Here is a 40,988-nt window from a genome sequence, read left to right as displayed (position 1 = left end):
TCGTCCATATCGCCGCTTCCATGATCTGGATGCGGTGAATGTCGATTCGGCCTAGACGCGGGTTTACCTTCACCAGATGAGCACCAGCCGCCACGTCAGTTCGGGCTATCGCGGAGAATGGCGCGTGCGCGACACCGGCGCGCAGCGCGCGACCCGGGTGTTCAGCTCCCGTGAGGAAGCCATCGCCTTCGCCCGCAGCCTTGCGCAAAGGGATGGCGGCGAAGTCTTCATCCACAACGAAGACGGCACGGTCCGGGATCACAAGACCTACGAACGGCGCGCCGGCTAACGCCATGAGCGTGTCTGGAGCGCCCGTCGGCTATGACCGCAGCGTCTTCATCAACTGCCCCTTCGACCCCAAGTACAAGCCGCTTCTGAACGCGGTCATCTTTTGCGTCGCCTATCTGGACTTCAGCCCCCGACTGGCCACGGAACGCATCGATTCCGGAGAGACCCGGATCGGAAAAATCCTCGAACTCATCCGGGACTCCCGCTTCGGCATCCACGACCTTTCGCGCAGCAAATCCGCCGCGGCAGAGGAACTGGCGCGCCACAACATGCCGCTGGAGCTGGGCATCGATCTCGGCTGCCGCCATCTCGGGTCAGAGCACCATCGCCGAAAGCTGCACCTCATTATGGAAGAGGAGCGGTATCGCCACCAGGCGGCGATCTCGGACCTGTCCAACTCGGATCTGGCTATCCATGGCGGCAAGCCGAAGAGAGCATTGGCGGGCGTCCGGAACTTCCTCGCCCCGCACACGACCGGCGACGCCCCGGGACCGACCGAAATCTGGGATCGGTTCACCGACTTTCAGGGTCAACTGTTCATCGAACTGGCCGAGACCGGACACTCGAAGGCGGACATCAAGGCTCTGCCGGTCGCCGAATACATTGAGCATATCCAGCGCTGGATGAGCCGCCCTCGATAGCCCATCACGCCACCGCCGGCGCCACCATCTTCACCCGGCGCAGGTCGTCGGCCAGCATGGACACCTCGTCATCGCGGTCGATCTTGATGGTGTTCTTGCCCATGCCCATCGAGATGGTGGCTCGGTAGGCGACGGCCTGGCCCGCCATCACCGTGACCGGCACGATCTCGCGCTTGTTCTGCGCGGCGGCCAGACCGACGAAGCCGAAGCCCAGCGTATGGGCGCCGGGGTCCACCTCGACCGCCGTGAACTGGGGCGACTTCAGCTGGCCCAGCACCCGGTCGTCCAGCGTCACCTCCATCCCCGCCGCCTTGCCGACGAAACCCTGACGATGGATCAGGATCAGGGCCTTGCCCGGCGACGGGCGCAGCGAAAGGGCCGCCGCCTTCTCGGCTTCCGTCGCGACCGGTCCGGCCTTGGTCCCCTGCAGATTGGCCATGATGTAGCCGGTGAAGATCCCCACGAAGAGCGGGACGTACCAGGCGGCGAAGCCCCGGAACCCGATCAGTCCCAGAAGGAAGGCGACGACGATCGTGACGATCAGGCCGGTGACGATGGCGGGGACGTACTTGCCCATGCGGGACCTCGCGTTATGGAGAGGGGATCGTCCCCCCTAACCGGATAAGCACCTTGGCCGTTCCCTCCGTTGTTCTCGTCGTCGCCCGTGGCTCCAACGACGTGATCGGTCGCGACGGCGACCTGCCTTGGCGGCTGCGCAGCGACCTGCAGCGGTTCAAGGCCATCACCATCGGCAAGCCCTGCATCATGGGCCGCAAGACCTGGGAAAGCCTGCCGCTGCGCCCGCTGCCGGGTCGGCTGAACGTGGTCCTGACCCGTGACGAAGGCTATGGCGACGACGGCGAGGCCAAGGGCGCTCTGGTCTGCCGGACGCTGGACGAGGCCATCGAGATCGCCCGCGAGACGGCCGAGGACGACGGCGTGAACGAGGTCTGCGTCATCGGCGGCGCGGGCCTGTTCGAGGCCGCCCTGCCCCGCGCCAAGCGGCTCTACATCACCGAGGTCGACGCCGCCCCCGAGGGCGATGTGCATTTCCCCGCCTTCGATCCCGCCCAATGGACCGAGACGGCGTCCGAGCCCCATCCCGCGGGCGAGAAGGACGACCACGCGTTTGTGTTCAAGGTCTTCGAGCGACGGTAAGCGCGGGTGGGTGAGTAGTGAAAAGTGAGTCGTGATTAGGCGCGCATGACGACGCAGCCACTCACTACTCACCACTCACTTTTCACTCCCGGCTACGACAGCGTCAGCATGGCCTGACGCTGGAAGTCCATCAGCTCGTCGTGACGGCCGTCGCGGATCTTCTGCACCCAGTAGGGGTCGGCCAGCAGGGCGCGGCCGACGGCGACCAGGTCGAACTCCTCCCGCTCCAGCCGTTCGATCAGCCCGTCCAGCGAGGCCGGTTTCGAGCCCGCGCCGCCGAAGGCCGCGATGAACTCCCCGTCCAGCCCGACCGAGCCGACGGTTATGGTCGGCAGGCCCGTGACCTTCTTGGTCCAGCCGGCGAAATTGAGGTCCGACCCCTCGAACTCCGGCTCCCAGAACCGACGCTGCGAGCAGTGGAAGACATCCACCCCCGCCTCGGCCAGCGGCGACAGCCATTGCTCCAGCTCCGCCGGATCGTGGGCGTTCTTGGCGTCATAGGCGCCGCTCTTCCACTGCGACAGGCGCAGGATCAGCGGCATCTCCTCGCCGATCCCCTCGCGCACGGCCCTGACCACCTCGGCGCCGAAGCGGCTGCGCTCGCCGATGGTCGCCCCGCCCCACTGGTCCGTGCGGACGTTCAGCACATTCCAGAAGAACTGGTCGATCAGATAGGAGTGGGCGCCGTGGATTTCGACGGCGTCGAAGCCGATCTCCTTTGCGGCGCGGGCCGAACGGCCGAAGGCGGCGATGGTGTCGGCGATGTCCTCCTCGGTCATGGCCTCGTATTTCTGGCGGCCCAGACCGGCCAGGCCCGAGGGACTGTCCACCTTGCCCAGCGGCTCCCATTCGGCGCCCTGCCCGCGCGCCGAGCCGACGTGCCAGATCTGCGGCGCGATCAGGCCGCCGACGGCGTGGACCTCGTCCACCACCTTCTGCCACTCCGGCAGGGCCTCGCCGTGGAAGACCGGCACGGCGGCGTCATTGCGGGCCGCCGGGCGCTCGACCACCGTGCCCTCGGTGACGATCAGGCCGACGCCGCCTTCCGCGCGACGGCGGTAGTAGCCGGGCACGCCCTCGGACGGGATGCCGTTGGGCGAGAAGGACCGGGTCATCGGCGCCATGACGATGCGGTTGGGCAGCGTCAGCCCCTTGATGGTGAAGGGGCGGAACAGGGCGTCGACGGACATGGGCGGCTCTCAGGGGAAGGACTGGAACCGGGAAGGTGGCCGTTCGCGTTGCGTTTGAAAACCCTCAGAGGCCGAGTTTTTCGCTGACCGCCCTCGCAAACCCCGCGAACCGCGCCGTCACATCGCCCTGCGGATCCGCCAGAACCACCGGCAGACCGGCGTCGCCGCCCTCGCGCACCGCGGCGTCCAGCGGGATATCGCCCAGATAGGCCACCCCCAGACGGACGGCTTCCGCCTCGGCCCCGCCCTTGCCGAAGATCGGGCCGGTCATGTTCTCGATCAGGCCCAGGGTCGGCACGCCGACCTTCTGGAACAGGGCGTGGCCCCGGCGGGCGTCGGCCAGCGCCACCTCCTGCGGGGTCGAGACAATCACCGCCCCATCCAGCGGCGTTTTCTGGATCAGGGTCAGTTGCACGTCGCCGGTGCCGGGCGGCAGGTCGACCACCAGCACGTCCAGCGGCTGATCCTCCGTGCCCCAGCGGGTCTGGGTCAGCATCTGGGTCAGGGCCTGCGAGGCCATCGGACCGCGCCAGACCATGGCGTCCTCCGCCTTGGTCAGCAGGCCCACGGACATGGCCTTCAGCCCCTGCACGACATGGGGCTGGATCATGCCGTCGACATAGTCCGGCTTGCCCGAGACGCCGAGCATGGTCGGCAGCGACGGGCCATAGACGTCGGCGTCCAGCACCCCGACCGACAGCCCGCGCGCGGCCAGCGCCGCCGCCAGATTGACCGCCACCGTGGACTTGCCCACCCCGCCCTTGCCCGAGGCGACGGCCAGCACCCTGCGCACATGGGCCGGGCGGTCGGTGGCGACGGGGGCCTTGGGCCGGGTCTGGTCCACGGCCTGCGGCGACAGGCTGGCGGTACGGCGCGGCTTGGCGGCTGGCGCGGTCTCGGCGGTCAGGATGACGGAGACCCGCGCCATGCCCGGCAGGGCCTTCAGCGCGGCCTCGGCGGCGTCGCGGACGGGGGCGTAGAGCGCCGTCTCGCCCGCCGGAACCTCGATGACGAAGCCTGCCCGGTCCTCGGTGACCGTCAGCCCCTGCGCGAGTCCGGCGGCGACCAGTCCCTGCCCGGTCTTCGGGTCGGTGATGGCGTCGAGGGCGGCGATGACGGTGGCGCGATCAGGCACGGCGGAGTTCCAGCGGGTTGCGACTGCGGGGCCTGCGTTCTATCGCCGGACGACCCGCCCCGCGAGCCCGCATTTTGACCCTGCCCTCAATCACGCTGATCGCCGGCCCCACCGCCTCGGGCAAGTCCCGGCTGGCGATGGAGAAGGCCGCGCGGACGGACGCCGTCATCATCAATGCCGACAGCCAGCAGCTCTACGCCGACCTGCGCGTCCTCAGCGCCCGCCCCTCGGCGGCGGATGAGGCCGAGATCGAGCACCGCCTGTACGGCGTCGCCGACGCCGCTGAGGCCTGGTCCGTAGGCCGCTGGAGCCGGGCCGTCATGCCGGTGCTGGCCGAGCTGGCGGACGCGGGCCGTCCCGCCCTGCTGGTCGGCGGCACCGGCCTGTATTTCACGGCCCTGACCAAGGGCTTGGCCGATATTCCGGATGTGCCCACCGAGGTTCGCGACCGGCTGGAAGTCACCTTCGACGCCGAAGGCGAGGCCGCCTTCCGCCGCCGTCTGGCTGACCTGGATGCGGCAGCGGCCGAGCGGATCGAACAGGGTGACCGCCAGCGCCTGATCCGCGCCCGCGCCGTGGCCGAGCACACCGGCCGAGCCCTCACCGACTGGACCGCCGACACCACGCCCCTGCTCGCCCCCGGCTCCTGGACCGGTCTGGTGGTCGAGCCGGAGCGCGAACGGCTTTACGCCAACTGCGACCTGCGGGTGGGGCTGATGGTCGAACAGGGCGCGCTGGAGGAAGTCCGCGCCTTGATGGCCCGCGACCTGTCCCCCGACCTGCCCGCCATGAAGGCCGTCGGCGTGCGCGAGTTCGCCGCCCATCTGGCGAGCAAGACGACGCTGGACGCGGCCATCGACGCCACCCGCCAGGCCACCCGCAACTACGCCAAGCGCCAGCTGACCTGGTTCCGGAACCAGACGCCGGGTTGGGAGAGGGTCTGAGCCTTAGGGCAGTTGGCGGGTCGTCCCCAGCGGGAAGTCGACGCCGGCGAGTTCGGGATAGGCCTCACGCAGCATGGCCTGTTGCGGCGCGTCCTCGATGCGGATCAGATACCACTGGCCGTCGTCCTGCCAGGCCAGGGTCTGGGTGTCGGCGCGGATTCGACCGACCCCCTGAACGGTCATCTCCGTCCACGTGGGGATGAGCAGATAGGTCCGGCCGCCGGTCGGCGTCGTCATCTCCTGCGCGGCGGCGAGGTTCATGCCGAAGTTGTCGATGTGCACCTGCTCGAGCATCGGCCCCAGGACTTGCCGCATGGCGGGCTTGATCTGGTCGCGCGGAATGCCGAACCGGTTGGCGATCAGATATCGCAACCGAGGAGGGACCACGTCGATGGCTCCAGCCAGATCGCCCTGATTGATCAGGCCGCTCAACTCGTCGATCCGCGCCTGGATCTGCGCGCGGTCCGCGTCCGTCACGGACTGCGCGAAGGCCGGGCCGCCCGACAGGGCGATGGACAGCGTCGCCGCGAGCAGCAGCAGGATTGAACGGATCATTGGAAGTCCCCCTGACGGGGCCCACACCCCGCTCTCTCGCCCGCAGCAATAGCTGGAATCAGAGGGTAGGCAATCAGCGCCAGCCGCGCCGTGGACGACGTGAGGCAACCCCTTGGAGACACGGGCGAAAGCGCCTATATTGGTCCTGTCCGGTTTCGGCCGGACTATGGCGATAAACGTGCCTGTAATAAGCGGACCGGACCCGGGTGCGATTCCCGGCGGCTCCACCATTCTCTCCCGGTTATCAGCGGGTTAGTGCGGGGCCGACTAGCATCGACGGACGTGTAAAGAGGATTGCTTTCGCTCGTCCTGACCCACCGTATCGGGTCATTTTCTAACTGCGAACGATAACTTCGCTGGGGAATACGCCGTCGCCGCGTAATGCGGTTCCGGTAATTCCAACCTAAGTCCTGGGGGTTCAGATCCTCAGGCGGGGCCCGGGAGGCGCCTGGCAACAGAAGCCTCCCACTTTCTCCTCAAATCCGAGAAATGCCGCGCTTGGGGACAAATCCCCGCGCTAACCTTCTTTGCCGTCTTCCGCCCGCGCCCGTCGAGGGTTATCACCGCCGCTGGACAGCGAGACCCCGACCTGATGGCTGAAGAAACGCCCCCCGTGGACGACATGCACTACGAGCAGCTGGCGCAGGACGCCCTGCGCGGGGTGATCAAGGCTGCGCTGGAGCGGGCGGCCCTGCCGGACGGCATTCCGGGCGCGCACCATTTCTACATCACGTTCAAGACCCGGGCGCCCGGCGTCAGCGTGCCGCCCGACATCCTCGCCAAATATCCGGACGAGATGACGGTCGTGCTCCAGCACCAGTACTGGGACCTGAAGGTCGAGCCGACCCGCTTCTCGGTCATGCTCAAGTTCGGCGGCATGCCGAAGGTTCTGGCCATGCCCTATGTGGCCGTGACCCGCTTCTACGATCCCTCGGTGCAGTTCCTGCTGCAGTTCGAGCCGCCCGCGACGATCGAGGAGATCGCCGCCGAGGTGGCCGCCGCCGAAGCCGCCGACGAGACGCCCGTCCCGCCGCTGGGCGGCGACGACGCGCCCAAGGTCATCTCGCTGGACCAGTTCCGCAAGAAGTGACCCCTTCCCCTGCGCGCCTGATCGTCTAACGTCAGGCGACTGGAACAGCGGGGGTTACGCATGCTTCGGGGTTTGATCGTTCTGCTGGCGGGCCTGCTGACGCTCGCCGGACCGGCGGCGGCGCAGACATCCAGCCGCTTCGACGGCTGGACCTCGGCCATCATCCAGGCCGACTGGCGCGACGGCTACGGCGAACCGATCCAGGCCTTCGACAACGCCCGTCGCGATCTGATCCAAGGCTTCCAGCGCGCGGGCTTCAACCGCGCCGACATGGTCGACTACAGCCTTGAGAAGAGCTCGCCCGACGCGGTTCTGGCCGGCGTGCGCGAGGCCGCGGCCAGGACCAACCGCGGCTGCCTGATCTATTTCACCTCGCACGGCGCCCCGGACGGCATGGTGTTCGGCGACGCCCCTCGCATGGCCCCGGACGTCATGGCCAACATGATCCGCAACAGCTGCGGGACCCGGCCCACCGTGGTGATCGTCTCGGCCTGCTATTCAGGTATCTTCCTCAACGCCCTGCAGGGGCCCAACCGCATGGTCCTCACCGCCGCGCGCCGGGATCGTCCCTCGTTCGGCTGCGGCGCGGACGAGCAATATCCGTGGTTCGACGGCTGCGTTCTGGAGACCCTGCCGACCGCGACCGACTTCCTCGCCCTCGCCGCCGGGACCCGCGCCTGCGTCAGCCGCAAGGAGGCCGAAGCCGGCATCGAACACCCCTCCGAGCCCCAGCTCTTCGTCGGCCCCGAAATGCAGATGCGCCTCCCGACCCTGCAGTTCGGCGCCCGAACGCCTTAGGGCTCGTCTCAACCCGCTATCGTCATCCCCGGCGAAAGCCGGGATGACGATAGCAGCGAAGGCTACGTCCAATTCTGACGCATCGGCCTGCTCGGCTCCGCATCCTCAGGTCTTTGACAATCTGCCGGGAGAAACCCGCACCCCAGCCCCCGCCTCAGGCGAAAAAGGCCACGATGTGCACTCCATTTTTTTTTGAGTGCACATTTCCCCGCCGTGTTCACTTGCGCGGAAACACCCGGATCGTGATCCGCTCGCGCTCGCCTTGCTGGCGCTCGACCAGAAGGCGGGCGACCTGGCTGTCGTCGTGGAACAGATAGCCCTTGATGGCGTCCAGCAAGGCCTTGGCCAGGTTGTCCAAGTCCATCCACGGCGGATCGCCGACGTGCTCCATGGCGATCTCGACGACGTAGTCGCCCCAGGCCGGGCGCGAGGTCCATTCCTTGCGCATGAACTCATAGACGAGCGGCTTGTAGTATTTGGCCTGGGTGGTCAGCCCCTCGATGGTGATCTCGATCACCTCGCCGCTCTCGCGGGCGCGGACCTTGCCCGTGCCGGTCCAGCGTGCGGTCATCAGAGCCCGCACTGGGTCGGGTTCGGTCCCAGCAGATGCGCCGCCCGAATACGGACCGGCGCGTCCAGCGCTTCATCGGTCGCGGGCATGGCCTGGATGCGCCGGGCCACGTCCAGCCCCTCGGTCAGATAGCCGAAGACGCCAAACCCCTGCCCGTCCGGATTGCGTCCGCCGCCGAAGTCCAGCGCCGGCGTGTCCTGGGTCACGATGAAGAAGCTTGTCGTCGCCGTGTCCGGTCCGTCCCGGGCCATCGAGACCGCTCCGGCCGTATGGTGCAGGCCGGTGTCGCGGGTCCGCTCCAGCGGGATCGAGGGCTGGGTCGCGTCGTCCGATCCGTGGACCGTCGCCGCCTGGATGACGTCGATGGGGTTGGGATTGGCGTTGGTCTGGGCCACCACCGTGCGGAAGAACGTCCCGTCGGCATAGGCGCCGCGCAGGGCGGCCCGGATGAAGTTGCAGCCGGTCACCGGCGCATGTTCCAGATCCACGGCGATCGCCATCCGCCCGGCCTCGGTGTCCAGCAGGACCACATGGGGCGACGCGGTCTGGGCGGCCGCCGGAGCCGCGAAGGCCATCATCAGAACCGCCGCCTGAAGTCCGTGACGAACGCCCATCGAATATCTCCGCTTCTTGTCCCCTGATCCCTGCGTGCTACACCCCCGCGCATCTTCCCGCCACGCCTGAAAGTCTCGCCATGACGCACCGCACCGAAACCGACACCTTCGGCCCGATCGAGGTCCAGTCCGACCGGTACTGGGGCGCGCAGGCGCAGCGTTCGCTGGGCAACTTCAAGATCGGCTGGGAAAAGCAGCCCCTGCCGATCGTCCGCGCCCTGGGCATCGTCAAACGCGCCGCCGCCGAGACCAACATGGCGCTGGGCAAGCTGGACCCGGCCATCGGGAACGCCATCGTCGCCGCCGCCAATGAGGTCATCGAAGGCAAGCTGAACGATCACTTCCCGCTGGTCGTCTGGCAGACGGGTTCGGGCACCCAGTCGAACATGAACGCCAACGAGGTCATCTCGAACCGCGCCATCGAGATGCTGGGCGGCGAGATGGGGACCAAGAAGCCGGTCCACCCGAACGACCACGTCAACATGAGCCAGTCGTCGAACGACACCTATCCGACCGCGATGCATGTGGCGTGCGCCGAGCAGGTCGTCCGTGACCTGATCCCGGCCCTGACCCACCTGCACACGGCCCTGAAGGCCAAGTCGGATGCCTGGCAGCACATCATCAAGATCGGCCGCACCCACACCCAGGACGCCACCCCGCTGACGCTGGGTCAGGAGTTCGGCGGCTACGCCCAGCAGGTCGAGAACGGCATCAAGCGCATCGAGCAGACCCTGCCCGCCCTGATGGAACTGGCCCAGGGCGGCACCGCCGTCGGCACCGGCCTGAACGCCCCCATCGGCTTCGCCGAGAAGGTCGCCGAGCAGATCGCCGGCATCACCGGTCTGCCCTTCACCACCGCCCCGAACAAGTTCGAGGCCCTGGCCGCCCACGACGCCATGGTCTTCAGCCACGGCGCCATCAACACGGTCGCCGCCAGCCTGTTCAAGATCGCCAACGACATCCGCTTCCTGGGCTCCGGCCCGCGCTCGGGCCTGGGCGAACTGGCCCTGCCGGAGAATGAGCCGGGCTCGTCGATCATGCCGGGCAAGGTCAACCCGACCCAGTCCGAAGCCCTGACCCAGGTCTGCGTGCAGGTGTTCGGCAACCACGCCGCCCTGACCTTCGCCGGCTCGCAGGGTCACTTCGAGCTGAACGTCTTCAACCCGGTCATGGCCTACAACTTCCTGCAGTCGGTCCGCCTGGTCGCCGACGCGGCCATCAGCTTCACCGACAACTGCGTCGTCGGCATCGAGCCCCGCGAGGACAACATCAAGCGCGGCCTCGACAACTCGCTGATGCTGGTCACCGCCCTGAACGGCAAGCTGGGCTATGACGCCTGCGCCAAGATCGCCAAGACCGCGCACAAGAACGGCACCACCCTGCGCGAGGAAGCCGTCGGCGGCGGCTACCTGACCAACGAGGAGTTCGACCAGTACGTCCGCCCCGAGAACATGATCTCGCCGGGCTGATGGATTGGGAGGCGTTCGAGCGCGACGGAGCCCTTCACGCCGGACGGCGGCTGGACGACCGCGCGCTCGACGCGCTGAGAGAATTGGCCGACGCCCTCGCCGTGTGCTTCAGGTCGACTATGCGGACTTCGACCTGCCCGGCGGGCTGAACTGGCGAGGGATCGAATGAACGTCCGGGCGTTCAGCGGCTTCTGACGGTCAGCGCTTTTCGCGGATCGTCCGACCGACTGGCGCCAGCGCCAGCTTGGCCAGTTCGAGGTCCTTCAGGGCGAAGGGGATGCCGATGATGGAGATGAACTCGGCCACGGCGATCAGCAGGTGCGACAGGGCGATGTACCACCCGGCCAGCAGGAACCAGATCACGTTCAGCGCGACGCCGAGGCCGCCCGCTACCGGGTTGGTCTGGTCCTGCCAAACCACCTCGCGGCCGAACGGCCAGAAGCTGTAGCTGGCCATGCGCCAGGCCGCGAAGGTCCACGGCAGGCCGACGATGGTCAGGGCCAGGATCGCGCCGCCGAACAGCCAGAGCAGGCCCGCGAGCCAGCCGCCGAAGAAGAACCAGAGCAGGTTGAGGATCAGACGGATCATGGCTTCAACATAGGCGAACGGCCCGCCTGTGGAAGCGGACCGCCCGTGAATTCGCGGTAACCGAAAGGAGCCTAGTGCGGCTTCTCGGTCCAGCGGGCCTTGGCCTCGTCCTTGGTGAGGTTCAGGTGGACATGCTCGTCCACCCGCTCGACCCAGCTGACCGGGATCATGTGGTGTTTGAAGCCGCCGGCGAGATCGAGCTTGGCCAGTTCGATCTGGTCGCCGTGGACGTGATCGACCCGTCCGACGTGCTCGCCGTCCGAGCCGACGACTTCGAGGTGTTCGCGGATTTGAGAGGCGTCTACCATGGGAATCTCCTCAGGCTGTGGGGTCTGGGAAACTGTCCGGCAAGGGTCGGGTTGCATCACGGAGGTCGTCATGGGCGAGGTCGTGAACCTGAACCGGTTCCGCAAGGATCGGGACAAGGCCGAGGCGAAGGCTACCGCCGCCGCCAATCGCGCCACCCATGGGCGGACCAAGGCGGAAAAGAGCAAAACCGCCAAGGAACGGGCGCGCGCCGAAAAGCTTCTGGATGGATCGAAGCTGGAGGACTGAGATGGGCGGCTATGCCCCGAAGACCCGGGCCGGGCTGATCGCCCTGATCGCCATGCGCCGGGTCCAGGCCGAGAAGATCCGTCGCGACAAACTGGCCGAAGCGAAGAGCCCCAAGGAGGTCGAGGTCCTGAAAGAGGCCGACCGCCGCCAGAAGAAGGCGGGCTGGTTCCGGCGCTAGTCGGACTTCTTCGGCGCCCGGATCAGCAGGGCCTGTCCCGACAGCACCAGCAACAGCCCCGCCAGGGCCGTCCAGCCGAAGCGCGCGCCCTCGAACATCACCGACACCAGCATGGCGATCGGCGGGGTCAAGGCGGAGATGTAGCTGGCCATGGCGTAGCCGATGGTGCGGGCGATGGTGAAGTAGAGGCCGAAGGCGATCACCGAGCCGAACAGCGACAGATAGAGCAGCGAGCCGACATACTCCTGGGTCGGTTCGATGCTGAACTTCACACCCGTCGCCAGACCGAAGACGACCAGCAGGCCGGTGCCATAGGCCATGGCCCAGGCGGTCGAGGGAATGGCCTGCGAGCCCGACTGCTGCCCCTTCCAGGCGAAGAAGTTCCCGAAGGCCGAGGCCGTGGTGGCGATCAGGGCGAAGCCGACGCCGACGGCGGCCCGCTGGTCGAACCCGGCGCCCAGCACCTCGCCGCCCGACAGGACGGCGACCCCGGCGATGCCCAGCAGCGCTCCGCCCCATGAGGCCAGCGCCGCCTTCTGGCGCGCGATCAGCCGGAACAGGACCAGGTTGATGAAGGTCAGGGAGGCGAAGGTCACCGCCACGATGGCCGAGGCGACATGCTCCTCGGCGGCATAGGTGAAGCTGTAGCTGACCGAGAAGGCGAACGCTCCCTGCCCCAGCGCCGCCAGATGCTGGGCCCTGCTCAGCTTGAGGTTCTGGCGGAAGATCAGGCAGCCGAGGAACAGCACGGCGGAGGCCAGGCCGAAGCGCCAGACGATGGAGGCGATGTTCGGCACCTCGCCCAACTGAAGGGTAATGGCGAACCAGGTCGTGCCCCAGATCATCGCGCAGACGATCACCCCGGCGATCCCCAGAAGGGTGGTCCGGGACAGGTGCGGGCGCGAGACAGGGGCTTCGGGAGACGTGCTCATGGACCGCAGATGGCCCACGCCGGGCACAGGACACAAGCGGGGTTATCCGCGCCCTGTCATAAGGCGCGCTTGTGCCGCTGAAACCCGGCTCAGGCGCGAAGCTTCAGCGCCTGCCGCGCCTCGACCGGAACCGCGTGATAGGCGCTCGCCGGACGGATGTTCAGCCAGGCCCGCGCCTCGTCGAGCTGACGCGCGAACAGGGCCTCATAGTCCAGTCCCGGCAGCCAGCGGGCGGCCCGGCCGTTGCGGTAAGCCTGCAGAACCGCGCGGCGGGCCGGGATGGAGCGGTTCTCGCGATTGATCTCGCGCGCGGCGCCCCAGCCGATGAAGGCGAAGCCGAGGTTGTCGGTCTGGGCGTAGGAGAAGGCGACGACGCAGGCCTCGCCCAGCGCATCGGTCTCATAGCCGGTCAGGACGTGCCAGACGTCATGCACGTCGCGGATGCGGCGCGAGTACCAGATGACCGGATGCGGGGCGTCGGCCAGGGGCGCGACCTTGCGGGCCTCGTCCGCCAGCCCCTCGGCGGTGAAACCCCGGCTTTCGCGGAACTGGCGATAGGCGGCGCCGACCGTGCCCGGCCCGAACCGGGCCAGCCATTCCGGATCGTCCAGCCGATGGGCCAGTTCGTCACGGAGGAAGGCCTGACGCCCGCCCTCCAGGGTGTCGAGCATGCGATTGTAGCCCTTGCCGAGCGAACTGCCCGAGAGGGCGCGCATGATCTCGAACACCTGGGCGGTGTCCTCCTTGTTCCGGATCAGGCGGCGGAAGGCCTGCAGCGCCTTCAGGGGCTCCAGCCGCTGGGGCTCGAGGCGGGCGAACTCATCGACGTCGGCGGCGGTCATCGTCATCCCCGGAAAGGCCGCGCCAGCATATCGTGATCCGCCGACAGGGTGAATGACGATGAAGCCGCACCCCGGATGGGCGATGTGCGTTACGGTGTCTGCCCCACCGGAGGACCTGACATGCGCCGCGCCATCCTCATGACGATCCTGCCTCTGGCCCTCGCGGCCTGCGCCCCCTCCCCGTCGCCTGAGACGGGCGGACCGACCATCGGCCATGGCATGACCGTCGTGAACGTCACCGCCACCTATCGCGAGCGCATCCTGCTGCCGCCCGGCCATGTGCTGACGGTGCGGGTCGAGGACGTCAGCCGGGCCGACGCCCCCGCAGAGGTCCTGGCCGAACACAGCGAGCCCCTGAACGGTCGCGCGCCGCCCTATCAGGCGACGCTGGGCTTCCCCTCCAGCCAGATCGATCCGCGCCACACCTATGCGGTGCGGGCCGAGATCCGCGATCCGGCGGGCGCCCTGCGCTTCACCACCGACACCCGCCATTCGGTCCTGACCCACGGCGCCCCGGCCAGCGCCGACATCACTCTGGTCGCCGTGCGCTGATCACCTTACTGAGGGCGGATGCTCAAGAAGCGCTCCGTCTCCCTGTCCGGCCACGCCACCTCGGTGGCGCTGGAGGCGGAATTCTGGGTCGTGCTGGATCAGGTCGGCGCGGCTATGAACCTGTCGCACGCGGGGCTGATGAAGCGGATCGACGAGACCCGCGGACGCACGCCTCTGGCCTCGGCCTGCCGCCTGCTGGCCCTGGCCTGGGCGGGGGGCGATCACAGCTTCGCGGGTCAGCGTCCGACCGATTGACAACGCCAATAGCGAGCGCATCGTCGGGCCTTCTTCTTGGAGCCCCGACGTGGCCGTCACCTTCGACAGATCCCTTCTTCCCGCCGCCGTTTTCGGAGGCCTGATCGCCGTCGGGCTGGTCGGCGCCGGCGCCTTCATCGGCAATGGCGTGGTCAATGCGCAGGTCGGCAATCGACAGGTCACCGTGCGGGGCGTGGCCGAGCGCAATGTGGTGGCGGACCTGGCGGTCCTGACCCTCAGCTTCAAGGCCGCCAACGACGACCTGCCAACGGCGCAGGCGCAGATCGACCGTGATCTGGGCGTGGTCCGCACCTTCCTGCGGACGCAGGGCTATCCGGACGCCACGATCACCATCGGGCGGATGCAGGTCACCGACACCAGGGCGCGGGAATACGGCTCGTCCGACAACACCATCCGCTACATCGTCACCCAGAGCGTGACCGTCCGCACCAATGACGTTCAGCGGGTGGCGACCACCGAGCGGGCGCTGAACGATCTGGTTCGCCAAGGCGTCCAGCTGGACTTCGCCGCGCCCAACTACGTCTTCACCAAGCTGAATGACGTGCGGCCCTCGATGATCGCCGAAGCCACCGCCTCGGCGCGGTCGGGCGCCGAGCAGTTCGCCAAGGACTCGGGCGCGCCGCTCGGCCCCATCCGTCAGGCGACGCAGGGCTCGTTCGAAATCCTCGCACGCGAGGACATCGACACAGAGTCGACCTCGCTCAACAAGCGAGTCCGCGTGGTCGCCACGGTCACCTACCAGTTGCGCTGATCAACCGACCGGCGCTGGCGCGGGTTCCGGATTGGGAACCGACGGCGGCTCGACCGGCGGCGGGTTCGGCAGGTCCGGCATCCGGGGCGCATCCGGCAGCTCCGGGCGCGGCAAATCAATATTGACGTCGACCTCCGTGCCCTTGGGCGCTTCGATGCCGCCGCCCTGCGACCACAGGACGACGCCGATCACCACCACGGCCACGACCAGCCCACCGATCAGGAAGCCGAGGAAGCCGCCGCCCCCGCGCCGCGGGGGCGGGTTGTTGATGGTGGTGTGATGCACCACCTCGGGCCGTTCGGGCGGCGGAACATTGGGATCGGTCATCGGTCAGTTTCCCGCCGGCGCCGCCGGGGCCGAGACCTCGGGCACATTGATGTCGACGTTGACCTCCTTCTTGTCCGCGCCCGGCAGACCGCCGCCGAAGACAAAGAAGGCGATGATGATCACGACGACCAGCAGGCCGCCGACGATGAAAGCCAGGCCCGCGTTGCCGCCGCCGCTGCTGTTGGTGTTCTCGGCCATGCGATGACCCTCCTGTGTTGACCCTGTCCCGGCGCAAGGAACGGAGGCGTGGCCTTTACGGTTCCGGACACGCCCTTTCACGGCGGCTGACAAGCGGCTCCGGTCTCCTTATGTTCTCCCGGTTCCCATGACCGATTCCGCTCCCCGCATTTCCGACCTCGCCCGCTCGCATGGCCCCGACGGCCGCGCGCCCGCTCCCGTGTCCGACTATCTGAAGGGGCTGAACCCCGAGCAGCGGGATGCGGTGGAGACGACGGAAGGGCCGGTGCTGGTCCTCGCCGGCGCGGGCACGGGCAAGACGCGGGTGCTGACCACCCGGCTGGCGCACATCCTCGCCACCGGCCGGGCCAAGCCGTGGGAACTGCTGGTCGTCACCTTCACCAACAAGGCCGCGCGCGAGATGCGCGAGCGGATCACCCATCTGATCGGGCCGTCATCAGAGGGCCTGCGCTGGCTGGGCACCTTCCACTCGGTGGCGGCGCAGATCCTGCGGCGGCACGCCGAACTGGTGGGCCTGAAGTCGACCTTCACCATCCTGGACACCGACGATCAGGAGCGGGTGTGCAAACAGCTGCTCGAGGCCGCCAACCTCGACACGAAGCGCTGGACGCCCAAGTCGCTGAACAATCTGATCGACCACTGGAAGAACCGCGGCTGGACGCCGGACAAGCTGCCGCCCAGCGAGGATTTCGCCAACGGCAAGGGGCACGCCCTGTACGCCGCCTATCAGGCCCGGCTGGCCAGCCTGAACGCCTGCGACTTCGGCGACCTGCTGCTGCACAACCTCACAATTCTGTCTCAGAACGCTGATATCGCTGAAGAATATCGCCGCCGCTTCCGCTACATCCTGGTCGACGAATATCAGGACACCAACGTCGCCCAGTATCTGTGGCTGCGCCTGCTGACCTCCTCGACCGGCAACGTCTGCTGCGTCGGCGACGACGACCAGTCGATCTACGGTTGGCGCGGGGCCGAGGTGGACAACATCCTGCGTTTCGAGCGGGACTTCCCGGGCGCCAAGGTGATCCGGCTGGAGCGCAACTACCGCTCGACCCACCACATCCTCGGCGCCGCCTCGGGGCTGATCAAGGCCAACCGCAGCCGTCTGGGCAAGACGCTGTGGACCGAGGACAAGACCGGCGACAAGGTCCGGGTGCGCGGCGTCTGGGACGGCGAGGCGGAGGCCCGGCTGATCGCCGACGAGATCGAGACCGCCCGTAAGCAGGGCGTGGCCTACAAGGACATGGCGGTGCTGGTGCGCGCCTCGTTCCAGATGCGGGCGTTTGAAGAGCGCTTCGTCATGCTGGCGGTGCCCTACACCGTCATCGGCGGTCCGCGCTTCTTCGAGCGGGCCGAAATCCGCGACGCCCACGCGTATCTGCGCCTGATCCTGTCCGAGGACGACGACCTGGCTTTCGAGCGGATCGTCAACGTGCCCAAGCGCGGGCTGGGCGACACCAGCGTGCAGCGGGTGCTGCAGATCGCCCGCGAGAACGGCGTCTCGGCCATGGCGGCGGTGCGTCACCTGATCGGGACGGAAGAGCTTCAGGCGCGGACGCGCACGGCCTTCTCCAACTTCGTGCGCGACATCGACCGCTGGCGCGCGCTCGGCCAGACCACCAGCCACTGGGAGCTGACCGAGGCCGTTCTGGAAGAGAGCGGCTACACCGACATGCAGAAGGCCGACCGGGCGACGGGCCAGACCCGGCTCGACAACCTGAAAGAGCTGACGCAGTCGATGCAGCAGTTCGACGGCCTGACCGCCTATCTGGAGCACGTCTCGCTGGTCATGGATCTGGACCGCGGCGAGAGCGCGGACTCGGTGCAGATCATGACCCTGCACGGGGCCAAGGGGCTGGAGTTCCCGCTGGTCTTCCTGCCGGGCTGGGAGGAAGGCGTCTTCCCCAGCCAGCGCAGCATCGACGAGAAGGGCGAGAAAGGCCTCGAGGAGGAACGCCGCCTGGCCTATGTCGGCGTGACGCGGGGCAAGGAGGATGTGCGCATCTCCTTCGCCGCCAACCGCCTGGTCTACGGCCGCTGGACCAGCCAACTGCCCAGCCGCTTCGTCGATGAACTGCCCATCGACCACGTCGAGCCGCAGTCGGACACCGGCTACTACGGCGCCTCCACCGGAATGAAGGAAGCGAAGTCCCGATGGGACGAGGCGCCGTCCTTCGGCTCGGGCTATTCCTCGCCGGGCTGGAAGCGGGCGCAGTCCTTCACCGCCGCCAAGGCCCCAGCCTCGAAACCGGCCCGCCACACCCTGATTGAGGGCGACGGCCGCCTGGTCGCCACCGCCGACCCGAAAGCAGGCGCCGGCTGGACCCGCGGCGACCGCGTCTTCCACCAGAAATTCGGCTACGGCTCGGTCAAGGCTATCGAGGGCAACAAGCTGGTCGTCGCTTTCGACAAGGCGGGCGAGAAGAAGGTGATCGATACGTTTGTGGAGAAGGCTTGAGGCCTCAAGCGTCGGGAAACAAACTGTTGGTGGACTTCCTTCCCCCGCCCGAACGAAGGTAGCGCTAACTTCTGAAACAGTCCGGGCCCTCGCCGATGATGAACCGCCGCTCCCTGCTCGCCGCCTCGGTCGCCATGGCGGCCATGCCTGCCCTGCCGGTGATGGCGAAGACCACGCCCGCGGGCTTCGTGCGGCGCGAGGGGACGAAATTCACCCTGGACGGCAAGCCCTATCACTATGTCGGGGCCAACCTCTGGTATGCGGCGTGGATCGGGCATGAGGGGCGGCTGGGGCGTGAACTGGACGCGCTGGCGGCGGACGGGGTGAGCAATCTGCGCATCGCCGCCTCGGCCGAGCTGTCGCCGCTGAAGAATTCGGTGCGTCCGGCCTTCCACGATCAGGACGACGCCTACAACGACGCCCTGCTGACCGGACTGGACCACGCCATGGCCGAGATCGGCAAGCGCGGCATGAAGGCGGTGCTGTACCTGACCAATTTCTGGGAATGGTCGGGCGGCATGGCCACCTATCTGCTGTGGACCAACGGCGGCCACTACATCGACATGGGCGACCCGGCGCACCCGTGGCCCGAGTTCCCGGACTTCGTCTCCGGCTTCTATCGCAGCCCGACCGCCATCGAGCGCTATCACGCCCACATCCGCCGCATCGTCGGCCGCGTGAACACGGTGACCGGCAAGCCCTATGCCGAGGACCCGGCCATCATGGGCTGGCAGCTGGCCAATGAGCCGCGCCCGGGCGGCACCGACGCCGTCGTGAACCGCACCCTGCCCGAGTTCCACGCCTGGATCAGCTCGACCGCGCGACTGATCAAGTCGCTGGCTCCGCACCACCTCGTCTCCACCGGCGGCGAGGGGCTGAAGGGCTCGATGGAACGGCCGGGTCTGGTGCTGTCATCGCAGGCCGACGACGCCATCGACTACCACACCGCCCACGTCTGGCCGGGCAACTGGGGCTGGCTGGATCGCACCGACATGGAAGGCACCCACGCTCGCGCCCTGTCGCTGTCGGCGGAATACGTCCAGCAGCACGTCGAACTGGCCAGACAGGCGGGCAAGCCGCTGGTGGTCGAGGAGTTCGGCTATCCCCGCAACGGCGACGTCTATGACCTGAGTGTCTCGACCAGCATGCGCGACGACCTCTACGCCATGATCCAGGACGCGGTGATCGCCAGCGTCCGCGAGGGCGGTCCGCTGGTCGGCTCGAACTTCTGGGCGTGGAACGGCGAAGGCCGGGCCCAGCATGCGGACTTCCGCTTCAAGAGCGGCGACACCTCGTTCCTGGGCGACCCGCCGCACGAGCCGCAGGGCTGGTACGGCGTGTTCGATCAGGACCGCTCGACCCGCGACATCATCCGCGCGCGGGCCGAAACGCTGGCCTCGATCTAGCGTCGGCGGCTGGGGGCGACGACCACCGGCGGCGGCGGGGCCGCCGGGCAGTCGATGCGCGCGCACAGCTGGCGATGCATCTCCGCCTCCATGATCGGGTTGAAGCGCTCGACCATCCGGCCCGCGTCCCGCGACAGGGTAAGGGTCTTGGCCATGATCGAACGCCCGGTCGGACTTTCGTAGAAGGCGACCAGCTGCTGCAGTTCATCGAGCGTGAAGGTGTTGGCGTACTCCACGACAAAGGCGTCGATCATCTGCGGCAGGACGTTGCCGAAGCCCTCCAGAACGGCCTCGCGCACAACAGGGATCTTGTCCTGCGGGATGCGGACGTCGCTCATCATCGGAGCCATCATCGACTCCATCATGGCGTTCATCATCTTCTCGAACTGGCTGACCTCGAAATAGCGCCGGACCAGCGCCTCCTTGGCCGCCTGCTCGCTGTCCTGAACCACGGTCGCCGGCGGCGTGGCCGCCATGGCGACCGCGGGCGCGGCCAGACCCAGAGTGAGCGTGGCCAGACCGGCCAGAGCGAGTTTGAGCATGTCGGTATCCCCCGTTTCGGCGAACTCTAATCACCCAACAGTCGAGAAGAAACCGAAAGCGTCAGGCGATCTTCGTCACCCTCTGCACAGGATACAGCGTCTCCCACGCCCCGACCGCCATCAGCACCGTCGTCGAGGCCGCGGTCAGCGCCAGGGCCGACAGCAGGGGCGACGCGGCGGCCAGTCCGCCCAGCGCCACCAGTCCGACCAGCCGCGACCGGGGCCAATCGCCCCAGACCGCGAAGGCCGCCACCGCCGTCCCCGCCAGGAACAGGGCCGGACCGCCCAGCAGCACCCAGACCGCCGCCGGTTCGACATGGCCCAGCGGGTGCATCAGCGCCATCTCGTCGCCCACCGCCGTGACCACGATCCCGGCCACCACCGGAATGGGCGCATAGGTGTAGGCCGCCCGGGCGATGGCGCCGGCGTCCTTGGCCCCGGCGATCACGTCAGACGCCGCCTCGTGCTTGGCGCTGAAGAACAGCCACCACATGGCCACCGTGCCGAGGAAGGCGCTGAGGAAGGCCAGCACCGTCGGGGTGGTCCACGCCAGTTCGGCGAAGGTCGCGCCGGTGATGATGATCGACTCGCCCAGGCAGATGATGACGAACAGGCCGACCCGCTCGGCGATGTGAGCGCCTTCGACGTTCCAGTCGCGGGCGCTGCCCTTGCCCAGCCCCGGGCACCAGAAGGCGGTCACCGGTCCAAGGAACTCCAACGCCAGCGCCAGCAGCCAGAGCAGCAGCCTCTCCTGCCCCTCCGCCAGTCCGCCCGCGATCCACACCGCCCCGCCGACCGAGGCCCAGACCACGATGCGCTGGAAATTGGGCTTCAGGATCGGGTCGCCCCGCACCGCCCACAGGGTGAACAGCCCGCGCCCGATCTGAAGGCCCGCGAAGGCGACGGCGAAGACCAGCCCCTTCTCGCCGAAGGCCTCCGGCAGGGAGGTCGACAGCACCAGCCCCGCCCCCATCAGGCCGAACAGCATGACCCGGACCAGCGGTCGCTCCGGGTCGAGCCAGTTGGTGATCCAGCCGGTGTCGATCCACGCCCACCAGACCGCGCCCAGCAGGATCGCCGCCTGCAGCGCCCCGAGCCAGGTCAGATGGGCCAGCAGGGTGTGGCTGATCTGTGTGATGGCGAAGACGAAGACCAGATCGAAGAACAGTTCGACGAAGCCGACCCGCGCATGGTGGCCGTCACGCTTGCGAAGCAGCCCGCCCGCCATTTTCCCAACCCTTCGTTAAGCCCGAACGCCGACCCTGCAACCGTGCGCGAGTCCCGTCCAGCGATGGTCCAGACCGAACCGGCTCCTGCTTGGTGGGAGACGGCGATCTGCATCGCCATGATCTTCATGCTGACGGGCGCCCTGATCGGCCCGGTCTTCGCCCCCCAGCAGCAGGAGACGCCGATCCTGCGGCTGATCTGGCTGCCCGCCTACGCCGTGACCATCGGCCTTCTGCTCTACCGGATCGACCGGATGTGGCGGGCCTGGCCCGGAGCCATCGGCGTGGTGATGCTGATCGCCCTGTGCTTCGCCTCGAAATACTGGTCGATCGACTATCACACCACCAGCCGCCGGGTGATCGCCCTGGCCATGAGCGGGGTCTTCGCCCTGTATCTGGGCGCGGTCTTCCGGGGCGAGCACCTGCCGCGCCTGTTGATGCTGTCCAGCCTGATCATGGCGGTGGGCAGCCTGATCATGGTCTTCGCCTTCCCCGCCATCGGGGTGCACCACGACGTCAACGCGGGCCTCTGGCGCGGGCTCTGGTACGAGAAGAACCAGATGGGCGCGGTCATGGTGATCGGCGCCACGGCGGCGGCGGCCTGTCTGGCCTCCGGCGACGAGCGCCGCCTGCTGCCCGCCATCTCCTTCGCCCTGTCCAGCCTGCTGGTGCTGGCGACCCAGTCCAAGACCTCCCTGCTCTGCCTGATGCTGGGCGTCGGGGTGGTCGGGGGCTTCTGGGCCCTGCGCAAGGGCGGGGCCGCCTTCGCCGTCGTGGCGATCTGGAGCGCCGTCGTTCTGGCCGGCGCCGGCCTCTACATCTGGGAGACCCATTCGGTCGAGGTGCTGGAGGCCCTGGGCAAGGACCCGTCGCTGACCGGCCGGACCGACATCTGGGCCAGCCTGATGCGTCGCGTGGCCGAGCGTCCGTGGACCGGCTACGGCTACGGCGCCTTCTGGGGCCGGATCGGGGAAAGCCCGCCCGCCGACTGGGTGCGCAAGGAAACCGGCTGGATCGTGCCTTCGGCGCACAACGGCTGGATCGACCTGCTGGTCCAGCTTGGTTGGCCCGGCGCGATCCTCGTGGGCGGCCAACTGGCGCTGGTCTTCGTGGTCACCCTGTTCCGCAGCGCCGGGTCAGGCCTGCGCGAAGGCTGGTGGGCGCTCGGGTTCCTCGCCGCCTTCTTCGTGCTCAGCCTGTCGGAATCGATCCTGCTGACCCACCAGAGCCTGCCGTTCGTCCTGTTCATGGCCGTGATGACCCGCGCCTTCCTGCCGTCGTCCACAGCGGAGGCGGTCCCGCTTGCCCCAAAGCCCCGTCGGGCCTACCAGACCGGTCCCCGAATCGCCGCACAATCTTTGAATGGCCAACTCCGCCGACCTCCTTTCCCTGTTCGATGACGAGCCGACGCAGCCGCGTCCGAACGAGCCCGTTCCCGCGCCTGCCGTTGCTCCGCCTGAAGTGACGCCCGCGCCGCAAGCCGCCGCGCCCGCCACGCCGCCCGAGCCCGCGCCCGCCCCGACGCCGCGTCCCGCCGACGTGCCCTCGCAGGCCGCCTCGGCCGCCGCCACCGGCTACTCCGCCTCGTCGATCGAGGTGCTGGAAGGGCTGGAGCCCGTCCGCAAACGCCCCGGGATGTACATCGGCGGTACCGACGAACGCGCCCTGCACCACCTGTTCGCCGAAGTCCTCGACAACGCGATGGACGAGGCCGTGGCCCGCCACGCGAAGATCATCAAGGTCGATCTGGACGCCGACGGCTTCCTGTCGGTCTACGACGACGGTCGCGGCATCCCGGTTGATCCGCACCCCAAGCATCCGGGCAAGTCGGCGCTGGAAGTCGTCATGACCGTCCTGCACTCGGGCGGAAAATTCTCGGGCAAGGCCTATGAGACCTCGGGCGGCCTTCACGGTGTCGGCGTCTCGGTCGTCAACGCCCTGTCGGACCATCTGGACGTCACCGTCTGGCGCGACGGTTTCGAATGGAAGCAGTCCTTCTCCAAGGGTCTGGTCCTGGGACCGATCCAGCAGGTGCAGCCCTCCAAGAAGCGCGGCACCCTGATCCGCTTCCACCCGGACGCGGAAATCTTCGGCGTCGGCGCGGCCTTCAAGCCCGCCCGCCTGTTCCGCATGGCCCGCTCCAAGGCCTATCTGTTCCGCGGCGTCGAGATCAAATGGACCTGCTCGCCCGAGCGGATCACCGACACCACCCCGGCCAGCGCCACCCTGCACTTCCCCGGCGGTCTGGCCGACGCCCTGGCCGAACGCATCGGCGAGCTGGAGACGGTCACCCCGACCTTCGCGGGCCGGGTCGAGCGCAAGGGCGAGGCCGGCGCGGTCGAATGGGCCGTCACCTGGTCGCCCATCGGCTTCGGCGAAGCCGACAGCTTCGTCAGTTCCTACTGTAATACGGTTTCCACGCCCGACGGCGGCACCCACGAGGCAGGTTTCCGCGCGGCGCTGGTCAAGGGCCTGAAAGCCTATGGCGAGCTGACCAACGAGAAGCGCGCGGGTCTGATCACGGCGGAAGACGTCATCGCCAACGCCGGTGCCATGATCTCGGTCTTCATCCGCAATCCCGAGTTCCAGGGCCAGACCAAGGACCGCCTGTCCTCGCCGGAGGGCGCGCGTCTGGTCGAGCAACTCCTGCGCGACCCGCTGGACCACTGGCTGACCGAGAGCCCCAAACAGGCCAACACCCTGCTGGGCTTCGTCATCGAGCGGGCCGAGGACCGGCTGAAGCGTCGCAAGGACAAGGAAGTCCAGCGCGCCGCCGCCACCCGCAAGCTGCGCCTGCCGGGCAAGCTGGCCGACTGCACCCGTCAGGCCGCCGAAGGGACCGAGCTGTTCATCGTCGAGGGCGACTCGGCCGGCGGTTCGGCCAAGCAGGCGCGCGATCGAACGACCCAGGCCATCCTGCCCCTGCGCGGCAAGATCCTGAACGTCGCCTCGGCCACCGCCGACAAGCTGCGCGCCAACGTCGAACTGTCCGATCTGGCGCTGGCTCTGGGCGTGCAGCCGGGCAACCGGTTCAACATCGAGGACCTGCGCTACGAGCGCATCGTCATCATGACCGACGCCGACGTCGACGGCGCTCACATCGCGGCCCTGCTGATCACCTTCTTCTACCGCTCGATGCCGGACGCGATCCGTCAGGGCCGCCTCTACATGGCCCTGCCCCCGCTCTACCGGATCCAGGCGGGCGCCCTGTCCGAATACGCCCGTGACGACGCCCACCGCGACGAGCTGCTGGCGACGGTGTTCAAGGGCAAGAAGACCGAGATCGGCCGGTTCAAGGGCCTTGGCGAGATGATGGCCTCCCAGCTGAAGGAGACCACCATGGACCCGAAGAAGCGCACCCTGGCGCGGGTCGAACTGCCCGAGGACGAGGCCGAGATCGAGGATCTGGTCGAACGCCTGATGGGCAAGAAGGCCGAGGCCCGCTACCAATTTATCCAGGACAACGCCCGCTTCGCGGTGGCCGATCTGGACGTGTGATCAGGGCGTCTTCCCAAGGAGACTCAGGCTCTGCAGGTCGTCGGCCAGTTGCACGACGATCCCGCCCCTCAACAGCGTCATTCCGGTCGGGCAGTTCGCGGGCGCGCCGTAGCGGCTGACCTGTCCGTGAACGCCTCCCCGCATAAGATGCACCATCGTCATCCGGTCGAACTCACACTCCGGCATGTCCGCAGCCTCCGCATAGCCGAGCGCCCGCGCGATCAGGGGCACGGTGTTGCTGTGCCCCACGATCAGAACTGTGGCGTCCTCCGGCAGAGTGCGAACCCGAGCGACGGTGGCGGCCACCTGCCCGTCCACCCCGCCTTCAAACGGCACGGCGACGGGAGCCACGCCGTGGTACTCGGCGGTCGGCGCCGCCGTCAGGGCTGTACGCTGGAGCGGGCTGACCAGAATCAGGTCCGGATGGGCATCCGCAAGCGCGGCGGCCAGAGCCCCTGCCCGCTCTGCGCCTGCCGTTGAGAGCACCGGATCAGAACTCGCATCGGCCTTTTCAGCGTGGCGGACGATATAGACCGTCTGCGCCATGGCGGACGTCGCGGACAGCAGCGTCAGCGCAGTCGCGAGCAGCAGGCGTTTCATGGATGTCTCCCCGTTTTCAGGGGAGACTGGTCCCGACCGGGCGGGCTGTCGAGACCTAGTGCTCGGCCCAGTCGCCCGGCGGTTCGAGGAAGGCGCGCTTCCCGCTGACGTCGGCGTAGGTCATGCACAGGTCCTCGAAGACCCGGTTCCAGGCGAAGCGCTCGACCGCCTTCTGGCGCGCGGCGGCGCCCAGGGCCTCGATGTCGCGCTCGAACAGGGCCTTGATCGCCTCGGCGTAGACGCCCGGCTCGGCGGCGTCGGCCAGTTGACCCACGCTGTTGTCGACCGTCTCCTTCACCCCGCCCGCATTGACGCCGACGACCGGACGGCCGCAGGCCATGGCCTCCAGCACGATCAGGCCGAACGGCTCCTTGTCGTTGGCGTGCACGAAGGCGTCGCAGGACGCGATGATCTTCGCCACCGCCTTGGGATTGGCCTCGTACGGCAGGGAGATGACCCGGTCCTCGGCGGGCAGGCCCTGACCGGCGCCGACCAGCACCAGGTGATAGGGCGCGCCCAGCTTCTGGACGGCCTCGATCAGCACATCGATGTTCTTCTCGCGCGCCGGACGCCCGGCGAAACAGAGCAGACGGGCCGAAGCGGGCAGGTTCAGCTTCTTCAGCAGCCAGTCGCGGTCCCGGCGATCGGGACGGAAGGTGTCGATCTCGACGCCCAGCGGCTGGATGACGATGTCGCGGATGCCGGCTTCTTCGAGGCGGCGCGCGATATAGCGGCTGGGCGAGACCACGCGGTCGAACTGGCCGAACAGGCGGGCCCAGCGCTTCTCGACCGGCTTCTTGGCCCATTCGCCGAAGTGGAGCGCGGCCAGACCGGCGGGATCAGAGTGACAGAAGCCGACCACGGGGCAGCCGGCGCGTTGACCGGCCTCCAGAGCCCCCTGCCCCGGCGTATAGGGATCGCCCGCCTCGATCAGGGACGGGTTCAGCGAGGCCACCCAGGCGGCCCAGCGGCGCACCGAGGTCGGCCAGCGATAGCCGTCGCCGAACGGCAGCTTGGTGGCGTGAAGCTGGATGATGCCGTCGTCGCCGGCCTTGTGATGCTGTCCCGGCACGACCAGCGAATGGGCGATGCCCGGACGGTTCTCCTCCAGCCAGGCCTTCTTGGACAGCAGGTAGCGCTTCACCCCGCCCGACTTGGGCGCATACAGCATGGTGGTGTCGACGAAGCGGGGGCGGTCATCCGCCGCGGCCGCCTTGGTGGCCTTCAGGGTTTCGGAGACTTCCTCATCCCAGCCCGGGATCAGGCGCAGTTCGCCCTCCTGAACCTCAAGACCCGCCAGACTCATCAGTTCCTGCTCCGCCGCGCTTATGTTGGATGCACCAACGCGCTTGACCCGCTTCTGGATGCGGCGGGCCTTGCGGACCCGGGACATATGCGACTTCACCATATTCGGCCCGTAGCGCCGGTCGCGATCAAGCTCAAGCGTCCTCGTCGCCCAGGTGATCATCCGATGTCGGAACACCCCGTCTGGCGAGGGCTTCGCGCAGCAGCACCTCGACCTGGGCGTTGACCGAACGGAGCTCGGCGGCGGCCAATCGCTCGACCGCCGCCATCACGCCCGGAGACGCCCGCATCAGGAAGGGCTTTCTCGGCTTGCCCGCCATGATCAGCCGTACAGGGTTCCGGTGTTCACGACCGGCTGGGCCTCACGGTCCGCGCACAGCACGACCAGCAGGTTCGACACCATCGCCGCCTTGCGGTCCTCGTCCAGGTCGACCACGCCGCGGTCGCCCAGATCGGTCAGGGCCGCCTCGACCATGCCCACCGCGCCCTTCACGATCAGGCGGCGGGCGGCCAGAACGGCCTCGGCCTGCTGACGCTTCAGCATCGCCCCGGCGATCTCGGGCGCATAGGCCAGGTGCGCAAGCCGGGCCTCGTCGATGGCGACGCCCGCGACCTTGACCCGTCCGACCAGTTCATCGCGCAGGCGCGCCGCCACATCCTCGGCGTCCGAGCGCAGGGTCATCTCGGGCTCGGCTTCTTCCTCGCCGTGGTCGTAGGCGTAGTGCGAGGTGATGTCGCGCAGGGCCGTGTCCACCTGGATGTTCACGAAGGCCTGGTAGTCATCGACGTCGAACAGGGCCTGGGCCGAATCCTCGACCCGCCAGACGACGTTGGCCGCGATCTCGATCGGGCTGCCGCGCTTGTCGTTCACCTTCAGCTTGTCGCTGGTCAGGTTGCGGACCCGGAGGCTGATCTTCTTGCGGCTGTACCAGGGCAGGATCCAGCGCAGGCCGGTCTTGCGGTCCGTGCCGCGATACTCGCCGAACAGCAGGATCGCCATGCCCTCGTTGGGCTGAAGGGAATAGAGGCCGCAGAGCAGCAGCAGGCCAACCACGGACACCAGGATGCCGGTCACCACCAGCACGATATTTTCCGGGTCCAGCGCAATCGCCGCCGGACCGCCCACCATCAACAGCAGGCCGACCAACAGCATGAGAATGCCGTTGGCCGTGGATGCAGGCCGTTCCGTGGACTTTGAATGCGTGGTGGTCATGAGCTCCCTCCTGAATCAATATAAAAATGATATCACTTTGATGTCGAAACTGGCAATAGCGGCGCTTCTGAAACGCGCCTGCCCGCCGTCTTCGGCCTTGCATTCGCCTCAAATTCGAGAAACTTGAGGCAGGCTGGCACGGTCCCTGTTAGAGGATCGCCGGCGTCTCTGCGCGTGTCGTCCACAGGGGTTTCTCTCGAATGCGTATTCTACTCGCGACCGCTGTGGCGATCGCTCCCCTGCTGGTGGCGTCCGAGGCCATGGCCAATGTGGTGATCAACACCGCGCGGACCACGCCGATCCGGACCTCGACCGCGACCGGAACCGCCCCGGACAGCATCGAAATTTCATCGACCGGCTCGATCGCCGTCACCTCCGGCACGGCGGTCACCGTCGATTCGAGCCACAATCTCCAGATTCTGGGCGGCTCCGTCACCATGGCCGGTTCCGCTGACGGTTCGACCGGCGTCCTGGTCGAGCCGGGCGTCACCTCGACCCTGACCATCAACGGCCTGGTCAATGTCGGCGACTCGATCGGCGACTATCCCGATACGGACAACGACGGCGACCTGGATGGTCCCTGGGCGACCGGCACCGGTCGCTACGGCATCCGCTATGCGGCGGGCGCTCCGGTCACGGGCGATCTGCTGATCAACTCCGGCGGCGCCGTCACGGTTGATGGCAACAACTCCTACGGCGTCTCGATCGAGTCCGGCCTGATCGGCAAGTTCCAGAGCCTCGGCAACATCCGGGTCGTCGGCGACAACTCGGCCGCGATCCGCACCACCGGCACGATCACCGGCGCGGTGAACCTGCTGGGCAACATCCAGGCTCGCGGCCTGAACGCGTCCGCCGTGTCCATCAATGGCGATGTCGGCGGTCGCATCGCCCTGCAGGGCGGCATCGACTCGTCCGGTTATCGCTACACGACGCGCGGCAGCGATGAGTTCATCGGCAAGCTCGATCCGGACGACCTGCTGCAGGGCGGACCGGCCGTGGTGATCGCCGCCAACGTCGGCGCCGGCGTGATCGTCGATCGCACGCCGACCGAGTCGAACGCCGACAGCACGGACGACGACAACGACGGCATCCCCGACGGTGCGGAAACCACGGGCGCCATCAACAGCTACGGCAGCGCCGCGGCGATCCAGATCGGTTCAGCCACCAGCTCGATCACCCTCAACGTGGCCGGTACCGGCGACAGCGCTTTCGGCTTCATCAACCGCGGCACGATCGCGGGCCAGGGCGTCTATGACAACGTCAACGCGACGGCCCTGGTGGTCGGCGGAAACGCCGGGCAGACCACCACGATCGCCGGCGGCGTGCGCAACGAGGGGGCCATCTCCACCCTGGCCTTCGAAGCCAACGCCACCACGGTCCACTTCCGTGAAGGCGCCATCACCCCGCAGTTCTACAACAGCGGCACGGTGTCGGCCGGCGTGGCCAGCGAAACGGCGGGAACGTCCGGTACCGCGGTCCTGATCGACGTGGGCGCGAACCTCCCTACGTTCAACAACAACGGCAACATCATCGCCACCACCGGCGGTGGCGTGGCCAGCGCCTACGGCCTGCGCGATCTCAGCGGCACCCTGACCTCGATCACCAACACCGGCATGATCCAGGCCAACGTCTCGGCCAACGCCGACGGCGACCCGATCACCGGCAGCAAGATCGCCATCGACGTCTCGGCCAACACCACTGGCGTCACCTATCTGCAGAACGGCATAGCCGGCACTCCGACCGCGAGCGATCCGGATTCGGACGGCGACGGGGTTCCGAACAGCAAGGAGCCGCAACTGATCGGCGACGTCCGGCTGGGTTCGGGCGCCGACACGATGGACATCCGCAACGGCGTGGTCGTCGGCAATATCACCTTCGGCGCCGGCGCCGACAGCCTGCTGGTCTCCGGCGGCGCCCAGGTGCGCGCGGGCCTGTCCGATTCGGACGGCAACCTGGCGATCTCGGTCACCAACGGCACTCTGGAAACCACCCAGACCAACACCCTGAACGCGTCCAGCCTGGACCTGGGCGCCAACGGCTCCCTGATCCTCGCGCTTGATCCGGAAAGCGGCCTTGCCGGCGGCGTGAACGTCAGCGGCACGGCGAACCTGGCGGCCACCTCGAAGCTGGGCGTTCGCTTCGGCTCCCTGCTGGACGGCCCGGAGCGCTTCAACCTTGTCACCGCGGGCACGCTGAACGCCGCCGGCGTCAACCTGGGCTCGCTGCAGGACAACTCGCCCTACATGTATGTGGTGGAAGGCGGCATCGATACGGCCACCAACACCATCTACGCCGACGCCCGTCAGCGCACAGCGCAGGAAGCCAGCCTGATCTCGGTCGAGGCGTCCCTGTACGACGCCTTCTACAGCGCCCTGGGCCGCGATGAGGCCATGCGCGACGCCTTCCTGTCGCAACTGGGTCGCGACGACTTCATCAACCTGTACGAACAGCTTCTGCCCGACCACTCGGGCGGTCCGCTGGTGTCGCTGGCCTCGGGCGTCGACGCCGTGACCCGCGCCCTCACTGGCCGTAACGCCTCGGCCGCGCCGGGCGAGACCAGCGCCTGGATGCAGGAGATCAACTTCTACGCCGACAAGGAAAAGACCGACTCCTACGGCTTCCGCTCGGAAGGATTCGGCGTCGCGGGCGGCGTCGAGCGTGGCACCGACCTGGGCGCCATCGGCCTGTCGGTCGCCTTCACCTCGTCGGACCTAGAGGACCCCGAGTCCGAGGCCGAGGAAGTCCTGTCGGCCAACCTGCTGGAGCTGGGCCTCTACTGGCGCGCCCAGGGTCAGTACTGGACGACTTGGGCCCGCGCGGCCGCCGGCTACGCCACCTTTGAGTCGGAACGCCGCTTCGTCGGCGCCGGCCTGAACCTGAGCAACACCTCGGACTGGAACGGCATCACCCTGTCGGCCGCGGGCGGCGCCTCGTACGAGCGCAACTTCGGCCGCTTCACCATCCGTCCGGAAGTCTACGCCGAGTACTTCTCGCTGAGTGAGGACGGCCACGTTGAGGAAGGCGGCGGCGACGGCTTCGATCTCGAGATCGACGACCGCGACGGCCACCTGTTCTCCGCCACCGCCGCGATCAACATCGCCATGTCGATGGGCCAGAACAGCTGGTTGAAGCCGGAACTGCGCCTCGGCTGGCGTCAGAACATCTCGGTCGATCCGGGCGAGACCATCGCCCGCTTCCGCTCGGGCGGTCCGGACTTCACCCTGTCGCCGGACACCATCGAGGGCGGCGGTCCGATTGTCGGCTTCCGCCTGAACGTCGGCAACGAACTGGGCATGCTGTCGATCAGCGCCGACGCCGAAATGCTCGACAACTACGTCCGCTACATGCTGTTCCTGCGGGCCAGCTTCCGGTTCTAGAGCCGGTCAGCGACCAGACGACAAAAGGGCCGCCGGGAAACCGGCGGCCCTTTCTCTTTGCGCGTCGTCAGCCTAGAAGGCCCTCCGCGCACGCGACCGGGCGGCTAGCTCAGCTGGTCAGAGCACCTCGTTTACACCGAGGGGGTCGGGGGTTCGAACCCCTCGCCGCCCACCACGCGGCGCGGCCTGTCAGGCCCGGTTATGACGGCCTTCGGCGAACTCCTCGACCATCCTGGTGCAAAAGGCCGGGAGGTCGTCAGGATTGCGCGAAGTGACCAGACCGTTGTCGACGACGACCTCCTCGTCCACCCAATCAGCGCCTGCGTTCTCAAGATCAACCCTCAGCGAGGGCCAAGAGGTCATCCGTCGACCGCTGACCGCTCCGGCATTGATCAAGGTCCATGGCCCATGGCAGATGGCCGCGACCGGCTTGGAGGCCTCCGTAAAGGCCTGAATGAAGGCGACAGCCTTGTCCTCAAGGCGAAGCGCATCAGGATTGATGACCCCACCCGGCAGGACCAGACCATCATAGTCGCCGGCGTCGGCGTCATTCAGAGCCCGATCAACCGAAACCCTGTCGCCCTTATCGTGGTGTTTGAAGCCCTGGATCTCACCTTCCTTCGGGGAAATGATCTCCACGGTCGCGCCTGCGGCTCTCAAAGCGTCAACAGGCTGGGTCAGCTCGATCTGCTCAAAGCCGTCCGTGGCCAGGACGGCGATCTTCTTTCCGGCGAGCGTGTCGGAAGCCATGGTGGATCTCCTGTGCTGTTGGACATGCGAGGCCAACTGGAGAGGCTCCGAAGCGTTCCTCCGAGCGGCGTCCGGCGCCGAAAAGTCTTCCTGTCAGACTGTGTTCACCAATCGCGGGTTAACCCTCTTCGGTCGGGAGAATTCGCCATGCTGATCATCAAACGCGCCGCCGCCCTGTCCGCCGTTCTGGCCGGGTCGTTGATGTTGCAGGGCTGCCTCGTCGGCGCCGCGGTCGGCGCGGGCGCGGCGGTCGTCGGCGCGGGAGCCGCCGTCGTCGGCGCGGGCGTGGACGCCGTCACCACCTCCGACGAGGAGACCCGGGCCAAGCGCGAACGCGAGCAACGCGAGTGGGAACGCGAACAGCGCCGCTGCGAGCGCCGCCAGCGTCAGGGCAAGGACTGCTAGCCTTCCGAGCCTCGGCTCCCTAGGTTCAGGGCATGATCCCGACCCTGCTCATTCCCGGCCTGATCTGCACGCCCGAGCTGTTCGCGGCCCAGATCCCCGCCCTCTGGCCCCATGGCCCCGTGACGGTCGCCTCCACGCTGCAGGGCGACAGCATCGCCGACATCGCCGCCGCCATCCTGCGCGACGCCCCTGCCCGCTTCGCCCTGGGCGGCCTGTCGATGGGCGGCTATATCGCGCTGGAGATCATGCGGCAGGCGCCGGAACGGGTCGCAAAGCTGGCCCTGCTGGACACTTCGGCCCGTCCCGATGCGCCGGAACAGACCGAAAAGCGCCGCGGCCTGATCCGCCGGGCCCGGGAGGGCGGCTATGACGGGGTTCTGACGGACATCCTGCCCAACCTGCTGCACCCGGATCACCGGACCGATCAGCTCTTGATCGACGTCATGATCCGCATGGGCCAGGTCGTCGGCGCCGAGGGCTTCGCCCGCCAGCAGGGCGCGATCATCGGGCGGATCGATTCCCGCCCTTCCCTGTCGGCCATCGCCGTTCCGACCCTGGTGCTGGTAGGCGATCAGGACGGCGTCACCCCGCCCGAACACGCCCGCGAGATGGCCGACGCGATCCCCGGCGCGAAACTGGTCATCGTCCCAGACGCCGGTCACGTCTCGACGCTGGAACAGCCCGAGGTCGTGAGCGCGGCGCTCGTGGACTGGCTGACCGCCTAGAAGCTCAGGACGCAGCGCTCATTGATGGTCGGGCGCGCCACCTGAATGCGGCACAGGCCCGGCCACTCCGGCTTCAGCTGTCCCACGAACCACAGGCACAGATTCTCCAGCGACGGCAGCTCCAGTCCCTCGTGCTCGTTCAGCATGCCGTGGTCCAGCTTCTCGGCGGCGGCCTTCAGGGCGCGATCCAGCGCGCCCAGGTCGGCGACCCAGTTGTGCTCGGCGTCCAGCGTCTCCGAGCGGATCGTCGCCTCGACCGTAAACGAATGGCCGTGGACGCGGCGATAGATGCTGCCCTCGGGTTCGTTGGGGAAATGGTGGGCCGCGTCGAAGGTGGCCTGTTTGGTGATCTCGAAGACGGGCATTAGCGGACGCCGATGTACTTGTGGGTCTGGACGCTCAGGCGCCACTGGGGGTGGGTCAGGCAGTATTCGATGGCGGCGGCGGTGTTGGCCTCCTGATCAGGGCCATCCATCGGCTGCAGCCAGAAGCGCTCGAACGCGAGCCCCTCGAACCGCTCCGGCATGGCCTTGGGCTGCGGATAGACCAGCTTCAACTCCTGGCCCTTGATCTGGATCACGGGGGCGTCGGCCTTGGGACTGATGCAGATCCAGTCGATGCCGTCCGGCGCCGCGACGGTGCCGTTGCTCTCGATGGCGATTTCAAAGCCGCGCGCATGCAGGGCGTCGATCAGCGGGGCGTCCAGCTGCAGCAGGGGCTCGCCGCCGGTGCACACCACCAGCTTCGGATCGCCCTTGCGACCCCGCCACATCGCGGCGACATGATCGCCCAGCAGGTCCGCCGTGGCGAACTTGCCGCCGCCGTCCCCGTCCGTGCCGACGAAGTCGGTGTCGCAGAAGGTGCATACGGCGGTCGCGCGATCCCGCTCCAGCCCGTTCCATAGATTGCAGCCGGCGAAGCGCAGGAAGACGGCCGGGCGGCCGGCCTGACCGCCCTCCCCCTGCACCGTCAGGAAGATTTCCTTGGCCGCGTAGCTCACCGGCTTTCAACCCATTGCTGGTGCCCCGCCGCCCGCAGTTCGCAGGCCGGGCAGTGGCCGCAGCCGTAGCCCCAGTCGTGACGGTGCTCACGGTCGCCGAGATAGCAGGTGTGCGAAGCGTCCACGATCAGATCAACCAGCGTCGCCCCGCCGATCCGGTCGGCCAGCTCCCAAGTCTGAGCCTTGGTCAGGGCCATCAGCGGGGTGTCGATCACCACCGGCTTGTCCAGCCCAAGGCTGAGCGCCCGCGCCATCGCCTCGACGGTGTCGCGGCGGCAGTCGGGATAGCCCGAGAAGTCGGTCTCGCACATGCCGCCGACCAGCACCTCCAGCCCGCGCCGGTCCGCCAGCGCCGCCGCGCAGGTCAGGAACACCAGATTGCGCCCCGGCACGAAGGTGGTCGGCAGGCCGCGTGCATCCATCTCGATGGCGCGCTCGGCGGTCAGGGCGCTTTCGGCGATCTTGCCATAGCCGGTCAGGTCCACGACGTGGTCCGGCCCCAGCCGGTCCGCCCACTGCGGCAGCACCTTCGCCATACCTTCGCGCACGTTCAGGCGCGCCTCCATCTCGACCGCGTGGCGCTGTCCATAGTCGAAGCCAACCGTCTCGACCCGGTCAAACCGCTCCAGCGCCCAAGCCAGACAGGTTGCGCTGTCCTGCCCGCCGGAGAAGAGAACGAGGGCCGATTTTGCGGGATTCTGGGACAATTCGCTCATGGCAAACCTGCGGTCGGCCGGTCGACCGCGCGCATGGACAAGGGGATGGGGCCTGATTTCGGCGGACCGGCCTTCTACACCCGCGCCCGCCGAAGAGCAAAAGTGGCGACAAGACGGCGAGCAAACCGCTCTTAACCCTTCCGCAAACGGTTATCCGCCATTGTCCACCGGTCGCAGTGGAGTGCCGGCCAGTTATGCCGACGATCGAAAACCTTACGGAACGCGCCGAGCCCATCGGCCCGGATACGCCCGGCAGTGATGTTTTCGCGCGTTTCGAGCGTGAGCCGGATACGCTTGTCATCCCGGTCGTCGACGGCGAACGCCCCATCGGTCTGGTCGAACGCAACGCCTTCCTGCTGAAGATCGCCGGCGCCTTCGGCCATGCGCTCTACGCCAAACGCCCCGTCATCCATGTGATGGATCCCGAACCCGCCGTGGTCGAGGCCGGGGTCAGCATCGACGCCTTCTGCGACAACCTGCTGAAGGGCGGCCCGGGCGCGCTGATGCGCGGCTTCATCGTCACCCGCGCCGGTCGCTACCATGGCGTCGGCACCGCCGTTTCCCTGCTGCAGGCCGTCAATGACAAGCAGCGTCGTCAGAACGAGGAGCTGGCTGATCAGGCCCGCGTCCTGACCGACACCCGCACACAGGCCCTCGCCGCCGCGCGCGCCAAAAGCCAGTTCCTGGCCATCATGAGCCATGAGCTGCGCACGCCCATGAACGGCGTGCTGGCTGTCGCCGAACTGCTGCGCCGCCAGCCGCTGAACGCCCAGGCCCAGGGCCACGTCGCCACCATCGTGGAGTCGTCCGAGACCCTGCTGCGCATCCTCCAGGATGCGCTGGACCTGTCGCGGGCCGAAGCCGGCGAACTGGAGCTGAACGCCGAGGCCACCCCGCTGCGCGCCTTGATGGACGACGTCGAGGCCATGTGGGCGCCCCGCGCCTCGCAGGACAACGTCACCCTGATGGTCAGCTACGAGGGCGACACCGAACTGGCCGCCGTCATCGACGGCATGCGCCTGAAGCAGGTGTTCAACAACCTGATCGGCAATGCCCTGAAATTCGCCCGCAACGGCGTGGTCGAGGCCGGGCTGAAGGCCGTGGCCGAGGGTGACCGAATCCGTCTGGAAGCCCGCGTCCGCGACGACGGTCCGGGCATCGACGCCGCCCGCGTGGACGCCATCTTCGAACCCTTCGTGCACGGCTCCGGCCCCGACGGCGCCGGTCTGGGCCTGTCGATCTGCCGCCAGATCGTCGACCGCATGGACGGCCGCATCTGGGCCGAGAACAACCCGGGCCGCGGCGCCACCTTCGCCTTCGACCTGACCGTCGAACTGGCAGAGCTGGAAGCCGCCCCCGCCTCGAACGTCGAAAGCCTGCCCGATCTGGACCTGCAGGACAGCCCGCACATCCTGATCGTCGACGACAACGCGACCAACCGCGTCGTGGCCCAGGCCCTGTGCGAGATGTTCGGCTGCACCTCCGAGACCGCCGAGGACGGCGTCGAGGCGGTGGAGGCCGTTCAGGAGCGTCGCTTCGACCTGATCCTGATGGACATCAAGATGCCGCGCATGGACGGCGTTCAGGCCACCCAGGCCATCCGCGCCCTCGACGGCCCGGTCAGTCGCACGCCCATCGTCGCCCTGACCGCCAACGCCGATCCGGAAGACGCGCGCAAATACCTGTCCATCGGCATGGCCGCCGTGGTCGAGAAGCCGATCAAGCCGGAACGCCTGCGCATGGCCATGAACGCCGCGCTGGAACAGGCGGCCCAGATCGCCATCGACGAAGCCGCTCCCGCCATGAGCGTGGCGAAGGCTCGCTCGGTCGCCTGATCAGGCGGCCGTCGCCTCGGCGTCATCCTCTTCCTCATAGCCGACCAGCCGTAGCGCCCGCGCGGCCTGGCCGTTCAGCTCGCACCAACGCAGCAGCCCTTCCTCGCGCCCGTGGGTGATCCACACCTCCTCGGGCTTCAGTTCGGTGAAGGTGGCGGTCAGTTCGGGCCAGTCGGCATGGTCCGACAGCACCAGAGGCAGCTCCACGCCGCGCTGGCGGGCGCGGGCCTTCACCAGCATCCAGCCCGAGGCGAAGGCCAGCACCGGATCGGCGAACCGTCGGGCCCAGCGGTCCTGGGTCGCCGACGGCGGCGCGATCACCACCTCGCCCGGCAGCACATTGCGCGCCTTGCCCGGCTCCACCAGCGCCATCGGCCCCAGATCGACGCCCTCCCGCTCATACAGCCGGTTCAGCCGCTCCAGCGCCCCGTGGACGTGGATGGTCCGGTCCCAGCCCGCCTCGCGCAGCAGACAGATCAGCCGCTGCGCCTTCCCCAGCGCATAGGCGCCGATCAGATGCGTCCGCTCCGGAAACTGACGCAGAGACCGGACCAGCCGCCCGATCTCGTCGGCGTCCGGCGGATGCACGAACACAGGCAGGCCGAAGGTCGCCTCCGAAATGAAGACGTGACAGGGCACGGGCTCGAACGGCGCGCAGGTCGGGTCGCGGCGGCGCTTGTAGTCGCCGGAGACCACCATTCTCACACCACGCCACTGGATCACCGCCTGGGCGGAGCCCAGCACATGGCCCGCCGGGACAAGGGTGATCTGCACCCCGTTGTGGGAGGCCGTCTCGCCATGGGCCACGCCGTCCCGACGCAGGGTGAAGTCCTCACCATAGCGCTCGGCCATGATGGCCAGGGTCTGGTGAGTCGCCAGCACCGCGCCGTGGCCGGAGCGCGCGTGGTCCGCATGGCCATGGGTGATCACCGCCCGATCCACGGGCGCCACCGGATCGATGTAGAAATCCCCCGGCGGGCAATACAGCCCCGCCGGCGTTGGCTTCAGCAAGTCCTCGAAACGGATCATCCGGCCTTCACGCCCTCCCGATCGCATCAGAACGCACGAGCGGCGCTTGCGCTCAACCGCCGAAGCCGCAGATAGCTGGACACATGCCCTCGCCCGAACTCGCCGCCATCCTGCCGCAGCTCGCCTCGGCCTCCGCCCACACCCATGCGCTGGGCTTCTCCTTTGACGGCGTCGCCGGCGACCGCGTGCGCCTCAAGGTCCCGTGGCGCGAGGATCTGGTCGGTGATCCCGAAACCGAGGTGCTGGCCGGCGGCTTGGTCACCGCCCTGCTGGACCACGCAGGCGGTCTGGCCGTCTGGATCGCCCTGGACCGGTTTGAGCCCGTCGCCACCCTGGACCTGCGGGTCGACTACATGCGCGCCGCTCGCCCGCGCACCGGCCTGATCGCCGAGGCCCGCTGCTTCCGCCTGACCAGCTCCATCGCCTTCGTCCGCGCCTGGGCCTTCGAGGATGATCCCGAGGATCCCGTGGCCGCGGCCCAGTCCGCCTACATCCTGACCGCCGGACATGGGCGAAAGCCGGGCGCCAATCTGAAGCCGCGCCGGGAGGCCGGGGAATGAGCGACCTGCTGACCACACTGCCCTACGCCCGCTTCCTCGGCCTGCTGACGCAGCGCGAGGGCGATCTGCTGACGGTGACCATGCCGTTCGCGGACAAGCTGATCGGAAACCCGGTCCTGCCCGCCCTGCACGGCGGGTCGACGGCGGCGATGCTGGAACTGACCGCCGTGGCCCAGGTCGCGGTCCTCTATCCCCGGCTGGCGCTGCCGCGACCGATCAATGTGTCGGTGACCTATCTACGCTCGGGACGCCCGCTGGACGTTCACGCCCGCGCCCGCATCAGCAAGGCCGGGCGTCGCGTGGCCCATGTTCAGGCCGAGGCCTGGCAGGACGATGAGGCCCAGCCCATCGCCGCTCTCAGCGCACACTTTCTGGTGGCCGAACACGACCTTTAGTTGTCATGGTTAACATCTTATGATTGATTCTCCCGGTGACACAACGTCATCGGGAGAATCAGAATGACCAGACACGCCGTCGGCGAAGCCCTCGCCGTCCGCCTCTACGCCGCTGAAACCGCGATCGATCAGGCGCTCGCCGAAACCGCCTTTCTGGCGGCGGCCCTGCCCGCCGCGCGGGCGGACGCCTATCTGTCGGCTGTGACCGGCCAGCGCGTCTTCGACGGCGCCGCCGCCAGCATCAGCGCCCTCGCTGAAGCGCGGTCCCACCTCGTCCAGACCCATACGGCCCTGGCCGCCCTCGCGCGCAAGCTGGGGCTGGAGACGCTCGCCATCGGTCCGCTGGACAAACCGGGCGACCAACCGCCCCTGCCGGGCGGCGTGGAACCTGAGAAAACGCCGCTAGTTGACTAACAAGGTAAACAAACCGCTGACAAACAAGGCAAACAAAATACTACCGAACACTACCACTCCGTGTTAATGTCTCAGTTACCGTGTTTTTGTTTCGGAGGGTTTTATGGATAAGGCTGAAGTCATCGCCAGCGTCGCCGGCGACCTGAATTCGACTGAACAAGCGATCGACGCCGCGATCGCCAAGGCGACCACTCTGGTGCAGGCCATGATCGGCGCCCGCACCGCTCTCAGCCTGTCCCCCGTGGCCGGCGCCGAAGCCCAGGCCAAGGCGATGGAGGCGATCGCCGCCCTCAGCGCCGCCCGCTCGGCCGTCGTGGCCAGCCACGAAGAACTCGCCAAGGACCACCGCCGTCTCGGCTGGGGCACCTACGCCATCGGCATTCTGGACAAGCCGGCCGAAACCGGCCCGGAGCAGAAGCCGGTCGGCCGCCTCCGCGCGGTTTAATTCGGCGTAATGTCCGCCGCCGGTCATTCCGGTTTGCGCAGACTCGATGCAAAGTCGCCCTCATGCCGTTCGGCATGGGGGCGATTTCATGTTTGACACCCTCGCATCGCAGATCGGCTTCGCAATCGCGGTGCTGGTCACGGCGTTTGCGTTCCTCAAGGGCGATGAACCCGAGCGCGTCGGCGCCGGCGCCTATATGCTTGGCCTGTTCGCGTCCCAGCTGGTTCAGGACAAGGGCGCGCTGCACGGCACCCAATGGGGACTGATGGCCATCGACGCCGTCTTCTGGCGGTCTGCATCGGTCTTGCCTGGAAAAGCCGCCGCGCCTGGCCGGTCTGGGTCTGCGCCCTTCAATCGCTGATCGTGATGAGCCATCTTCTGACCCTCGTCGATCTGCGCCCGTCCATGACCGCCTTCTTCGCGGTCATCAATCTCGCCAGCGCCGGCGTCCTCATCGCCATCGCCGTAGGGACCTTCTGGGCCTGGCAGGAGCGACGGGCGGCGGGGCTGGAGTAACCTCCGGAGTACCCTCCCCATGGCCGAGTTCCGCGACCAGACCCTGACCGGCGTCCAGACCCTCGACGACAACATCTACATCAGGTGCGAGTTCATCAACGCCCGCCTCGTCTATCAGGGCGGCGCGGCCCCGGGCTTCGACTCCTGCACCTTCGAAGACGCCGAATTCGTGTTTGAGGGCGCCGCGGCGCGCACCCTGGGCTTCCTCAGGGGAATGTCCTCAGCCGACACCAACATGCGCGACATCGTTCTGGGTTTCCTGCCCGGACTGCGCTGACGCGAAAGCGTTGACCGCCGAGGGCCATAGGCGGATATTCCTAGCTCGAATCAGCGAGCTGACGTCTTGCCCCTGTCCCACGCCCAGATCTGGACCGCTATCGACCGCCTCGCGCGGCGCGAGGGGCTGAGCGCCTCGGCCCTCGCCCGCCGCGCGGGTCTGGATGCGACCAGCTTCAACCCGTCCAAGCGGTTCGGCCCTGGCGAGCCGCCGCGCCCGCGCTGGCCCTCGACCGAAAGCCTGACCCGCATTCTGACCGTCACCGGCCTGACGCTCGGCGATTTCGCCGATCTGGCCCATGACGCGCCGGGACCGCGCACCATTCCCCTGCTGGGCATGGCCCAGGCAGGTCAGGACGGCTTCTTCGACGACGCGGGCCTGCCCACCGGCGAAGGCTGGGACCAGACCGAACTGCCCCTTCCGTCGGACAGCCTGCTCAGCCTGCGCATCACCGGCGACTCGATGGCGCCCCTCTATCGCGAGGGCGACAAGGTGATCGTGGATCGCGAGGCCTCTGACGTCCGCCGCGGTGACCGCGTCGTCGTGCGCACCACCGGCGGCGAGACCCTGGCCAAGGAGATCGCCTCCCTGACCGCGAAGTCGGTGACCCTGGCCTCGGTCAACCCGGCCTACCCGCCTCGCGC

The 40,988-nt window shown here is 67.9% G+C and carries 52 protein-coding genes, 1 tRNA gene and 1 other RNA gene (1 of these 54 running past the window's edge); 31 read left to right on the top strand and 23 right to left on the bottom strand.

Annotation, left to right across the window (positions count from 1 at the left end):
- Positions 1-76: 76 nt before the first annotated feature.
- Both ACTIEF_RS16805 and ACTIEF_RS16800 read left to right on the top strand, forming a co-directional pair.
- Positions 77-289 carry a DUF2188 domain-containing protein gene (locus ACTIEF_RS16805; RefSeq protein WP_439473279.1) on the top strand — a complete coding sequence of 71 codons (213 nt, stop codon included), beginning with the start codon at positions 77-79 and terminating at the stop codon, positions 287-289.
- Positions 290-293: 4 nt separating this feature from the next.
- Positions 294-929 carry a hypothetical protein gene (locus ACTIEF_RS16800; protein WP_439473278.1) on the top strand — a complete coding sequence of 212 codons (636 nt, stop codon included), beginning with the start codon at positions 294-296 and terminating at the stop codon, positions 927-929.
- 4 nt (positions 930-933) lie between these two features.
- Here ACTIEF_RS16800 and ACTIEF_RS16795 read toward each other — a convergent pair whose 3' ends face one another.
- Entirely contained in the window at positions 934-1,506 is a 573-nt protein-coding gene (locus ACTIEF_RS16795) for a hypothetical protein (RefSeq protein ID WP_439473277.1), read from the bottom strand.
- A 53-nt stretch (positions 1,507-1,559) separates the two neighbouring features.
- Between ACTIEF_RS16795 and ACTIEF_RS16790 the strand changes: the two genes are divergently transcribed.
- On the top strand, positions 1,560-2,087 hold the full coding sequence (locus tag ACTIEF_RS16790) for a dihydrofolate reductase (protein ID WP_439473276.1): 528 nt from the start codon (positions 1,560-1,562) through the stop codon (positions 2,085-2,087).
- Between the two features lie 92 nt (positions 2,088-2,179).
- Here the strand turns inward: ACTIEF_RS16790 and ACTIEF_RS16785 are convergent, their stop codons facing one another.
- Both ACTIEF_RS16785 and ACTIEF_RS16780 read right to left on the bottom strand, forming a co-directional pair.
- Positions 2,180-3,277: an NADH:flavin oxidoreductase gene (locus ACTIEF_RS16785; protein WP_439473275.1), complete on the bottom strand. Its 1,098-nt coding sequence runs from the start codon at positions 3,275-3,277 to the stop codon at positions 2,180-2,182.
- A gap of 64 nt (positions 3,278-3,341) precedes the next feature.
- Entirely contained in the window at positions 3,342-4,412 is a 1,071-nt protein-coding gene (locus ACTIEF_RS16780; protein WP_439473274.1) for an Mrp/NBP35 family ATP-binding protein, read from the bottom strand.
- Positions 4,413-4,486: 74 nt separating this feature from the next.
- Between ACTIEF_RS16780 and miaA the strand changes: the two genes are divergently transcribed.
- The gene (gene miaA, locus ACTIEF_RS16775) at positions 4,487-5,356 is read left to right on the top strand and encodes a tRNA (adenosine(37)-N6)-dimethylallyltransferase MiaA (protein ID WP_439473273.1); all 870 of its coding nucleotides are present in this window, start codon (positions 4,487-4,489) and stop codon (positions 5,354-5,356) included.
- Between the two features lie 3 nt (positions 5,357-5,359).
- Here miaA and ACTIEF_RS16770 read toward each other — a convergent pair whose 3' ends face one another.
- On the bottom strand, positions 5,360-5,911 hold the full coding sequence (locus tag ACTIEF_RS16770; RefSeq protein ID WP_439473272.1) for a hypothetical protein: 552 nt from the start codon (positions 5,909-5,911) through the stop codon (positions 5,360-5,362).
- A 108-nt stretch (positions 5,912-6,019) separates the two neighbouring features.
- Here ACTIEF_RS16770 and ssrA point away from each other — a divergent pair.
- The 3 genes from ssrA (at position 6,020) to ACTIEF_RS16755 (ending at position 7,799) form a co-directional block, all read left to right on the top strand.
- Positions 6,020-6,381, top strand: a transfer-messenger RNA (tmRNA) gene (gene ssrA, locus ACTIEF_RS16765).
- A gap of 122 nt (positions 6,382-6,503) precedes the next feature.
- Positions 6,504-7,001, top strand: coding sequence for an SspB family protein (locus ACTIEF_RS16760; protein ID WP_439473271.1), 498 nt, complete (start codon positions 6,504-6,506; stop codon positions 6,999-7,001).
- A 60-nt stretch (positions 7,002-7,061) separates the two neighbouring features.
- Complete coding sequence (locus tag ACTIEF_RS16755; protein WP_439473270.1) at positions 7,062-7,799, top strand: C13 family peptidase; 738 nt, start codon at positions 7,062-7,064, stop codon at positions 7,797-7,799.
- A 217-nt stretch (positions 7,800-8,016) separates the two neighbouring features.
- Here the strand turns inward: ACTIEF_RS16755 and ACTIEF_RS16750 are convergent, their stop codons facing one another.
- Together ACTIEF_RS16750 and ACTIEF_RS16745 are read right to left on the bottom strand one after the other, a co-directional pair.
- A complete protein-coding gene (locus ACTIEF_RS16750) occupies positions 8,017-8,370 on the bottom strand; it encodes a RusA family crossover junction endodeoxyribonuclease (RefSeq protein ID WP_439473269.1) in 354 nt (117 codons plus the stop codon).
- A complete protein-coding gene (locus ACTIEF_RS16745) occupies positions 8,370-8,984 on the bottom strand; it encodes a peptidylprolyl isomerase (RefSeq protein WP_439473268.1) in 615 nt (204 codons plus the stop codon). Before ACTIEF_RS16745 ends, ACTIEF_RS16750 begins: the two co-directional genes overlap by 1 nt.
- Before the next feature lie 80 nt (positions 8,985-9,064).
- On the opposite strand from ACTIEF_RS16745, the gene fumC reads away from it, so the two are divergent.
- Positions 9,065-10,453 (top strand): class II fumarate hydratase, encoded by a 1,389-nt coding sequence (gene fumC, locus ACTIEF_RS16740; protein ID WP_439473267.1) that lies wholly within the window; start codon positions 9,065-9,067, stop codon positions 10,451-10,453.
- A gap of 198 nt (positions 10,454-10,651) precedes the next feature.
- Here the strand turns inward: fumC and ACTIEF_RS16735 are convergent, their stop codons facing one another.
- Both ACTIEF_RS16735 and ACTIEF_RS16730 read right to left on the bottom strand, forming a co-directional pair.
- Positions 10,652-11,041, bottom strand: a complete 390-nt coding sequence (locus ACTIEF_RS16735) for a YccF domain-containing protein (protein ID WP_439473266.1) — start codon at positions 11,039-11,041, stop codon at positions 10,652-10,654.
- A gap of 71 nt (positions 11,042-11,112) precedes the next feature.
- Positions 11,113-11,349: a DUF2171 domain-containing protein gene (locus tag ACTIEF_RS16730; RefSeq protein ID WP_439473265.1), complete on the bottom strand. Its 237-nt coding sequence runs from the start codon at positions 11,347-11,349 to the stop codon at positions 11,113-11,115.
- A 70-nt stretch (positions 11,350-11,419) separates the two neighbouring features.
- Here ACTIEF_RS16730 and ACTIEF_RS16725 point away from each other — a divergent pair, with 70 nt between their 5' ends.
- Positions 11,420-11,596 (top strand): DUF4169 family protein, encoded by a 177-nt coding sequence (locus tag ACTIEF_RS16725; RefSeq protein WP_439473264.1) that lies wholly within the window; start codon positions 11,420-11,422, stop codon positions 11,594-11,596.
- A gap of 1 nt (position 11,597) precedes the next feature.
- Positions 11,598-11,774: a hypothetical protein gene (locus tag ACTIEF_RS16720; protein WP_439473263.1), complete on the top strand. Its 177-nt coding sequence runs from the start codon at positions 11,598-11,600 to the stop codon at positions 11,772-11,774.
- Here ACTIEF_RS16720 and ACTIEF_RS16715 read toward each other — a convergent pair.
- Positions 11,771-12,706 (bottom strand): DMT family transporter, encoded by a 936-nt coding sequence (locus tag ACTIEF_RS16715; RefSeq protein WP_439473262.1) that lies wholly within the window; start codon positions 12,704-12,706, stop codon positions 11,771-11,773. The genes ACTIEF_RS16720 and ACTIEF_RS16715 overlap by 4 nt on opposite strands.
- 89 nt (positions 12,707-12,795) lie before the next feature.
- Positions 12,796-13,548: a Coq4 family protein gene (locus tag ACTIEF_RS16710; RefSeq protein WP_439473261.1), complete on the bottom strand. Its 753-nt coding sequence runs from the start codon at positions 13,546-13,548 to the stop codon at positions 12,796-12,798.
- A gap of 120 nt (positions 13,549-13,668) precedes the next feature.
- Between ACTIEF_RS16710 and ACTIEF_RS16705 the strand changes: the two genes are divergently transcribed.
- The 3 genes from ACTIEF_RS16705 to ACTIEF_RS16695 are packed head-to-tail and all read left to right on the top strand — an operon-like array spanning position 13,669 to position 15,127.
- Positions 13,669-14,100, top strand: a complete 432-nt coding sequence (locus ACTIEF_RS16705; RefSeq protein WP_439473260.1) for a YbaY family lipoprotein — start codon at positions 13,669-13,671, stop codon at positions 14,098-14,100.
- Between the two features lie 18 nt (positions 14,101-14,118).
- Entirely contained in the window at positions 14,119-14,355 is a 237-nt protein-coding gene (locus ACTIEF_RS16700; RefSeq protein WP_439473259.1) for a ribbon-helix-helix domain-containing protein, read from the top strand.
- Between the two features lie 49 nt (positions 14,356-14,404).
- Positions 14,405-15,127 carry an SIMPL domain-containing protein gene (locus ACTIEF_RS16695; RefSeq protein WP_439473258.1) on the top strand — a complete coding sequence of 241 codons (723 nt, stop codon included), beginning with the start codon at positions 14,405-14,407 and terminating at the stop codon, positions 15,125-15,127.
- Here ACTIEF_RS16695 and ACTIEF_RS16690 read toward each other — a convergent pair whose 3' ends face one another.
- Both ACTIEF_RS16690 and ACTIEF_RS16685 read right to left on the bottom strand, forming a co-directional pair.
- Entirely contained in the window at positions 15,128-15,454 is a 327-nt protein-coding gene (locus tag ACTIEF_RS16690; RefSeq protein WP_439473257.1) for a hypothetical protein, read from the bottom strand.
- A gap of 3 nt (positions 15,455-15,457) precedes the next feature.
- A complete protein-coding gene (locus ACTIEF_RS16685) occupies positions 15,458-15,652 on the bottom strand; it encodes a hypothetical protein (RefSeq protein ID WP_439473256.1) in 195 nt (64 codons plus the stop codon).
- Positions 15,653-15,779: 127 nt separating this feature from the next.
- On the opposite strand from ACTIEF_RS16685, the gene ACTIEF_RS16680 reads away from it, so the two are divergent.
- Together ACTIEF_RS16680 and ACTIEF_RS16675 are read left to right on the top strand one after the other, a co-directional pair.
- Complete coding sequence (locus tag ACTIEF_RS16680) at positions 15,780-18,110, top strand: ATP-dependent helicase (protein ID WP_439473255.1); 2,331 nt, start codon at positions 15,780-15,782, stop codon at positions 18,108-18,110.
- Positions 18,111-18,205: 95 nt separating this feature from the next.
- Entirely contained in the window at positions 18,206-19,516 is a 1,311-nt protein-coding gene (locus ACTIEF_RS16675) for a glycoside hydrolase 5 family protein (protein ID WP_439473254.1), read from the top strand.
- On the opposite strand, the gene ACTIEF_RS16670 is transcribed toward ACTIEF_RS16675, so the two are convergent.
- Positions 19,513-20,058, bottom strand: a complete 546-nt coding sequence (locus ACTIEF_RS16670; protein WP_439473253.1) for a DUF2059 domain-containing protein — start codon at positions 20,056-20,058, stop codon at positions 19,513-19,515. The genes ACTIEF_RS16675 and ACTIEF_RS16670 overlap by 4 nt on opposite strands.
- A 61-nt stretch (positions 20,059-20,119) precedes the next feature.
- The gene (locus ACTIEF_RS16665) at positions 20,120-21,286 is read right to left on the bottom strand and encodes a low temperature requirement protein A (protein WP_439473252.1); all 1,167 of its coding nucleotides are present in this window, start codon (positions 21,284-21,286) and stop codon (positions 20,120-20,122) included.
- A gap of 63 nt (positions 21,287-21,349) precedes the next feature.
- Between ACTIEF_RS16665 and ACTIEF_RS16660 the strand changes: the two genes are divergently transcribed.
- Both ACTIEF_RS16660 and parE read left to right on the top strand, forming a co-directional pair.
- Positions 21,350-22,684, top strand: a complete 1,335-nt coding sequence (locus tag ACTIEF_RS16660; protein ID WP_439473251.1) for an O-antigen ligase family protein — start codon at positions 21,350-21,352, stop codon at positions 22,682-22,684.
- Complete coding sequence (parE, locus tag ACTIEF_RS16655) at positions 22,647-24,782, top strand: DNA topoisomerase IV subunit B (RefSeq protein ID WP_439473250.1); 2,136 nt, start codon at positions 22,647-22,649, stop codon at positions 24,780-24,782. Before ACTIEF_RS16660 ends, parE begins: the two co-directional genes overlap by 38 nt.
- On the opposite strand, the gene ACTIEF_RS16650 is transcribed toward parE, so the two are convergent.
- The 4 genes from ACTIEF_RS16650 to ACTIEF_RS16635 form a co-directional block, all read right to left on the bottom strand.
- Positions 24,783-25,382, bottom strand: coding sequence for a histidine phosphatase family protein (locus ACTIEF_RS16650; RefSeq protein WP_439473249.1), 600 nt, complete (start codon positions 25,380-25,382; stop codon positions 24,783-24,785).
- Between the two features lie 55 nt (positions 25,383-25,437).
- On the bottom strand, positions 25,438-26,688 hold the full coding sequence (locus ACTIEF_RS16645; RefSeq protein WP_439473287.1) for a glycosyltransferase: 1,251 nt from the start codon (positions 26,686-26,688) through the stop codon (positions 25,438-25,440).
- A gap of 133 nt (positions 26,689-26,821) precedes the next feature.
- Complete coding sequence (locus tag ACTIEF_RS16640; RefSeq protein ID WP_439473248.1) at positions 26,822-27,007, bottom strand: hypothetical protein; 186 nt, start codon at positions 27,005-27,007, stop codon at positions 26,822-26,824.
- 2 nt (positions 27,008-27,009) lie between these two features.
- Entirely contained in the window at positions 27,010-27,900 is an 891-nt protein-coding gene (locus ACTIEF_RS16635) for an SPFH domain-containing protein (protein ID WP_439473247.1), read from the bottom strand.
- A gap of 200 nt (positions 27,901-28,100) precedes the next feature.
- Here ACTIEF_RS16635 and ACTIEF_RS16630 point away from each other — a divergent pair, with 200 nt between their 5' ends.
- A complete protein-coding gene (locus tag ACTIEF_RS16630) occupies positions 28,101-31,277 on the top strand; it encodes an autotransporter outer membrane beta-barrel domain-containing protein (RefSeq protein WP_439473246.1) in 3,177 nt (1,058 codons plus the stop codon).
- A 98-nt stretch (positions 31,278-31,375) separates the two neighbouring features.
- Positions 31,376-31,452 (top strand) — tRNA-Val (locus ACTIEF_RS16625).
- Between the two features lie 14 nt (positions 31,453-31,466).
- Here ACTIEF_RS16625 and ACTIEF_RS16620 read toward each other — a convergent pair.
- On the bottom strand, positions 31,467-32,027 hold the full coding sequence (locus ACTIEF_RS16620) for a type 1 glutamine amidotransferase domain-containing protein (protein ID WP_439473245.1): 561 nt from the start codon (positions 32,025-32,027) through the stop codon (positions 31,467-31,469).
- A 147-nt stretch (positions 32,028-32,174) separates the two neighbouring features.
- Between ACTIEF_RS16620 and ACTIEF_RS16615 the strand changes: the two genes are divergently transcribed.
- On the top strand, positions 32,175-32,432 hold the full coding sequence (locus ACTIEF_RS16615; RefSeq protein ID WP_439473244.1) for a hypothetical protein: 258 nt from the start codon (positions 32,175-32,177) through the stop codon (positions 32,430-32,432).
- A gap of 32 nt (positions 32,433-32,464) precedes the next feature.
- Positions 32,465-33,157, top strand: a complete 693-nt coding sequence (locus ACTIEF_RS16610; RefSeq protein ID WP_439473243.1) for an alpha/beta fold hydrolase — start codon at positions 32,465-32,467, stop codon at positions 33,155-33,157.
- Here ACTIEF_RS16610 and ACTIEF_RS16605 read toward each other — a convergent pair.
- Genes ACTIEF_RS16605 through queC form a run of 3 tightly spaced genes read right to left on the bottom strand, consistent with a single transcriptional unit; the run spans position 33,154 to position 34,864 of the window.
- A complete protein-coding gene (locus ACTIEF_RS16605) occupies positions 33,154-33,522 on the bottom strand; it encodes a 6-pyruvoyl trahydropterin synthase family protein (protein ID WP_439473242.1) in 369 nt (122 codons plus the stop codon). The genes ACTIEF_RS16610 and ACTIEF_RS16605 overlap by 4 nt on opposite strands.
- Complete coding sequence (gene queE, locus ACTIEF_RS16600; protein ID WP_439473241.1) at positions 33,522-34,157, bottom strand: 7-carboxy-7-deazaguanine synthase; 636 nt, start codon at positions 34,155-34,157, stop codon at positions 33,522-33,524. The genes ACTIEF_RS16605 and queE overlap by 1 nt, the downstream gene beginning before the upstream one ends.
- Entirely contained in the window at positions 34,154-34,864 is a 711-nt protein-coding gene (gene queC / locus ACTIEF_RS16595) for a 7-cyano-7-deazaguanine synthase QueC (protein WP_439473286.1), read from the bottom strand. Before queC ends, queE begins: the two co-directional genes overlap by 4 nt.
- A 203-nt stretch (positions 34,865-35,067) precedes the next feature.
- Here queC and ACTIEF_RS16590 point away from each other — a divergent pair, with 203 nt between their 5' ends.
- Positions 35,068-36,708 carry a response regulator gene (locus ACTIEF_RS16590; protein ID WP_439473240.1) on the top strand — a complete coding sequence of 547 codons (1,641 nt, stop codon included), beginning with the start codon at positions 35,068-35,070 and terminating at the stop codon, positions 36,706-36,708.
- On the opposite strand, the gene ACTIEF_RS16585 is transcribed toward ACTIEF_RS16590, so the two are convergent.
- A complete protein-coding gene (locus ACTIEF_RS16585; protein WP_439473239.1) occupies positions 36,709-37,737 on the bottom strand; it encodes a ligase-associated DNA damage response exonuclease in 1,029 nt (342 codons plus the stop codon).
- Positions 37,738-37,820: 83 nt separating this feature from the next.
- On the opposite strand from ACTIEF_RS16585, the gene ACTIEF_RS16580 reads away from it, so the two are divergent.
- The 9 genes from ACTIEF_RS16580 to ACTIEF_RS16540 all read left to right on the top strand — a co-directional run.
- On the top strand, positions 37,821-38,297 hold the full coding sequence (locus ACTIEF_RS16580) for a PaaI family thioesterase (protein WP_439473238.1): 477 nt from the start codon (positions 37,821-37,823) through the stop codon (positions 38,295-38,297).
- The gene (locus ACTIEF_RS16575; RefSeq protein ID WP_439473237.1) at positions 38,294-38,692 is read left to right on the top strand and encodes a PaaI family thioesterase; all 399 of its coding nucleotides are present in this window, start codon (positions 38,294-38,296) and stop codon (positions 38,690-38,692) included. The genes ACTIEF_RS16580 and ACTIEF_RS16575 overlap by 4 nt, the downstream gene beginning before the upstream one ends.
- A 63-nt stretch (positions 38,693-38,755) precedes the next feature.
- Positions 38,756-39,106, top strand: a complete 351-nt coding sequence (locus ACTIEF_RS16570; protein WP_439473236.1) for a hypothetical protein — start codon at positions 38,756-38,758, stop codon at positions 39,104-39,106.
- A 103-nt stretch (positions 39,107-39,209) separates the two neighbouring features.
- Positions 39,210-39,551 (top strand): hypothetical protein, encoded by a 342-nt coding sequence (locus ACTIEF_RS16565; RefSeq protein WP_439473235.1) that lies wholly within the window; start codon positions 39,210-39,212, stop codon positions 39,549-39,551.
- Between the two features lie 88 nt (positions 39,552-39,639).
- On the top strand, positions 39,640-39,912 hold the full coding sequence (locus tag ACTIEF_RS16560; RefSeq protein ID WP_439473234.1) for a hypothetical protein: 273 nt from the start codon (positions 39,640-39,642) through the stop codon (positions 39,910-39,912).
- A gap of 5 nt (positions 39,913-39,917) precedes the next feature.
- A complete protein-coding gene (locus ACTIEF_RS16555; RefSeq protein WP_439473233.1) occupies positions 39,918-40,067 on the top strand; it encodes a hypothetical protein in 150 nt (49 codons plus the stop codon).
- Positions 40,028-40,114 (top strand): hypothetical protein, encoded by an 87-nt coding sequence (locus ACTIEF_RS16550; RefSeq protein ID WP_439473285.1) that lies wholly within the window; start codon positions 40,028-40,030, stop codon positions 40,112-40,114. Before ACTIEF_RS16555 ends, ACTIEF_RS16550 begins: the two co-directional genes overlap by 40 nt.
- Positions 40,087-40,344 carry a hypothetical protein gene (locus ACTIEF_RS16545; protein WP_439473232.1) on the top strand — a complete coding sequence of 86 codons (258 nt, stop codon included), beginning with the start codon at positions 40,087-40,089 and terminating at the stop codon, positions 40,342-40,344. Before ACTIEF_RS16550 ends, ACTIEF_RS16545 begins: the two co-directional genes overlap by 28 nt.
- Before the next feature lie 66 nt (positions 40,345-40,410).
- Positions 40,411-40,988, top strand: partial view of a S24 family peptidase gene (locus ACTIEF_RS16540; protein ID WP_439473231.1) — the 5' portion only. It continues 55 nt past the right edge of the window; 578 of the gene's 633 nt are visible here — the first part of the coding sequence; its start codon is at positions 40,411-40,413; its stop codon lies beyond the right edge, outside the window.

It is taken from the genome of Brevundimonas sp. (genome assembly GCF_051858995.1).
Lineage (GTDB): Bacteria > Pseudomonadota > Alphaproteobacteria > Caulobacterales > Caulobacteraceae > Brevundimonas.
The sequence above is the reverse complement of the archived record's forward strand: the minus strand, read 5'-3'. Positions and strand labels throughout refer to the sequence as shown.

Bases quoted from the DNA above. Each gene is read 5' to 3' on its own strand.
- ACTIEF_RS16805 (WP_439473279.1), top strand. From the start codon at position 77: ATGAGCACCAGCCGCCACGTCAGTTCGGGCTATCGCGGAGAATGGCGC.
- ACTIEF_RS16800 (WP_439473278.1), top strand. From the start codon at position 294: ATGAGCGTGTCTGGAGCGCCCGTCGGCTATGACCGCAGCGTCTTCATC.
- ACTIEF_RS16795 (WP_439473277.1), bottom strand. From the start codon at position 1,506: ATGGGCAAGTACGTCCCCGCCATCGTCACCGGCCTGATCGTCACGATC.
- ACTIEF_RS16785 (WP_439473275.1), bottom strand. From the start codon at position 3,277: ATGTCCGTCGACGCCCTGTTCCGCCCCTTCACCATCAAGGGGCTGACG.
- ACTIEF_RS16770 (WP_439473272.1), bottom strand. From the start codon at position 5,911: ATGATCCGTTCAATCCTGCTGCTGCTCGCGGCGACGCTGTCCATCGCC.
- ACTIEF_RS16760 (WP_439473271.1), top strand. From the start codon at position 6,504: ATGGCTGAAGAAACGCCCCCCGTGGACGACATGCACTACGAGCAGCTG.
- ACTIEF_RS16755 (WP_439473270.1), top strand. From the start codon at position 7,062: ATGCTTCGGGGTTTGATCGTTCTGCTGGCGGGCCTGCTGACGCTCGCC.
- ACTIEF_RS16750 (WP_439473269.1), bottom strand. From the start codon at position 8,370: ATGACCGCACGCTGGACCGGCACGGGCAAGGTCCGCGCCCGCGAGAGC.
- ACTIEF_RS16745 (WP_439473268.1), bottom strand. From the start codon at position 8,984: ATGGGCGTTCGTCACGGACTTCAGGCGGCGGTTCTGATGATGGCCTTC.
- fumC (WP_439473267.1), top strand. From the start codon at position 9,065: ATGACGCACCGCACCGAAACCGACACCTTCGGCCCGATCGAGGTCCAG.
- ACTIEF_RS16735 (WP_439473266.1), bottom strand. From the start codon at position 11,041: ATGATCCGTCTGATCCTCAACCTGCTCTGGTTCTTCTTCGGCGGCTGG.
- ACTIEF_RS16730 (WP_439473265.1), bottom strand. From the start codon at position 11,349: ATGGTAGACGCCTCTCAAATCCGCGAACACCTCGAAGTCGTCGGCTCG.
- ACTIEF_RS16725 (WP_439473264.1), top strand. From the start codon at position 11,420: ATGGGCGAGGTCGTGAACCTGAACCGGTTCCGCAAGGATCGGGACAAG.
- ACTIEF_RS16720 (WP_439473263.1), top strand. From the start codon at position 11,598: ATGGGCGGCTATGCCCCGAAGACCCGGGCCGGGCTGATCGCCCTGATC.
- ACTIEF_RS16715 (WP_439473262.1), bottom strand. From the start codon at position 12,706: ATGAGCACGTCTCCCGAAGCCCCTGTCTCGCGCCCGCACCTGTCCCGG.
- ACTIEF_RS16710 (WP_439473261.1), bottom strand. From the start codon at position 13,548: ATGACCGCCGCCGACGTCGATGAGTTCGCCCGCCTCGAGCCCCAGCGG.
- ACTIEF_RS16705 (WP_439473260.1), top strand. From the start codon at position 13,669: ATGCGCCGCGCCATCCTCATGACGATCCTGCCTCTGGCCCTCGCGGCC.
- ACTIEF_RS16700 (WP_439473259.1), top strand. From the start codon at position 14,119: ATGCTCAAGAAGCGCTCCGTCTCCCTGTCCGGCCACGCCACCTCGGTG.
- ACTIEF_RS16690 (WP_439473257.1), bottom strand. From the start codon at position 15,454: ATGACCGATCCCAATGTTCCGCCGCCCGAACGGCCCGAGGTGGTGCAT.
- ACTIEF_RS16685 (WP_439473256.1), bottom strand. From the start codon at position 15,652: ATGGCCGAGAACACCAACAGCAGCGGCGGCGGCAACGCGGGCCTGGCT.
- ACTIEF_RS16680 (WP_439473255.1), top strand. From the start codon at position 15,780: ATGACCGATTCCGCTCCCCGCATTTCCGACCTCGCCCGCTCGCATGGC.
- ACTIEF_RS16675 (WP_439473254.1), top strand. From the start codon at position 18,206: ATGATGAACCGCCGCTCCCTGCTCGCCGCCTCGGTCGCCATGGCGGCC.
- ACTIEF_RS16670 (WP_439473253.1), bottom strand. From the start codon at position 20,058: ATGCTCAAACTCGCTCTGGCCGGTCTGGCCACGCTCACTCTGGGTCTG.
- ACTIEF_RS16665 (WP_439473252.1), bottom strand. From the start codon at position 21,286: ATGGCGGGCGGGCTGCTTCGCAAGCGTGACGGCCACCATGCGCGGGTC.
- ACTIEF_RS16660 (WP_439473251.1), top strand. From the start codon at position 21,350: ATGGTCCAGACCGAACCGGCTCCTGCTTGGTGGGAGACGGCGATCTGC.
- parE (WP_439473250.1), top strand. From the start codon at position 22,647: ATGGCCAACTCCGCCGACCTCCTTTCCCTGTTCGATGACGAGCCGACG.
- ACTIEF_RS16650 (WP_439473249.1), bottom strand. From the start codon at position 25,382: ATGAAACGCCTGCTGCTCGCGACTGCGCTGACGCTGCTGTCCGCGACG.
- ACTIEF_RS16645 (WP_439473287.1), bottom strand. From the start codon at position 26,688: ATGAGTCTGGCGGGTCTTGAGGTTCAGGAGGGCGAACTGCGCCTGATC.
- ACTIEF_RS16640 (WP_439473248.1), bottom strand. From the start codon at position 27,007: ATGGCGGGCAAGCCGAGAAAGCCCTTCCTGATGCGGGCGTCTCCGGGC.
- ACTIEF_RS16635 (WP_439473247.1), bottom strand. From the start codon at position 27,900: ATGACCACCACGCATTCAAAGTCCACGGAACGGCCTGCATCCACGGCC.
- ACTIEF_RS16630 (WP_439473246.1), top strand. From the start codon at position 28,101: ATGCGTATTCTACTCGCGACCGCTGTGGCGATCGCTCCCCTGCTGGTG.
- ACTIEF_RS16620 (WP_439473245.1), bottom strand. From the start codon at position 32,027: ATGGCTTCCGACACGCTCGCCGGAAAGAAGATCGCCGTCCTGGCCACG.
- ACTIEF_RS16615 (WP_439473244.1), top strand. From the start codon at position 32,175: ATGCTGATCATCAAACGCGCCGCCGCCCTGTCCGCCGTTCTGGCCGGG.
- ACTIEF_RS16610 (WP_439473243.1), top strand. From the start codon at position 32,465: ATGATCCCGACCCTGCTCATTCCCGGCCTGATCTGCACGCCCGAGCTG.
- ACTIEF_RS16605 (WP_439473242.1), bottom strand. From the start codon at position 33,522: ATGCCCGTCTTCGAGATCACCAAACAGGCCACCTTCGACGCGGCCCAC.
- ACTIEF_RS16590 (WP_439473240.1), top strand. From the start codon at position 35,068: ATGCCGACGATCGAAAACCTTACGGAACGCGCCGAGCCCATCGGCCCG.
- ACTIEF_RS16585 (WP_439473239.1), bottom strand. From the start codon at position 37,737: ATGATCCGTTTCGAGGACTTGCTGAAGCCAACGCCGGCGGGGCTGTAT.
- ACTIEF_RS16580 (WP_439473238.1), top strand. From the start codon at position 37,821: ATGCCCTCGCCCGAACTCGCCGCCATCCTGCCGCAGCTCGCCTCGGCC.
- ACTIEF_RS16575 (WP_439473237.1), top strand. From the start codon at position 38,294: ATGAGCGACCTGCTGACCACACTGCCCTACGCCCGCTTCCTCGGCCTG.
- ACTIEF_RS16570 (WP_439473236.1), top strand. From the start codon at position 38,756: ATGACCAGACACGCCGTCGGCGAAGCCCTCGCCGTCCGCCTCTACGCC.
- ACTIEF_RS16565 (WP_439473235.1), top strand. From the start codon at position 39,210: ATGGATAAGGCTGAAGTCATCGCCAGCGTCGCCGGCGACCTGAATTCG.
- ACTIEF_RS16560 (WP_439473234.1), top strand. From the start codon at position 39,640: ATGTTTGACACCCTCGCATCGCAGATCGGCTTCGCAATCGCGGTGCTG.
- ACTIEF_RS16555 (WP_439473233.1), top strand. From the start codon at position 39,918: ATGAGCCATCTTCTGACCCTCGTCGATCTGCGCCCGTCCATGACCGCC.
- ACTIEF_RS16545 (WP_439473232.1), top strand. From the start codon at position 40,087: ATGGCCGAGTTCCGCGACCAGACCCTGACCGGCGTCCAGACCCTCGAC.